General features: G+C 70.1%; 36 protein-coding genes (1 of these 36 running past the window's edge). 24 read left to right on the top strand and 12 right to left on the bottom strand.

The features are described from left to right. The 8 genes from ACWDX9_RS11880 to ACWDX9_RS11845 form a co-directional block, all read left to right on the top strand. Nucleotides 1-342 carry the end of a hypothetical protein gene (locus ACWDX9_RS11880; RefSeq protein WP_449952171.1) on the top strand. It extends 843 nt beyond the left edge of the window, so the window shows 342 of its 1,185 coding nt (coding positions 844-1,185); the start codon falls outside the window, past its left edge; the stop codon is at nt 340-342. Nucleotides 343-441: 99 nt separating this feature from the next. Next, nucleotides 442-1,545 carry a TniQ family protein gene (locus ACWDX9_RS11875; RefSeq protein ID WP_449952129.1) on the top strand — a complete coding sequence of 368 codons (1,104 nt, stop codon included), beginning with the start codon at nt 442-444 and terminating at the stop codon, nt 1,543-1,545. 156 nt (nt 1,546-1,701) lie between these two features. After that, complete coding sequence (locus tag ACWDX9_RS11870) at nt 1,702-2,460, top strand: TnsA-like heteromeric transposase endonuclease subunit (protein WP_449952127.1); 759 nt, start codon at nt 1,702-1,704, stop codon at nt 2,458-2,460. Next, nucleotides 2,457-4,583 carry a hypothetical protein gene (locus ACWDX9_RS11865; protein WP_449952124.1) on the top strand — a complete coding sequence of 709 codons (2,127 nt, stop codon included), beginning with the start codon at nt 2,457-2,459 and terminating at the stop codon, nt 4,581-4,583. The genes ACWDX9_RS11870 and ACWDX9_RS11865 overlap by 4 nt, the downstream gene beginning before the upstream one ends. Further along, nucleotides 4,580-5,779: a TniB family NTP-binding protein gene (locus tag ACWDX9_RS11860; protein ID WP_449952122.1), complete on the top strand. Its 1,200-nt coding sequence runs from the start codon at nt 4,580-4,582 to the stop codon at nt 5,777-5,779. Before ACWDX9_RS11865 ends, ACWDX9_RS11860 begins: the two co-directional genes overlap by 4 nt. Further along, nucleotides 5,776-6,633, top strand: coding sequence for a TniQ family protein (locus ACWDX9_RS11855; RefSeq protein WP_449952119.1), 858 nt, complete (start codon nt 5,776-5,778; stop codon nt 6,631-6,633). Before ACWDX9_RS11860 ends, ACWDX9_RS11855 begins: the two co-directional genes overlap by 4 nt. Before the next feature lie 76 nt (nt 6,634-6,709). Then, complete coding sequence (locus ACWDX9_RS11850) at nt 6,710-7,087, top strand: hypothetical protein (RefSeq protein ID WP_449952117.1); 378 nt, start codon at nt 6,710-6,712, stop codon at nt 7,085-7,087. Nucleotides 7,088-7,192: 105 nt separating this feature from the next. Then, nucleotides 7,193-7,942, top strand: a complete 750-nt coding sequence (locus ACWDX9_RS11845; RefSeq protein ID WP_449952114.1) for an aminoglycoside adenylyltransferase domain-containing protein — start codon at nt 7,193-7,195, stop codon at nt 7,940-7,942. A gap of 321 nt (nt 7,943-8,263) precedes the next feature. On the opposite strand, the gene ACWDX9_RS11840 is transcribed toward ACWDX9_RS11845, so the two are convergent. Continuing rightward, a complete protein-coding gene (locus ACWDX9_RS11840; RefSeq protein ID WP_449952112.1) occupies nt 8,264-21,619 on the bottom strand; it encodes a Tc toxin subunit A-related protein in 13,356 nt (4,451 codons plus the stop codon). A 190-nt stretch (nt 21,620-21,809) separates the two neighbouring features. Here ACWDX9_RS11840 and ACWDX9_RS11835 point away from each other — a divergent pair, with 190 nt between their 5' ends. Next, nucleotides 21,810-24,785 (top strand): hypothetical protein, encoded by a 2,976-nt coding sequence (locus ACWDX9_RS11835; protein ID WP_449952109.1) that lies wholly within the window; start codon nt 21,810-21,812, stop codon nt 24,783-24,785. A gap of 229 nt (nt 24,786-25,014) precedes the next feature. Continuing rightward, nucleotides 25,015-27,879, top strand: coding sequence for a hypothetical protein (locus ACWDX9_RS11830; RefSeq protein WP_449952106.1), 2,865 nt, complete (start codon nt 25,015-25,017; stop codon nt 27,877-27,879). Nucleotides 27,880-27,946: 67 nt separating this feature from the next. Here the strand turns inward: ACWDX9_RS11830 and ACWDX9_RS11825 are convergent, their stop codons facing one another. Together ACWDX9_RS11825 and ACWDX9_RS11820 are read right to left on the bottom strand one after the other, a co-directional pair. Beyond that, nucleotides 27,947-28,795 carry a MauE/DoxX family redox-associated membrane protein gene (locus ACWDX9_RS11825; protein ID WP_449952103.1) on the bottom strand — a complete coding sequence of 283 codons (849 nt, stop codon included), beginning with the start codon at nt 28,793-28,795 and terminating at the stop codon, nt 27,947-27,949. Next, entirely contained in the window at nt 28,792-30,696 is a 1,905-nt protein-coding gene (locus tag ACWDX9_RS11820; RefSeq protein ID WP_449952101.1) for an ABC transporter ATP-binding protein, read from the bottom strand. Before ACWDX9_RS11820 ends, ACWDX9_RS11825 begins: the two co-directional genes overlap by 4 nt. 291 nt (nt 30,697-30,987) lie before the next feature. Here ACWDX9_RS11820 and ACWDX9_RS11815 point away from each other — a divergent pair, with 291 nt between their 5' ends. Continuing rightward, nucleotides 30,988-31,158 carry an SflA family class IV lanthipeptide gene (locus ACWDX9_RS11815; protein WP_165974944.1) on the top strand — a complete coding sequence of 57 codons (171 nt, stop codon included), beginning with the start codon at nt 30,988-30,990 and terminating at the stop codon, nt 31,156-31,158. Between the two features lie 69 nt (nt 31,159-31,227). Continuing rightward, the gene (gene lanL / locus ACWDX9_RS11810) at nt 31,228-34,023 is read left to right on the top strand and encodes a class IV lanthionine synthetase LanL (RefSeq protein WP_449952098.1); all 2,796 of its coding nucleotides are present in this window, start codon (nt 31,228-31,230) and stop codon (nt 34,021-34,023) included. 95 nt (nt 34,024-34,118) lie between these two features. Here lanL and ACWDX9_RS11805 read toward each other — a convergent pair whose 3' ends face one another. Continuing rightward, on the bottom strand, nt 34,119-35,099 hold the full coding sequence (locus ACWDX9_RS11805; protein WP_449952095.1) for an aldo/keto reductase: 981 nt from the start codon (nt 35,097-35,099) through the stop codon (nt 34,119-34,121). 297 nt (nt 35,100-35,396) lie between these two features. On the opposite strand from ACWDX9_RS11805, the gene ACWDX9_RS11800 reads away from it, so the two are divergent. The 4 genes from ACWDX9_RS11800 to ACWDX9_RS11785 all read left to right on the top strand — a co-directional run bounded on the left by ACWDX9_RS11800 (nt 35,397) and on the right by ACWDX9_RS11785 (nt 38,008). Beyond that, nucleotides 35,397-35,879 (top strand): Lrp/AsnC family transcriptional regulator, encoded by a 483-nt coding sequence (locus ACWDX9_RS11800; RefSeq protein ID WP_449952093.1) that lies wholly within the window; start codon nt 35,397-35,399, stop codon nt 35,877-35,879. A gap of 53 nt (nt 35,880-35,932) precedes the next feature. Then, entirely contained in the window at nt 35,933-36,241 is a 309-nt protein-coding gene (locus tag ACWDX9_RS11795) for a hypothetical protein (protein ID WP_449952090.1), read from the top strand. 331 nt (nt 36,242-36,572) lie between these two features. Continuing rightward, entirely contained in the window at nt 36,573-37,136 is a 564-nt protein-coding gene (locus tag ACWDX9_RS11790) for a dihydrofolate reductase family protein (RefSeq protein ID WP_449952087.1), read from the top strand. 347 nt (nt 37,137-37,483) lie between these two features. Then, entirely contained in the window at nt 37,484-38,008 is a 525-nt protein-coding gene (locus ACWDX9_RS11785) for a HalD/BesD family halogenase (RefSeq protein WP_449952168.1), read from the top strand. A 65-nt stretch (nt 38,009-38,073) separates the two neighbouring features. On the opposite strand, the gene katG is transcribed toward ACWDX9_RS11785, so the two are convergent. Beyond that, on the bottom strand, nt 38,074-40,350 hold the full coding sequence (gene katG, locus ACWDX9_RS11780; RefSeq protein WP_449952084.1) for a catalase/peroxidase HPI: 2,277 nt from the start codon (nt 40,348-40,350) through the stop codon (nt 38,074-38,076). Nucleotides 40,351-40,756: 406 nt separating this feature from the next. Here katG and ACWDX9_RS11775 point away from each other — a divergent pair, with 406 nt between their 5' ends. Continuing rightward, complete coding sequence (locus tag ACWDX9_RS11775) at nt 40,757-41,743, top strand: alpha/beta fold hydrolase (protein ID WP_449952082.1); 987 nt, start codon at nt 40,757-40,759, stop codon at nt 41,741-41,743. A 100-nt stretch (nt 41,744-41,843) separates the two neighbouring features. Next, nucleotides 41,844-43,385 (top strand): alpha/beta fold hydrolase, encoded by a 1,542-nt coding sequence (locus tag ACWDX9_RS11770; RefSeq protein ID WP_449952079.1) that lies wholly within the window; start codon nt 41,844-41,846, stop codon nt 43,383-43,385. A gap of 108 nt (nt 43,386-43,493) precedes the next feature. Here the strand turns inward: ACWDX9_RS11770 and ACWDX9_RS11765 are convergent, their stop codons facing one another. Next, nucleotides 43,494-46,208, bottom strand: a complete 2,715-nt coding sequence (locus ACWDX9_RS11765; RefSeq protein WP_449952076.1) for an ATP-binding protein — start codon at nt 46,206-46,208, stop codon at nt 43,494-43,496. Nucleotides 46,209-46,354: 146 nt separating this feature from the next. Here ACWDX9_RS11765 and ACWDX9_RS11760 point away from each other — a divergent pair, with 146 nt between their 5' ends. Continuing rightward, nucleotides 46,355-46,894, top strand: a complete 540-nt coding sequence (locus ACWDX9_RS11760; protein WP_449952073.1) for a dihydrofolate reductase family protein — start codon at nt 46,355-46,357, stop codon at nt 46,892-46,894. A gap of 167 nt (nt 46,895-47,061) precedes the next feature. Here the strand turns inward: ACWDX9_RS11760 and ACWDX9_RS11755 are convergent, their stop codons facing one another. Further along, on the bottom strand, nt 47,062-47,643 hold the full coding sequence (locus ACWDX9_RS11755; RefSeq protein ID WP_449952070.1) for a TetR/AcrR family transcriptional regulator: 582 nt from the start codon (nt 47,641-47,643) through the stop codon (nt 47,062-47,064). 97 nt (nt 47,644-47,740) lie between these two features. Between ACWDX9_RS11755 and ACWDX9_RS11750 the strand changes: the two genes are divergently transcribed. Further along, nucleotides 47,741-48,934 (top strand): MFS transporter, encoded by a 1,194-nt coding sequence (locus ACWDX9_RS11750; RefSeq protein ID WP_449952068.1) that lies wholly within the window; start codon nt 47,741-47,743, stop codon nt 48,932-48,934. Nucleotides 48,935-49,004: 70 nt separating this feature from the next. On the opposite strand, the gene ACWDX9_RS11745 is transcribed toward ACWDX9_RS11750, so the two are convergent. Together ACWDX9_RS11745 and ACWDX9_RS11740 are read right to left on the bottom strand one after the other, a co-directional pair. Continuing rightward, nucleotides 49,005-49,940 carry a DUF5829 family protein gene (locus tag ACWDX9_RS11745; RefSeq protein ID WP_449952065.1) on the bottom strand — a complete coding sequence of 312 codons (936 nt, stop codon included), beginning with the start codon at nt 49,938-49,940 and terminating at the stop codon, nt 49,005-49,007. Between the two features lie 170 nt (nt 49,941-50,110). Continuing rightward, entirely contained in the window at nt 50,111-51,127 is a 1,017-nt protein-coding gene (locus ACWDX9_RS11740; protein ID WP_449952062.1) for a hypothetical protein, read from the bottom strand. 213 nt (nt 51,128-51,340) lie between these two features. Between ACWDX9_RS11740 and ACWDX9_RS11735 the strand changes: the two genes are divergently transcribed. Further along, nucleotides 51,341-51,667: a DUF5713 family protein gene (locus tag ACWDX9_RS11735; protein WP_355210375.1), complete on the top strand. Its 327-nt coding sequence runs from the start codon at nt 51,341-51,343 to the stop codon at nt 51,665-51,667. 24 nt (nt 51,668-51,691) lie between these two features. On the opposite strand, the gene ACWDX9_RS11730 is transcribed toward ACWDX9_RS11735, so the two are convergent. Then, a complete protein-coding gene (locus ACWDX9_RS11730; RefSeq protein ID WP_449952059.1) occupies nt 51,692-55,480 on the bottom strand; it encodes an nSTAND1 domain-containing NTPase in 3,789 nt (1,262 codons plus the stop codon). After that, nucleotides 55,464-55,796, bottom strand: a complete 333-nt coding sequence (locus ACWDX9_RS11725) for a hypothetical protein (RefSeq protein WP_449952057.1) — start codon at nt 55,794-55,796, stop codon at nt 55,464-55,466. Before ACWDX9_RS11725 ends, ACWDX9_RS11730 begins: the two co-directional genes overlap by 17 nt. Before the next feature lie 149 nt (nt 55,797-55,945). Between ACWDX9_RS11725 and ACWDX9_RS11720 the strand changes: the two genes are divergently transcribed. Beyond that, nucleotides 55,946-56,242 (top strand): hemerythrin domain-containing protein, encoded by a 297-nt coding sequence (locus ACWDX9_RS11720; RefSeq protein ID WP_449952054.1) that lies wholly within the window; start codon nt 55,946-55,948, stop codon nt 56,240-56,242. A gap of 7 nt (nt 56,243-56,249) precedes the next feature. Here the strand turns inward: ACWDX9_RS11720 and ACWDX9_RS11715 are convergent, their stop codons facing one another. Continuing rightward, nucleotides 56,250-56,561, bottom strand: coding sequence for a hypothetical protein (locus ACWDX9_RS11715; protein ID WP_449952052.1), 312 nt, complete (start codon nt 56,559-56,561; stop codon nt 56,250-56,252). 151 nt (nt 56,562-56,712) lie between these two features. Here ACWDX9_RS11715 and ACWDX9_RS11710 point away from each other — a divergent pair, with 151 nt between their 5' ends. Further along, nucleotides 56,713-57,288, top strand: a complete 576-nt coding sequence (locus ACWDX9_RS11710; RefSeq protein ID WP_449952050.1) for a hypothetical protein — start codon at nt 56,713-56,715, stop codon at nt 57,286-57,288. Nucleotides 57,289-57,352: 64 nt separating this feature from the next. Further along, nucleotides 57,353-57,671 (top strand): response regulator (locus ACWDX9_RS11705; RefSeq protein WP_449952047.1); only part of this gene is annotated, 319 nt, incomplete at its 3' end.

Raw genomic sequence — 57,671 nt, 5'->3', positions numbered from 1 at the left:
CGACGCAATGCTCTGAGCGACTGGGCACTTGACCAGGCCAGCTGGGAGTCCATCACTTCTCAGCTCCCACCCACCATCGGCACGGTCCAGCCTGATCTTGGAGACCAGAAGCGCCAATTCGCGTCAATAGCCATCTGGACCCACCTCACCCAAGGTGAATATCAATTCGCACCACGCCCGATCGAGGCAGCACTACCCTCTGACGTCCAGAAAGCCTGGCACCATCGCCACTCCGCCACCTGGTACTACTACCGGCACGGAAGCAAGAAGCATTACGTCCACCTCAAGGAACTCCTCCTCCACCACGCCAACCGGTTGGCTTCAAGCATCGACCGCGGTTGAGAGATCACGGGCCCATCATAAGGACTGAGCAAGAGCCCCTCTCGGAGTGGCCACCTAGCGCTCAAACTGGCCATCTAGCGTTCACACGCTCATCTGGAGATGGCGGCGGTCTGGCCCCGTCGGCTGGCGTTGGTGGTGGCACCAGCGTCCGGCGAGTCGTTCGCGTCGTGGGTTGATCGGATGGCCCTGCGGAACGGGTGTCCGCCGTGGGCGATGGTCGAGGCGTTGGGGCTGGATGTACGCGCGTCGAGTGACGTCCGTTCACTGGCGTACGGCATCGTTACGACGCAGGAGACGCGCAAGGCGATCGAGGCTGTCACAGGCGTGAGCTCCGAGGTCGTGCGTGGGATGCACCTGGAGGTGTTCGACGGCTCGGTCCTGGACCTGGCAGGTGTCCGCGTGGGCGACAGGGAGTCAGTCCGCCGGGCAGAGGGCCGTGAGTGGGCGCAGTTCTTCGGCAGCCGAGTATGCCCGACATGCCTGGCGGCTTCGGGCGGAGTGTGGCTGGTCTGGTGGAAGCTGGGCTGGGCCGCGGTTTGTCCCGAGCATAGGACGCTGCTGGTGGATCTCTGCCCGAGATGCCGCGTTTCCGTGCGACGAGGTCCCGCTGGCCAGCCTGCGCGTCTGTCTCGCTCCCGGATGCCGGCCCCGTTGCGGTGCGGCGCGCTTCTCAGCGGGGCCGTATGCGATCAGCCGATCCCCCAGATCAGCACAAGCTCGGTGAGTCACAAACTCGCTGATCAGCAACAACTCGTGCTTGAGGTGGCGACGCATCGCCGGCCTGCGCTGATCGCAGGTCAGGTGGTGAGTGCCGGTCAGTGGTTCGCGGTCTTGAAAGCAACGGCGATGCTGGTCCGGCTGGGGGTGCCGGAGGTTCTCCCTCTGTTGGATGCGACTCTGGATGGTCAGGGCGCGCTGGCCGCAGAGGCTGGTGGACAGCGGTGGAACCGGGCGGGGCCGGTGGGCCACTTCGGGATGGCTCCGCGGACGGCGTTGGTGGCTGCGGGACTGCTGGCGGTGGCTTTGGAGGTGGCCGCGGCAGAAAGCGAGTCGGAGCTGGTGGCCCGGTTGATGCCGCTGGCGGCCGCCGCGCGGATGCGATGGAAGGAGCGGCGGCCAGATCCGTTGACGCTGGTGGCTCTGCCGTCGGTCTTCAAAGCAGCCTTGGATGCCGTGCTCGGTGGGCAAGCTCGCCTCCAGTGAGCGGGCCAACGGGGGTGGCCCGAGATGCTTGGCCCGGAAAGTGAGGACGAAGTCGACCATGGGGCGCTAGCGTGATCTCCGTCACACGATTCTGCTCCGCGTGCCGACGTTCTGGATGAATGCGAGCAGCCGCTTCTTATGGTCTCAGGAGGCGTGATGAAGGCTGCCGACCTGCAGTTACGCAGCGTCCAGGTTCGCTTTCTGCATCCCGACGGGCAGGAAGAACGGCTTCCGCTGGAAGTTGCCGCCGAGGTGGCGTTCGAGAATTGCGGCGCGATCCGGCGGATCCCACACCGGGCTGATCAGGCGCACACGCCGAGCACGCACTGGTCCTCCACGACGAACCGGATGATCGAGTGTGAGTCGTATCTGGAGAGCGTCTGGATGACGATGCTGGACTTCGACCCCGAGGTGACCGGCTTCTCCGGCCAGCCGATGCAGTTGTCCGGCGTGGACAATCGCGGCGCGTGGAAGGCCACGCCGGACCTGTTCGTCCGCCGGGTGGACGGCTCGGCGACGGTGATGGAGGTTAAGAACCCCGCCCGGTTGAACGACGCGAAGGTGAAGGCGACCGCTGAGCAGGTCGCGGCCTGCTGCGCGGTCGCGGGCTGGGGTTATGAGCTGGTCAGAGAGCCGCCCGGGCGGCAGCGGACAATCAACGTGCTGGCGTTGGCGGGCTATCGCCGCGAGATGGTGGGGGTGAGCGACGACCGCGCGCAACTCCTTTCGTTGGCCGGCGAGCCGGTGCCGCTGGGGCAGTTGGTCAGCTTCACCGCCGAACCGCTGGTGGCTCGCGCGGTCGTGCTGCATCTGTGCTGGACCGGCGAACTAATGGTGGACCTCGCACGCCCGTTGGAGGACACCACCATGGTCTGGGCCGCTGCGGCGACCGGCGACGCCGGAGCACGCTTATGAGCGAGCCGGATGAGGCTGGCGGCCGCAGGCTGGCCAAGGGCACGTGGCTATGGTTCCGCGACGAACGCCACCAGGTGGTCGGTCAAGGCGGCAGCGAGGTTCATCTGCTGTCGGCCGCTGGGGAGTGGACCACCATCTACATCGCGGCCCTGATAGCGGCGCCCGGGTTCCGGCTGCTCAGCGAAAGCCCCGTTGACCTGCCCTCCAGCATGGTCGATAGGGGAGCGTTGCTGGACGGCCTCGACGAGGACAAAGCGGCTTCGGCGCGTGACCTCGAAGCGCACCTGAACGAGATCAAGACCGGCTACCGCAGCGGCGATCCGGAGCAGGCCGCACCAGGTGAGCCGCGGCCTGCTTACGATCTGGCGTTGCACCCCCGGGTGAGCGACCGGGTCAAGGCCAAAGCCGCCGAACTCGGCATGGGCGAAACGACGGTGTGGCGCAAACTGCGACGTTATCGCGAAGAGCGGCGCAACGGGTTGATCGACGGACGGGGCGCCGTGGTGCGCGATCCGCTGGCCCGCGCCGATCAGCGCGTGCTGGATGCGATCCTCACCCAGCATCGGATCGGGGAACGGGAAGACTCCACCGGCGGCCTGGACCGGTTCCATCGGCGGCTGCAGGATCGGCTGGATCACGAGCACGGACCAGGCGTGGTGACGCTGCCCTCGAGTTCGACCATCGCCCGCTATGTCGAGGTGCTGTTGCCGGGTCAGTACACCTTCGGCCGGGCGCCGTCGCGGCGCAGCGCGGCGGCGCGGCCGCAGCGTTCCTACCGGCCGGATGAGGCGGTGCGGCCGGGGCAGGTGGTAATGATCGACGCCACCCCGCTGGACGTGATCGCCTACGACCCGATCGGCGACGTCACCCACAAGGTGCATCTCGTGCTGGCGATCGACGTCGCGACCCGGACGCTGCTGGCCTGGCGGATGACCATCGGCGACACCCGCGCGGTCGACGTGGTGATGCTGCTCAACGACGCGGTCACCCCGGAGCCGATGCGACCCGGCTGGAAACAGGCGCTGGCCTACCGGATGCTGCGCCTGCCCATCACCCGCGAGGTCGAGCTGGAGGAGCGGCTGGAGCTGGCCGCGGCCCGGCCGGTGATCTGGCCGGAGCAGATCCTGGTCGACCACGCCAAGGTCAATCTGTCCGAGGCGCTGCGCGAGGCATGCCTGGATCTGGGGATCAACCTGGGTCTGGCTCGCAAGGCCAACCCGACCGACAAAGCCAACATCGAGCGCGCCTTCGGCACTGTCCGTGAAGATTTCGCCAAGCATGTCGCCGGCTACAAGGGCTCCGACACCTCCAGCCGGGGCAGGCTGGTGGAGCACGCCGCCCGGTGGAGTTTGGAGGACTTGGAGGAGTTCTTCGCCGAGTACGTGGTGGCCGTCTATCAGCGGCGTGTGCATTCCGGGCTGATCGTCCCGGGGTTCCCGGAGTTGGAGCTGTCGCCGAACCAGGCTTACAGCCTGATGGTGGCCCGCTACGGCTACATCATCTGCCCACCGCAATCGCATCACTACTGCAAGCGGCTGCCGATCGAGTACCGGACGATCCGCCCGGAGGGAGTGCAGCTCGACTACCTCATCTACGACGACCCGATCCTGGGCACCTACCGGCGGGCGATCTCGCCGGTCCCGGGCAAGGGCAGGAAGTGGCCGATCCGCTACACCCCGGGCGACCCCAGCCGGGTGTTCATCTTCCTCGACGGCGCCTGGCAGGTGCTGTTCTGGACACATCTGCCGGATCCGGCCATCCCGTTCACCTCGCGGATGGTCGAAGAAGCCCGCAAGCTCCTGCGCGACGGCGGGTTGCGGGAGCCGAGCCAGCAGGAGATCGCCGAGGCGCTGGTGGATCTGCAGCGCCGGATGGACGCGCCCGAGTCGGCGACCGCGCGCACCCGCCGCGAGTTGCTGCGGGCTCGCGAGGACGCGCGCGCCATCAAACGCGATCAAGCTCGCGCCCGATTCGGGGAGCAGGAGGAGCCGCCTCCGGCGCTGACCCTGGTGCCTCCCGCTGGCGACCAGGAGCCGGCGGAGGACGAGGTGGTGGACCTGGCAGACCTGGAGGAATTCGAGATCTGGGATCCCAGCGCTCCGCATCGCCCGGGCAGCGCATGAGCAAACGTGTCGCGCAGCCACGCACGAAGGAGCAGTGGCGCGAGTTCTGCGCCCGCCCGGCACCACCCCGGACGGAGCCGGTCAGCCGCGGCGAGTACGACAGCTGGGCCGCCGACCGGCAGGCCCCGTTCGACGAGATGCGCAGAAGCTGCAACGCCAACCCGCCGTTCCTCAAGCATCCGCAGGTCCTGCGCGTGCTGGCCGCGCTGAAGCCGAAGCTGACTCAGGGCCGATACAGCCAGGACGCCACCTTTCACAGCGCGATCATCAACGGGCCCGGACACTGCGGCAAAACGTCGCTGCTCAAGTTAATCGGCAAGGAGTGCGAGCTGGACTGGTGGCGCCGCCACCCCGACCTGGCTCCCGACCCCGAGGTGTCACCGGCCGACTTCCGCGGAGACTTTCTCGGCGACCGGGTGCCGGTGATCTACGTCAGCGCCAGCACCGGCGCGACCGCAGGCATGCTGTCGCAGGCCATCGGCAAGTTCCTGCACGTCCCGAACCCCGGCCGCACCGCGACGAAGTGGACTCTCACCGATCCCGTGCTGGACGCGATCGAGGCCTGCGGCACCGAACTACTGCTCCTGGACGACCTGCATATGCTGGACAAGATCCGCGACGGCGGCCAGGAGACCAACGACCACATCAAAAACCTGGCCAACCACGCCGCGGTCACCATCGTCGGCGCCGGAATCCTGCTGGAGCAGGGCAACCTGTTCACCGACGGCGCCCCGCCCCGCACCCGCCCGGGCAAGGCCGGCACCGCCCCGGACGGGCACGAGCGCGGCCGGGCCGGCCAGTTCGGCTCCCGCTTCGCCGACCTGCAGCACCTGGCCCCGCTAACAATCGCCACCCGCGAGCAGCAACGCACCTGGATGTCCCTGGTGCGGCACTTCGAAACCAACCTGATCCTGCTCGATCACCCGCCCGACGACCTGACCCTGCATCACTGGCGCTACCTGCACGAACGCACCTCCGGCTACATCGGCTCGCTGGCCATGCTGTTCAAAGAGGCCGCTCACACGGCGATGGACACCGGCGTCGAAGCAATCACCCGCGACATCATGGACAGCGTGGTGCTCGGCCACGACGACGAGGTCGACTACGCCAAGACCCAAGCCCGCCGCCAAGCCGCTGCCCGGCGCCGCACCAAGAAAGCCCCGCCCGCCTCCGACCAGGACGCGAGCACCGGATGATCCGACGCCACCTCGAACTCGAGGAACGACAACCGGACCGCCCGCCACCGCGCCGGCTGGCCCTGGTGCCGCCGCCGGCGGACGGCGAGGCCTTCCACTCCTGGTTCTTCCGCCTGGTCGAGGCGCACCACAGCCACCGCGACACCATCGCGTCCCTGCTCGGCCTGCCCCCCTACACCCCACAGCGCTACACCCTGGGCGAGGACTTCCTCACCATCTATGACGGTGAGTACGTCTACGAGAACCTGCGCGACGCCACCGGGCTGCGCGCCCGCGCCATGATGCACATGGCGCTGATGAGCCAGGGCGGCCAGTTCATCCCCTACGGCTGGACCGGCAACACCCGCACCCGGCCCTGGCCCTGGCGCGCCGACACCGCCGCCGTCTGCCCCCGGTGCCTGGCCGAGCCCGACTCGATCTGGCGCATCACCTGGCACCTGCTACCCTGCGTGGTCTGCCCCCAGCATCGCGTCTATCTGACCGGCTGGTGCCCGAGCTGCCACACCCGGATCAGCGTCGGCGACACCCCCCGCTACCGGCGCGAATGCAACGGACCGTTCGGCCCACAGGGCCGCAGGGTCGGCGCCCGCAACTGCCGGCAGCAGCTCGCTCAGCTTCCCTGCCAGTCTGTCGGAGACGAGCGGCTGCTGCGTATCCAGCAGGACCTCCTGGCCCGGCTGCACCGCCCCGCGATGGCCCCATCGAACCCACCAAGGCGTTTTGGGATCTCTATGAGCTGCTGTTCCGCCTGGCGGTCTATTTCGGCACCCCGGAGATGCTGCCCACCGGCACCGACGTCCACCTGTGGTGGGCCTTCCACGAGTTCTGCCATCTCCGCGACCAGCTCGCCCTGACCGCCGGACCCGCCGCCCGCGAGCTCTGCGGCGACCTGCTCTACTACCAGCCGGGACGCTGCTCAGCGCAGCTGCGATGCTCATCGTCGACGAAGTCCGCCTTGGCGGCAGCCTGCTGGACGCGCTGCGCTACTTCATGGACCAACGCCGCTACGACCCCTGGGCTGGCACCCTCCGGCACGAGTTCTGCGACGACTACCACCCCACCGCCGTCACCAAACGAGTCCTCAACCACCTCAAGATCAGAAACGTCGACCCGACACAGCTCAAACCGCTCCCTCTCTGGGAACCCGGCCAGCCTCACCACCTGCACTCACCTAAGACCGCCGAAGACCTGGACCTACCCGAGGCCGCGCTGCTGCTGGCCGGAGAAGGGCTACGACCCTGGGAAGCTGTTACGCCCATCTGGGCCGCCATTCCGCGAGAAGCTCACCGCCTGGGCGAGCAGACGTGATGTCGACCTTGTCGGTAGTTTCACAATCATGTCCAATACCGACTTCACCCCGCTTCGTGTCACCCATCTCACTCATGGCCTTACGGCATTCCTATAGTCCGGATCATGGACTCTCTATCAAGCCACTACATCAGCGACGTCGCATCCGGGATGGCCGCGGTGCTTGGCTCGCGCCTGGTGGGCGTCTACCTACATGGGTCCGCAGTGCTCGGCGGCTTCGACGCGCGGCGCAGCGACATCGACGTCCTTGCCGTCTGCGAGCACCCCATGACGGCAGATGAGCAGGCAGCCGCCGCAGAACGGCTAAGCAACGACCGCCTACCTTGCCCTGCTCACGGGCTGGAACTGAGCGTCGTTACTCTCCCGGTCACCCTGCACCCTAAATCACAGCCGCCATTCGAGCTCCATGTCACTACAGCTCCCGACGACATCAAGGTCGTCGATGGTCATGAGCACGAGGGGGACCCGGACTTGGTGTTGCACTTTGCCGTATGCCGCCAGGCTGGTCGCCTGGTCGGTCCCGGGCGCTCCCCGGCCGAGGTATTCGCTCCAGTCGCCCATGATTTGATCATGGCCCAACTGGTGCCCGAGTTGCGCTGGGCCGCAGAGCACGCGCCTGGTGAATACGCAGTGCTCAATGCATGTCGTGCCTGGCGGTTCGCAGCGGGTGCCACACTCGTGTCCAAAATCGACGGTGGACAGTGGGCGCTCCACCGCCTGTCGACCATGGGCCATGAGTTGGTCCAGTCGGCCCTCGATCGCCAGCGATGCCTACCCGCTGCCGAACTCGACCCACGCGAGGTCACGCGATTCGTTCACTGGATCCTTTCTAGGATCACCGACGCATCGGCATAACGCGGCCTCCAACTCCGCCGACGGCCCTGGATCAGAACAACATCAAACTTTGGAATCATAGGCTTCACTCAAGGGAACTCGATCTTCGACCCGTTACTGCCAACTTCGATGACGCGAGCATCCGTATTTCGATACCCGTCGAAGTGACAGTGCCCAGGTCGGGAGCAGGTCCCACTGTCATCTTCGCTGCGTCCAGACACTGAGTGTCCGGGCCCACGCGGCCGGTCGGGTTTCTCGGTCCGGATATGCCGGGGGCACGGCGTCGGACGCGGTACGGCCCGTGCCCCCGACCAGGACTGGCCGGGGGCACGGGAGAGCCCGCTAGCGGGCGCGGTAGGACACGATCAGGCCGAGGCCCTCGAGAGCGGACTTGTCGCCTTCCAGGACCAGACGCCAGGTCCCGGCGGTGAGGCCGGGGGTCGGCAGGAGCTTGCCCTCGTTGAGCGTCAGGCGTCGTTCGCCGTTGAGGAGGAAGCGGGCCGAGCCGGCCGGCGAGTACAGGGCGTACACGCCGGTGATGGCGCGGCCGGTCATGCCGGGGAACATGTCCGGGGTGAACGGGAGGGTCAGCGTGTCGTCGGAGCCGTCGACGAACGTCGACCACTCCTCGGGGAACTCCGCCGGGATGTCGCAATAGCGAGCCGTGGCATAGGGCTTGAGCATGCCCTTGACCGCGCCGGCGAAGAGCTCACCGCCCTGTTCGGCGGAGTACTTCACGGTGATGGTGACGTCCATGAGTTGCGGGGCGCCGCCGGAGGGCAGCTCCAGGCGCCACCGGGAGACCGCGCCGGTGCCCTCGAAGGGAAGGTAACGGTCGTCGTCGTAGCGAAGGTCGAAGAGGCCGTTGTTGTCCTTGTACTCCTCCAGGTCCGACAGTGCGATCTGCTGGCCGCCGCGCCAGTCGGCGCGCAACGTCGCCGGCATCGGGCCCTTGGGGTCGAGGAGGTACTTGACGGCCTTGGGATCGGCCGCGAGCACCGTTCTGCTGTCCAGCTGGGTCAGTACGGCGTTGAGAGCGATCGGCCCCTCCGGGCCGGTGAAGGTGACCGACACCGTCTTGACGCGCCGGCGGTAGTGGCCGGGGAAGTCGCGGTCGAAGAGGGCCTCGGTCAGGGCGAACTCGCAGCGGCCGGTGGTGCGGAGGCCGAGCGCGGCAACCGGGTCCAGCGCCAGCAGCGACACCTTCTTGATGATCTCCAGGCCGCGGCGGTCGCTCTCGACCCACGCCTTGCCCAGCCGCTCCAGGTCCAGCCCCAGGCTTTCCGCGGCGAGCAGGCCGTTGCGCCGGCTCTCCCAGTAGAGCGGCTGGATGTAGTCGGCCTCCCCCTCGGGGACGCCCCTCTCGTACTGGAAGGACCGTTGCGCGGAGCGCGCCATGTCGTACGCCATCGAGTAGGTCTGGAAGTACAGCCCGGCCAGCCGCCCCGACATCCACTGGTACAGCTGGAGGTTGGTGAACTTGCCGGTCATAAAGGCGCCGACGGCCTCCTGGTTGGCGATCTGCTGATCCAGGATCTGCAGCTCGCGCTGGGCGGCCTTGAGCCGGAACTCGGCGGCCTTCACCTGGTGGCCGAGCTGCTCCACGTCGTTGCGGGCGACGGCGAGCTGGAAGGCCCAGTCGCCCGCCATCCGCTCCTGCTCGGCGCGGATGCCGAGCAGCTCGCCGATGACGTTCAGCGCCTCGGCCGCCGACGACGAGGCCTCGCCGCCGTGCTCCAGGGCCTCCGTCACCTGCTCGCGGCCCAGCTTGGTGCCCATGATGAACAGGCCCAGCAGGACGTCCGGCAGGCCCGAGGCGATGGCCGCGCCGGCCTGGAAACCGGTCGCGACGACGTGGGCGACGACCGCCGCGGACATCATGCCGAGCTGCGCCTGCTCCAGCGGCGTCAGCCCGGCGGCGATCAGCCCCTCGTAGTGGTCGACGCGGTTCTGCGCGCCCTGCTCGCTGACCTGCACCTCGCTCAGGCCCTGGGCGGCGATCTCCACCTCCGCCTCGCGCACGGCGCGGGTGAGGGCCAGGATCGTGCCCTCGTGCCGGTTGTTGAGCAGCGCCAGCTCCTCGGAGTCGCGCCGCTCCAGCACGCTGAGCAGGTCGCCGCCGAACTGCCGCAGCTTGTCCACCAGCTCCTGCGCCTTGCGGAAGACGGAGGAGAAGCGGTAGTGCGGCACCGGCAGGGTCGCGGCGGCGGCGAGCCGGTCGAGCGAGGCTCCCGCCGCCGCCCCGCGCACCAGCGCCATCACGTCGGCCGGCGGCTCGAACAGCGGCAACGGCCGGCTGACGCCCATGATGTCGAGCGAGGCCCGGATCTTGCGCAGCCGGTCCTCGACGCGGTCCCAGTACTCCAGGAAGACGCCGTTGGCGGGGACGTGGAAGTACGGTCCCGCGACGCTGGCGTGCACCTCGCCCGCCTTCTCCAGCATCGCGCCGCCCGCCGTTAGCTCGGGGAGCCCATCGTCCTCGGGCGCCCGGCGCAGCTCCTCGTAGGTGAGCGCGGGCGTGAGGGCCCGCGGGCCGAGGTCCTCGGGCGGCCGCTCGCCGAGCAGGTCGTAGGCGAAGATGTAGAGCATCCTGGCCTCGTCGACGCTCTCGGCGGTGTACTGCCTGAAGAGCAGGTCACCCCAGTCGAGCAGATTGTCGACGTACGCCATCACGACCGCGCGCCGGTAGGCCGGCGGACGCAGCTCGGCGATGGCGTGCGGGTCGAAGGGATCCTCCAGGTACGCCTTCAGCAGCGCGGCCCGGTCGCCCATGAGGTCGTACTGCTGGCGCAGCCGGCCGAGCAGGGCGATGCGTTCCAGCAGGCCCTTCAGCGCCGGCCCGGCCCCCGGCGGCGCCTCCAGCGCGTTGAGCGCCTCCTCGATCGGCGGCAGTCCGGCGGTCGACGGCCCGCCGGACGGCAGCTCGGCGAGGTAGTCCTTCTCGGTCTCGCTCAGCTCGCGCTGGTGCTGGAAGGCGGGGGCCATCGGCTCCACCTTGACCAGGATCGCCTCCAGCTCGCCGGCCGGCTTGCTCACGTCGGCCCCTCGGCGGGCGAGCTCGGCCAGGTCGTCGCGGCAGCTCTGGACCAGCGCCTCGACGTCCGCCGCCAGGAACGGAAGGAACCGCCAGTATCGCGGCATGGTGGGGTCGAAGACGTACTCGTACCAGGTGCGGGCGTCGTCGAAGCGCTGGGCGGCGTTGAGCGCCTGGGCGATGAGCGTGGGAGCGTGGAAGAAGACCTCCCAGTAGTAGATGCCGTTGCCGCTGTTGAAGTCCAGGTGCGTGCCGGCCGGCACGCCCTGCTCCGCGGTCAACTCGGTGACCATGATCGTGGTGGCGTCGGAGACCCGCGTGCTGAAGGACGGCAGCTCGTCGAGCTCCTGGATCTCCGGCGCGAGCAGCGCGGGCACGCCGCCCTCCAGCAGCGCCTTGTTCAGCCTGTACGCCGTGCTGGAGGTGAGCCTGATGACCTCGTGCGGCAGCGCGGCGATCTCGTACGGCCGCTGGACCTTGACCGACGAGGGGTAGGTGACGTACGTGGAGCCGAGGAACAGGTAGAGGTCGGTGCTGTCGAGCACGCCGTCCAGCCCTGTCTCCCAGCCGTCGGGCAGGCCGCCCCAGTTGCCGCTGACCGGGGAGAACTCCTTCATGGACGCCAGCTCTTCGCCGGGCCGCAGCACCGTGTAGTCCTGGTCGCTGAAGACGTAGCGCAGGCCCGCGCGCAGGAAGACGGCCCGGACGCGGCGGCTCATGGGCTTGGGATAGCCGGGGTCGGCCAGAGCGGCCGCCTCGCCGCCCTTGAGCGTGTAGCGGACGTACTCGAGGTTCCTGGCGAGGAACAACGTGGCGTCCTTGCCGCCGGTGCCGGGGACGACGTAGGCCGCGTCGACGCCCTCGTCGGTGACGGCCGTCCTGGCCACGCCCAGGGGCTTGATGGGGGACGGCTCGCTCTGGACGTATTCCCTGGGACCGTTGCCGGATTGTCCCCGGCCCTTGCCGGGCTCCTCGCGGGTGATGGACAGGTAGGTGTGGGTGTCGTTGTTGAAGAAGTAGACGCTCTCGCCGTGGCGGAAGGGGGCGCTGACGGGGCCGGACTGCGGCAGGCCGTCCTTGTTGCCCCGCAGCTGGATCGTGCGCTCGTTCGGGCTGTCCCCGCGCCGGTAGGAGTCGCCGTTCACGAGGAAGACGTCGTCGCCGCGGATCAGGAGCGCCCCCACGGGCGTGTTGCCGATCGCCCACGGCGGCTGGAAGGTCTCCAGGGGGTTGCCGGAACTGGTGCGGCGCATCCACACGTGCTGTCCGGCCGAGTGGTAGTACTCCACGCCGTTCGCGTCGACGGCGGCGGCGTCCACCTTGTCCCACTGCGGGAAACCCTCGTTGTTGCCGTTGATCAGCTTCGGATAGCCCACGTCGATCCTGCCGAAGGGGGCACCGGAGTAGCGGTAGTAGTACGCGCCGGAGAACAGGTAGAGGAACCCGTCCTTGACGATGGCAGCGTCGACCCCGGCCTTGTCGTTGTACAGGGGGGTGGGGACGTGTCCCCAGCGTTCGGCCGTCAGCGGCTTGCTGAGGCGGGTGGCGGTCGTCCGGGTCGCGGAGACCTCCACGTAGTAGGGACCGGAGCCGCTCTCGCCGGTGTTGTTGAAGAAGTACCTGACGCCGCCGGGCAGCTCGACCGCGGCGTGGATCGGGGACCACACCGGCAGCTTGTCAGGATTGCCGCTCAGCTGCCGCGGCTCCTCGCCGCTGCCCTCCGGGGCGATCGGCCGGCACAGGAAGCTGCCGCCCTTGTGGTCGACGCTCATCCACGGGTCGCTCTCGGCCCCGGCCGGCAGGGTCAGCTGGACGACCTTGGACTCCTCGATGGGCTCGCCGAAGATCTGCTCCAGCCGGGACGGCCGCACCGGCTCGGGCACGCCCTCGGCGCGGATGGCGTACAGCTCGGGGGTCAGCGCGAACGCCGACTGCACCTTCTGCGGGCCCTCCGGCTCGGCGACCGTGTAGGTGCAGGTGATCAGGATGGTGTCGTGCGTGCCGCCGTCCGGCACCGGCACGGTGGCGGACGCCTGGACGTACAGGCTGACGCCGTCGACGGGCGCGTCCAGCACGTCCTCCAGGGGCAGGACCTGCGAGGGCACCCATTCGCCGTTGAGGTTGCGGAAGGAGTAGTTGACGCGCACGCGGTACTTGGGCGGCGGCGGGGTGAGCGTACGGTTGTCGCCGCTCTGCTGCTCGGTGAGCGTGGTCTGGGCGCCGGGCTCGGGCGCGACCGCCTCGGCCGTGGGCCAGAAGACGAAGATGCGGCCGAAGGCGTGCACCGGGTAGACGATCTCGGCCTCGACCTGCGCGTCGACCTTCAGCCACGGCTCCCAGGTGGCCGACAGGCGCCCGTCGTCCCTGAACTCCGCCTCGCGGCAGTAGTAGCGCCTCGGCTCGGTCCTGGTCCGGCCGAACAGCACCAGCCGCCGGACGCCCGCTTCGGCGCCGTCCGCGCGGTAGACGTAGCCGCCGGCGATCGAGAGCCTGGAGACCTCGGTGTACTCGTCGAGGTAGCGCTTGTACGCCTGCTCCACCTTCTCCTGGGTGATCTCGCCCTGCAGCAGGTCGTCCTCCAGGGCGCGGAAGGCGGGCGTCTTGGAGCCGCGCAGCTCGGGGCGCAGGTAGTTCTCCGGGTAGAGGAAGACCTTCCTGTTGGCCTCCCACAGGCGGTAGTTCTTCAGCCACGCCCACCAGGTCCTGACCCGCCGCCTGGTCTCCTCCGGGTCACGCCCGTCCGGCACCGTCACCCGCTCCAGGTCGAGCAGGTAGCGGTGCACGTAGAGCTGGGCGGCCGCGATGGCCTCGCGCACCCGTGAGGTGCGGCCCTGGCCGCCCATCTCGACGTCGGCCAGCAGCCGGTCGTAGAGCTCTCCCGGGGTGCCCGGGGCGATCGAGACGAGGGCGTCGCGCTTGAGCACGTTGATCTCGTCGTGGACGGCGGCCGACAGCGCCTCCCACTCGCCGGTGTACAGGCGCTCCATGATCCCGTAGAGGGCGGTGTTCGCGGTCGCCAGGGCGGGCGAGTCGCCGAAGGCCGGCCACCACACGTCGGTGTAGAGCGTGGACGGGGCCTCCCCCATCCGGTCGGTGAGCGTGAACAGCTCGACCAGGCGGAGCAGGAACTCGACCTCGAAGCGGTCCTCCTCCCGCCGCACCGGTGCGGCGCTCACCGCCGCGGCCGCGATGGCCTCGGGTTCGGCGGTCAGGAGCGCGGCGTTGCGCTTGGCCCACCTGATCTCGTCGACGTCCCAGCCGAACAGGTCTCCCAGGTAGGCGTACGGGTCCTGCACCACGGCCGGCGGGTCCAGCAGGAAGGCGGGCAGGCCGTCCGGGTGCCGGCGGGCGAGGTCGATGAACCTGGAGATCGTGTGCACGTCGCTCAGCCGGTAGTCGGCCGTGCCGCCCCAGCGGTAGCGGAACCGCTGCGGGTAGGTGCGGTCCACCTCGTGGTAGCCGCGGGAGTAGCGTACGTATTCGTCGCCCTTGCACAGGTACGTGCGGTCCTCGAAGACGAAGGCGCCGTCGACGCCGGACTCGAAGCGGCCCGGCAGGTCGCCCCAGTCGTCCCGGACGGTACGGGGGTGGCCTTCCTCCACGAACTCCAGCGCGCCCGGACGGTAACGGACGTACTGCTCGCCCTTGAAGGCGTACAGCTCGCCGGTGGGCGCGGCGAAGGCGGCGTCGATCAGCCGGTGGCCGGCGTCGGCGAAGGCGTTGCGCACCTTGCCGAACAGGGCGTTGACAGGCTGCGCGGCCGGTTCGCCGACCCGCAGGCAGCGGTCGCCCTTGATCAGGTGGACGACGCCGGCGGGGCCCGGGGTGCGGAAGGCCGCGTCGAGGCCGTCGGCGAAGTCCGCGGGCGGGTCCTGCATGCGCAGATCGAAGGCGAGGCCGGGGAGGATGGCGCGGGGGTAGCCGTCGTCGGCGTACGCGTACTCGGTGCCGGTGTAGCGGACGTACTGGTCGCCGGAGAACAGGTAGGTGTGCGCGCCGGTGACGATCGTCGCGTCCACCTTCTCCCTCTCCACGAGGTTGTTCCGGACGCGGCCGAGGACGGCGAGGTCGCGGGTGGCGGTCGCGGCGCGGGAGACGACGTGGCAGGAGCCGCCCGCGAAGAGGTAGGCGGTGCGGCCGTTGGCGATGGCGGCGTCGATCGCGTGGCCGGTGACCGCGTCGTCGAACGACTCCGGCAGGTTGGCGAAGGCCGCCTCGCGGCGCAGGTTGCCGACGATCTTCTTCGGGTAGCCGGGATCGATGTAACGGTATTCGGAGCCGGTGTAGCGGACATACCGGTCGCCGGAGAACAGGAACGTCGTGTCGTCGCCGAAGACGCAGGCGGCGTCGATCCTGGCGGTCGCGTCGTCGGGCACGAACGGGTTGGGCGACCTGCCCCACCGGTCGCGGATGACGGCGAGCGGGGCGAAGTCGTGCCCGTCATGGCGGGAGTACTGCTCGGAGAGGAAGAAGTACGTGGAGCCGTCCGGCGCGGTGAACGCCGTGCGCAGCGCGTCACCGTCTTCCCGGCTGGATTCGAGGATGCGCTCGAACCCGGGCCAGAGCCGCTCGATCGGGCGCGGGTAGGACCAGGCGCCGGCCCGCTCGTCGTACTGCACGCAGTGCTCGCCGAGCAGCAGGAGCATGGTGTCGCCCGCGAACAGCACCGCGTCGGGCACGGGGTGTCCGGGTATGCGGTACTGCTCGGGCACCTGCCAGAAGCTCTCGTCGGCGAGCTGCGGCTCGCCGTCGGGCTCGGTGTAGTCCGTGCCGGAGTAGACGAGGTAGCGCATGCGGCCTTCCTCGTCGGGCGACTCGAAGACGTACGTCTTCGTGCCGCGGACGTACGCGAGCGCGACGTCGTCCAGGCCGCCCCAGTGCTCGGAGATGAGCCGTGGCTCGCCGTCGATGGTGAGGCCGGGGTTGGGGGCTGCGGTGTCGGCGGGGCCGGGGTCGGCGTAGGCGACGAACTGGTCGCCGCTGAACAGGTACGTCCTGCCGTCCCTGCCAACGAACGCCGCGTCCACCTTGTTGTCCTGATAAATCGTGTTACGTGGCTTGCCCCACTCCTCGGCGAGGAGGTACGGCCTGTTCAGCCGCGTGTTGACGCAGTTCGGCCCCTTGAACAGGTACGTGGTGCCGTCGGCGCCGCGCAGCACGGCGTCGAGCCCACTACGGAACTCCTCCGGCGCCGCGCGCAGCGACCGCGGCGTACCGGTCTCCTGCGCGAACCCGAAGCCTTCGACGGCCTCGACGCCCGCGCGATGGCGCCAGCCGTTCCCGTCCTCCGCCAGCAGCTTGCCGTCCTCCAGGAACGCGCAGCTCAGCCCGCTCAACGAGGCGTCGTCGTAGCGGCGGTAGAGGCCGTCGGACACGATGTGGCAGCGGCCGGCGCGGAAGAGGTGGACGTTGCGGCGGTCGGCGAAGGCGGCGTCCACGCCGTCGAGCGTGACGTCCAGGGCCGCCATCCCGGGCTCCCGCGACAGCGCGGACAGGGCGGCCGGATAGCCGTCCTGCACGTGGTCGAGCTCCGTGCCCAGGTAACGCACGTACTGGTCGCCGGAGAACAGGTAGGTGTAGTGGTTGTCCACCTTCCTGCCGTCGATCTCCTCCGTCACGGTCCTGGTCAGCGCGGCGTCCACCAGGCCCGTCCGGGCGATCCTGTTGACCACGTTGCCCCAGTACGCCGGGACGGAGGCCGGGTAGCGGTCGTCGGCCCTGGTGTAGTCGCCACCGGAGAAGCGGATGTACCGGTCGCCGGAGAAGACGTAGGTCCGGCCGTCCTTGCCGACGAAAGCCGCGTCCACCCTGGTGAAGGGCAGCAGGCTGTCCCAGTGGCCGTCGATCGTGCGCGGCTCCGACCACCAGCGGTGCCGGGCGTCGGACACCACGAAGCTGTCCTCGGCGAAGAGGTACGTGCGGCCGGTGCCGTCGGTGAAGACCGCGTCGATGACCGCGAAGCGGGGGTCGGCGGCCAGCGAGGCGGGCAGGTTCCACCAGTTGTCGGAGACCGGCTTGGGGTAGCCGGCGTCCGGGGTGGCGTAGTCCCTGGTGGAGTAGCGGACGTGGAAGTCGCCGCCGTCGGCGTGCACCTGGATGTGCAGCGGGTTCCTGCGGAGCGTCAGCGCGATGCCCTGCTCGGTGCCGACGTGCCACGTCCGGTACTCGTCCGTGCCCTCGGAGGTGACGGTGGCCTTCTCGGCCAGGGTCAGGCCGTGCTCCAGGAAGTGGCGGCGCAGCGCGGGCGACAGGCGGCCCTCGTTCAGCTCCGGCTCCTGGGCGAGCGGCACGTCGAACAGGTGGCCGCCCTGGCCGAACAGGTACGTCTTTCCGTCCATCACGAAGGCGGCGCCGACCTTGCGCAACCCTCCCCAGTCGCCGGCGATCCTGCGCGGGTAGCCGAGATCGACGACGGCGTAGTCGGCGCCGGAGTAGCGGATGTACCTCTCGCCGCTGAACAGGTAGGTCTTGCCGTCCATGCCCACGAGCCCGGCGTCCACGGCGCCGCCGGCCAGCACGTCGGCGACCTTGCCCCAGCGCTCGGCCGTCGGCTGCGGCACGCCGCCGCCGGAGGCGGCGAAGGAGACCGTCCTGCCGTCCTTGAACAGGTGCACCATCCCCGAGACGGGCTCGGTGAAGGCCGCCTCGACGTCAGTGTGGAACTCACCGGGCAGCCGGGCGAACTCGGTCTCGATCCGCCGCGGATAGCCGTCGTCCACCCGCACGCCGTCGTTCTCCACGCTGTCGGTGTAACGGACCACCTGGTTGCCGCGGAACAGGTACGTCCTGCCGTCGGGGCCGGTGAACGCGCAGTCGAGGCTCTGCGCGCCGTCGAAGGCGTTGCGGATGCGGCCCCACCGGGCGGAGATCGGCTGCTCCTGCCCCCCGATCTCGAAGTAGCGGCCGCCCGCGAACAGGTGGACATGCCCGTCCACGTCCTGGAAGGCCGCGTCGAGCGCCCCGGTGAACGCCTCGGGCAGCGGCGTGTCGTGGCCCTCCGCCTGCCACCATTCGGCGACGCCGCGCGGGTAGCCCTCGTCGACTGTCGTGAAGTCGCGGCTGGAGTATCGGATGTACTGGTCGGCGCAGAACAGGTAGGTTCTGCCGTTCTCGTCCACGTACGCGCTGTCGATCCGGCGCGGGGCCTCGAAGTTGTTCCTGACCTTGCCCCACAGCTGGTCACGGGGGGCCCAGCGGATGCTGCCCGGCTCCTTGACGAACAGGCGCGAGACCTCCCGCTCGGGGACCTCGTCACCCTCGTTCCGCTCGACGGCGCGGCCGACGATCCACTCGGCGCCGCCGGGGAAGGCGAAGGCGGCGTCGACCCGGGTCAGCCCGGTGAACCGGGGCGACAGCTCGGTCAGCGCCTTGGACCTGGGGTCGAGCAGGGCGTACGTGTCGGCGGAGTAGGCCCAGTAGACGTCGCCGGCGAAGACGTAGATATGGCCGTCGGAGCTGCGCAGCACCGCGTCCACGACGTCGACGCCCGGCGGCAGGGCCAGGGGCTCGGGGTATTTGCCGGTCAGGTCCTGGTCGTGGAAGGCGACGGCGACCTCGGTCTCGTCCATGCCGAGCTTGCCGGCCAGCAGCGCGAAGCGGCGGATGCGCTCGTAGGCGGCCTGGAAGTGCGGATCCGACAGCCGCCGGGGGACGGCGATGACCGGTGGGATGAGGATCTCCATCGCCTCGGGCAGCCCGCCGGCGACGCCCGCGCAGATCGCCGCGGCGCTCTCCTGGGGCACGCCGAACGCGTCGGCCAGCGCGGAGGTCAGCGCCTCCTGCTGCTGCCCGGCGCGGTTCTCCAGCGTGGCGGTCACCTCCTCGACCGCCTCGGCGAGCGCCACGGCGACCGCGTGCAGCAGGAAGAACACGTCCCGCTCGAAGTCCTCCAGCCCCTGCAGGTGGAAGCTGACGACGTTCGCCGGGTTGGCGAAGAAGGGGACCGCCTCGCGCGGCACGGACAGGCCGTCGGTGAGGTGTCCCTGCGCGATCAGCTTCTCGACGACCAGGCCTTGCTGCTCGTCGTCGAAGCCGAGCTCGCCCAGCGCCTCCAGGTGGATCCGGTACGGCCGCTCGTCCTGCGCGCACTCGGCGACCCGCCGGGCCACGATGGCGGTCTCGGCCGCGGTGAACCCGTCGCCGAGCGTCTCCACCTCGGCGACCGGCCAGCCGTCGCTCAGATAGGTGCCCTCCATCGCGGCCATCGCCCGCTGCGCCATCGCCAGGTCCGTGACCTCGGTGAAGTCCTCGGGGGTGAAGGTGTAGAGCTCGGCCTCCAGCTCGCCGATCTGCCGCTTCGCGGCGTCGAGCACGGCGTTGCGGTGCGGGTGGAACTCGGGCGGCAGCGCGAAGTCGGCGGGCTGGAGCGCGGCCAGCGCCTGCTTGTCCAGATAGCGGCCGTTCTCGTCGATGTAGCCGTTGAAGCGCAGCCCGTCCATCAGCCGGGCCAGCCGCGCCTCGCTGAGCCGCAGCCCCGTGAGAAGCCCGGGGTCGAGGACGAGCGGCTCGGCGCGGAAGGCGTCGATGCGCCGGCGCAGCAGGGTGAGCACCTCGGGGGCGACGTCGGACAGGCCGGCGTTGACGCGGAACGCCTCGACGTTCTCCTCGTCGGCGAAGAACGCCGGATCCTGGACGGCGCCCTCCTCGTCGACGTACCCGTGGTAGATCAGGTTGTCGTACAGCTCGTCGAGCTGGCCCTGGGACAGGTTGCCGACCGTGGCCAGATCGGAGGGGTAGAAGGACGAGGTGCCGTTGCCGACGCTGTTGATCAGCTTGAACAGCGCCTCCTTGAACGACGCGAAGTCCCGCTCCAGGTTGAGGGCGTAGTCGGTCTCGGGCATGCCCTCGGTGACGAGCGTGCCGTCGGCGCGCAGCCGTCCGCTGAAGACGAGCTGCGCACGGATCTTGCCGGCCAGCCGCTCACCGAGCCCCAGCCCGATGAGGTCGTCGTCGACGATCATGCCGAGGGAGGTGACCGCCTCGTACGCGGCCACGGCCACCGTGTCCGGGTCGAGGCGCAGCAGCCGGGCGTCGCGTCCCGACACCACCGCGCCGGTGTGGGTCGCCAGCACGTCGTGTACGGCCTGCGCGGCCCGCGGCCCGAAGCGCTCGCCCTCGAACATGGCCGGCTCCATGGCCACCGCCTGGAACCGCTGGTCGAGGCCCTCCAGCACCGCGAGCCGGTCATCCATGCCGGACGCGCCGGACCCACTGGAGCCGCCGGACCCGCCGGACCCACTGGACCCACCGGACCCACTGGACCTGCTCCCCAGGATCTCGGCCAGTTCCTGGGCGCCGAAGCCGCCGTCCTGCATCCACCGGGCGACCGCGAGCAGCGTCTGGGCCAGCCACAGGCCGGAGGCGGGGTCGCCGCCCTCCAGGATGCGGTAGCAGTCCTGCGTCTCCGGCTCGACCCCGCCCAAGAGGGAGAACGTGGAATACCGCCACAGCGACGGGTCGCTCTCCAGCACCCCCAGCAGGTCGAACAGCTCCCCGGCGGACATGCCGAGCGCCGAGGTCAGCCTGCCGGTCCGACGCAGCAGCGCGATCTGCGACGACCCGATCGGACCACGGTCGAAGGGGCTCGGCTCCAGGGCGCTGTAGCGGTCGCGGTAGCGCCGCACGGTCTCCATGATGTCGCTCTCGGAGGTCCCGATCCCGATGGCCAGCTTGCGGCGGTACTCCTTGTTGTGCGGGCCGAGGATGTCGCCCGACATCGCGGGCAGCTCCTCGGGCACCGGCTCGACCTCCGCCACCAGCCCGCACACCGCGTCGACGGTGAGGTCGTAGCCCTGCCGCAGGTGCACGGCGAGCGCGGTGATCCGCAGCGCGGCCGCGTCGAGCGTGCTCCCGCAGCACGTGGTCAGGACGCGATCGAGGTCGCTGAGGCCGAGGCCGGTCCACCTGGCCAGCCGGACGATCCGGCTGATCCGGTCGTACCAGCCGGTGGTGGCCCCCTCCAGCCGCGTGCCGTCCGGCGACATGGTGACCGGCTGGCTGCCCTGGTTGACGTACGAGTCCTTGGGCGGGCGCACGAGGTCGTCCGGCTCGCCGAGCAGCTCCCGCAACTGCAGCGCCGACAGGCCCGTCACCTGCTTGAATCGTTCCACATCCGCGAGCGAGGTCAGCGCATCCTGTGGTGCGAGCCCGTAGAACGCCTTGATCCCCGCCTCGTCCGCCGGCGAGGTCAGATGCGTGACGGCCTCCGCGGACAACCCCAGGAACAGCCGGGCCACCGTGTCGGCGTCGGCCACCGGAGCGAAGATCCGGTAGAGCTCGTCCGGTCCGGTCCTGAGGTGCCGGAGGTAGGTCTTGAAGCGCTCCTCGTCCAGCGAGAACGGCATCCCGAACGGGTACTTCAGCCGCTGCCGCATCCGCTCGTACGGCTGGTCCCCGGCGAGCCTCTCCAGCAGCTCGATGACGATGTCCAGGTAGGGAGCCTCGCCGAAGGTGTTCTCCCCGTCCAGCAGGACCCTCTTCAGGTCGGCGCGCCGGTCGTCGCCGAGCAGCGACGGCTGCTCCAGAACGGTCTCGAGCAGCCCCAGGAGATCCGCGAGATAGGCCCCCGGCGAGTAGACCGTCCTGGCCTCGTCCTCCTGCCGATGATCGAGATTCGTGTCGTCGAACAGTTCCTCGTAGCTCGGGATCGGCTCGTTGCCCGCCATGCGTCCCCCCTCAGAGAAGCCTGTGTAGTCCGGACCGACTCCACAGAGCGGTCCGCGCCCCCACAGATACAAGCGCAGAAACCGCGCCACGAATATGGCGGCAAAGCCACCTGTGCTCACCCGGCTCAGCGGTGGACCATCGTTCCTCGGACGGGGGCAGTCTCCAGAGGACGGGTGGGGGATCACGATCATGCGGAATCAACGTCAAGGCGCGCGCAACAGCAAGCGCACGACCGCCGCGAAGAAGCGCTTCCGGGCCGGCGGCACGGATACTTCCACGTTCGCCTTGACCAAGCATGACGTGTCCGTCGCGTCCGGGCCGCTGCAGAAGGACTGGCAGGCGTTCGCCGCGAAGCCCGACGACGCCACCGCCAAAGCGGTGGCGAAGGGGCTGGAGAAGATGAGCCCGCGCCTCGCGCTCGCGTCCGTGCAGTCCATCGCCGAGACGCTGGCCGATCGCCCTGCGCTCGAGCGCAGCGCCATGTCCCGGCTCATCGCCTCCCGGCTCGACGGCGACGCCCTCCGCGGCTTCCTGAAGGCGACCGCCGCCGTACGTCTCACCCGCCCGGCGATGGAGACGCCGAAAACGCCGAAGCCGCCCGAGGAGCAGCCGGCGCCGCAGCACGAGAACCTGCTCCACGGCCTCGACCTCCTGCCGCCGAAGACGCTCGGGGAACTGCCCGTCAAGACCTCGCACGGCCGAGACCGGCAGCAGATCGAGGCGCTCGACCTCGCGTCGGACAAGATCACCGCCGACCTGGCCGGGTTCGAGCAGCGTATCGACGAGGTGCGCGACATCTCGGCCATGGGCAACCTCACGGAGGCGTTGAAGCTCGTCAACTCCCTCGGCGGCACGACGGGCTACTCGGACAAGCGCCGCGCCGAGATCACGAAAAAGCTCGATCTGACGGACACGACACAGGCGCACCTCGTCGAGCAGATCGGCTTCCGCGCGGCCAAGACCCAGCGCACCGACAAGAGCGGCCTGTCGCCCCAGAACCAGCTGGCGGCCTCCTACTGGCGCACGAACTTCCGGGACAACCTGCAGGGCCTGCTGAAGGATCTGCAGGAGAAGGGGAAGCTGGGTCCGGGCGACCTCCTGGTCAACAGCCCGCGCGTGCTGCGCAAGCTCGAGATGATGGTGGGCCCCGAGGTGGTGGCCGGGCTCAAGATCGAGCCGCTCGCCGGGACGTCGGGCATCAGCGTGCTGAGCGGCACCGGCAAGTACACCATCGACTGGAACAGCATCCTGCAGGAGCTCGGCGCGACGCCGTCGGCGTACCAGCTCTACGAGCTCATGGACGCGGGCAAGGAGTCGCCCCCGACCGACTTCAAGGTCGACACGCGGGCCGACCTCGCGGAGCTCATCACCTCCGGCCCGTTCTCCCGCCTGCAGGAGATCGCGCGCGGCAAGAGCGAGCTGGCGCCGGTGTGCGCCATGATCGAGCACCTCGTGCTGGGCCTCACCGACGAGCTCGGCCCCTCTCGCTACGACGGGCTGACCGCCAACGCCCTGAACTCGCTGAGCCGGCTCCTCGGCATCGTCGTGCAGAACGAGCGCAACCCGTCGGTGGCGATGCGCGCGGTCGACCTCATGATGGACGAGATCGGCATCGTGGTCGCCGTGGCCAAGAACTACACGCGGGTCGACTATCAGGACACGATGCGCCAGGTCCTGCTGGAGCGGGCGCCGGGCATCGCACCGCTGGTGGACAGGCAGGAGATCCAGCTCGACAGCCACCTCATGACGAGCGGCATGGACGCGCTCGGGACGGCGCTGTCGATCGCGCTGTCGTCGCGGGACCACGATCAGGTCACGCGTCCCACCGCGGGCATCGACTACTTCGAGACCGATCTGCTGCTCACCAAGCTCAAGAAGGGCGAGGCGGTGCGTCCGCGCAACGACGTCCTGGTCGCGGCGCTGAATCCGAGCACGCCCTTCGACGCTCCATCAGCGGACAAACTCGTGGCCGACGTGCGCGATGCTCTGAAGGCGCGCAAGAGGGGTGACCCGCCGTTCGCGCTGATAGTCGACAGCACCATCGAGGTCGCGCCCAAGTCGCCCGGCGGCAGGACCCAGCTCGACGTCGTGCTCGACGGCCTCAAGGGCGCCATCGCCGACGGCACGCTCGAGGTCTTCCTGTGCAAGAGCTTCCAGAAGTACGCCTCGTTCGGCACCGGCAAGGTCGCCGCCGGCGATCTCACGATGCTGTCGAAGAGGGGCAATCTCGACTCCGCGTCCGCGCGGGCCGAGACGCTGCTGCAGGACCGCGCCCTCGATCTCGCCCGCAGCGACGAGACGCAGCTCGTGGTGCACATGTTCAAGCACGGACATCGAGACGAGCTGGAGCTGATCCGCACCGCCGCCGACAACGCCAAGTTCGTGGACGAGTTCTGCTGGCCGATCAACGGGCAGGACCGCACGCGCGGGTCCACGTACGTGGACGGCATCCCCCTGCTCCTGCGCGCGCCGACCAAGGCCGACGACCTGTTCAAGAAGCTCGTCACGATCGATCAGCGCGACAGCTTCTCGTTCCTGCGGACGTCGTACGTCGGCGGCATCCCCGGGCCGTACGGTGCGGACAAGGCTGAGGAGAAGTGGTACGTGCGCATCAACACCGGCCACGAGTCGAAGCAGGCCATGGTCGAGAACTTCTACGCGTTCGGCCATCTGGAGAGCGGCACGCTCCCTGGCGAGAAGAGGTCAGACGGCAAGGTCGACCTCGACCAGCTGAACATCGAGACGGTGCGCAAGCACCTGGAGGCGCTGGCCCTCGCTCCGGACGGTACCGACACCGCGCAGTACCGGAACAGCATCAGGGCCTCGTACTGCGCGTTCGCGGCCCAGAACCTGCGGCCCAAGACCAAGGCGCTGCCACTGCTCAGAGACTTCTTCGCGAGCCCGGCGCCAGACGTCACGATCGAGACCCAGCGCTATCTCGCCGGCGAACTGCTCTCGATGACGGTGATGCCGGGAACGATCCTCGACGCGCGTCTCCTCCCGTCGCTGGTTCGCGCGGCCGCGGTGCTCCCGGCCTGGGAGTTCAAGGCCATCGCCGGCAAGCTCAAGGCCAAGCTCGCGAACGCCGACAAGTCCCCGGACGCGATGAGGCTGCGCGCGATCGTCGACCGGGCCCTTCAGGAGCCGGTGTCGTTGGCGCTCTGAGCATCAGGGAGCCGCGACTCAGACAAGCGCGCCACGAATGTGGCGGACAGGGAACCTTTGCACGCTCGGCCAGAAGGTGGACGATCGATCGGTCATCAGGCGGGGGAGCCTTGAGCAGAATGGCTGGGGGGTCATGAAAAAGAAACCGACCATCGGCGCGACCAAGAACAAGCGTCAGCGCAGGCGTACGATCGGCGGACCAGAAAAGATCACGCCTGGCGTATCCGACATGTCTGACTTACCTATCACGAAGCGTGACGTGTCCGTCGCCTCCGCACCGATCTCCACATCGACGCCGCCGGGCTGGCAGAAGTTCACCGAGAAGCCCGACCCGGCCACCGCCAAGGTGGTGGCGAAGGCGTTGCAGGACAGAACGTTCTCCGCGCAGCGCATGGCCGAGATGCTGGCCCAGCGCTCGGCGTCTGAGCGCAGCACGATGTCGCGGCTCATCGTGACGCAACTCAGAGGCAACCTCGCCCTCGACTTCCTGAAGGCGACCGCCGGCGTCCGTCTCGTCAAGCCCAAGACGCCGCAGAAACAGCCTGAAGGCGATCGCGCGCCGGGCCGCAACGAATCGTTCGAGGCGCTCGACCTCGCCACGCCGATCAAGAGCACCGTCGACCTGGTCGAGCTCGCGAAGCGGACCGACGACGCGGACGACGCCTCGTCGATCGCCTACCTCAAAAAGGCGTTGGCTGACATCACCTTGATCAGCAGCGGCGAGGAGCCGTACTCGGAGCTGCGCCGCACGGCGCTCAGGAAGGTAGCGGCCCCCGCGCAGGAACACATCGTCAAGCAGGTGGGCTTCCGTACGGCGGGCAGCAAGCGCACCGGCCAGAGTAACCTGACGACCCAGCACGACGTCGAGTCCAGCTACTGGCGCACGTCCTTCGGCGAAGCCCTGGAGGACTTCGCGGAGAAGCTGCAGTCGGACCACAAGCTGCAAGAGGGCGACATCCTGGTCAACAGCCCGCGCGTGCTGCGCAAGCTCGAGATGGTGCTGGACCCGAAGGTGCTGGCCAAGCTCGAGATCCGGCCGCTCAAGGGGGATACGGGCATCAGCGTGCTGAGGGGCGCCAGCGACCCCTCCTTGAAGTGGAAGGAGATCCTGGAGGGGATCGGCGCGACGCCGTCGGCGTACCAGCTCTACGAGCTCATGGACGCGGGCAAATCCTCGCTTCCGCCGAACTTCACCGTCGACGCGCACGCCGACCTCGCGCAGCTCATCACTTCCAGCGCGTTCTCCCGTCTGCAGGACACCGCGCGCGGCAAGGGCGAGCTGGCGCCGGTGTGCGCCATGGTCGAGCACCTCCTGCTCGGCCTCACCGACAAGCTCGGCCCGGACCGCCGCGACGCGCTGACCGCCGACGCCCTGCGCTCGCTGAGCCGGCTCCTCGACATCGTCGTCGAGGAGCCCAACCCGGCGACGGCGTTGCGCGCGGTCGACCTCATGATGGACGAGATCGCCGTCGTGCTCGCCGCTGCCAAGAACTACGGACGTGTCGACTATTGGAAGACGATGCAGGACGTCCTGCTGAAGCGGGCGCCGAGCATCGCGCCGTACGTCGGCCGCGAGATCGAGCTCAGCAGCCACCTCATGACCAGCGGCATGGACGCGCTCGGGACGGCGCTGTACATCGCGCTGTCGTCGCGGCGCACCGACCAGGTCTCGCGTCCCACCGAGGGCATCGACTACTTCGAGACCGGAATGCTGCTCGGCAACCTCAAGAAGGGGGAGGTATCGAAGCCGCGCGAGGATGTCATGGTCGCGGCGCTGAACCCGAGCACGCCCTTCGAGGCGTCACCGGCGAAGACCCTCGTGGATGGCGTGCTCAAGAGCCTGAAGACACGCAAGCGGGATGACCCGCCGTTCGCGCTGATCCTCGACACCACCGTCGAGGACGGGCTCGACCCGTCCACCGGCCGGACCCGGCTCGACGAGGTGCTCAACGGCCTGAAGGACGCCATCGCCGACGGCAGCCTCGAGGTGTTCCTGTGCAAGAGCTTCCAGAAGTACGCCTCCTTCGGCACCGGCAAGGTCGCCGCCGGCGACCTCACGGTGTTGTCGAAGCAGGACGGCTACGCATCCCAGCGCACGCAGGCTGAGGCGCGGCTGCAGGAGCTCGACCTCGATCTCGCCCGGCATGACGAGGGACAGCTCGTGATACACATGCTCAAGCACGGCAACCAGGACGAGCAGGCGCTGATGCGCAGCGCCTCCGGTAACGCCGAGTTCGTGAACAGGTTCTGCTGGCCGGTCACGCATACGGACCTGGGGTCTCCCTACGTGGACGGCATCCCCCTGCTCCTGCGCTCGAAGCCCGGGGGCGAGATCGCCGCGCTGTTCCAGAAGCTCGCCCTGGTCGACTGGCGCGGCAGCTTCTCGTTCCTGCGGACGTCCTTCGTCGACCTGATCCCGGGGCCGTGGGGAAAACCGACAGAAGGTCAACAAGAGGACTGGTACACGCGCATCAACACCGGCCACGAGTCGAAGCAGGCGATGGTCGAGTACTTCTACGCGCTCGGCCACCTGGCGACCGGCATGCCCCCTGGCGAGAAGAAGCCGACGACGGAGGCCACCCTGACCCTGAAGGGCGTGAAGGACCACTGGAAGGCGCTGGGCGGCGTCAAGGACGAGGACGATGCCGACATCGCGCGGTACCGGGACAGCATCATGGCCTCGTACTGCGCGTTCGCGTGCCAGAACGTGCGGTACAAGCCGGACGTGCTGCCGATGCTCATCGCGTTCTTCGCGAGGCCGACGACCGGCGTCTCGATCGAGACCCGGCGCTATCTCGCCGGCGAGCTGATCGCGATGACGAATTTGACAGGCGTGAAATCCCTCGATCCCGACGCCCTCAGGGTCCTGTGCGGGCAGGCGATAGCGGATTTCACGATCCCGGGCATGGAAGAGCCCGACGCGACCGTCGCCCTGGCGGCGCTGCGTCGCGCGGTGGAGGCCCTCCCCAGCTGGTCGATGAAGCCCTTCGCGCAAGCACTCAAGGACAAGCTCCAGCTCAAGCCCGAGCCCCGCGACGATTCGGAGGAGGAACACCGGATGCGAGATCTCATCGACCGAGCCCTCAAAGCCTGAGGCCGACGGTCGATCACGCTACCCGAGCCCGGGCCGCCCCGCCAGGACATGATCCAGTGCCAGCGCGTCATCGCCCGTCTCGGGGAGCGACCGCTTCGGCGCGAGACAGTACCTGCTCCAGTTGTGCCGGATCGGCCGCGCCGCCCGCCGACAGGACGGTGCCGGTGCGGTCGGTCACCACCACGTACGGCGGCCACGGGATGTCGTTGCGGTCGAAGACATCCGGGTCCACGATCACGGGCAGCCCGGCGCCACCGTACCCCTCCACCGCGCTGACCAGCGCGACCTCCAGGCGATCGGCTGTCGCGACGAACTCCGGCAGCATCGCCTTGCACAACCCGCACGCGGGCGAGACCAACGCGTACATCGTTCGCTCGCCGGCCGGCTCCGGCCTGCCGTTGAGCGCGAAGCGCGTGCCGGGACGCGGCCCGTACGAGGCCCTCTCCGCACGGAGCAGCCGCGCGGGCAGGAAGGCCAGCCCGAGCAGGACCGCCGCAACCGGAAGCTGGACGGGCGCGAACGCGACCGGCCCGGTCAGAGCCGCCGTCACCGCGAGGACCAGCAGCAGGCCGGTACGCAGCAGCGTGCCGGCCCCGACGAGGTCACGGCCGCCGAAGCACCCGCAGTCCACGGCCATCCGGCGCCGCATCACGGAGGCCATGGCCGCCAGGAACGCGGCGAACAGGGCCGCCGCCACCACGGCGCCCCACCGCCGGCCGCCTGGAGCGAGCAGCAGCCCGCCGGCGGCCAGCTCGGCCACGAGCACGCCCACCGCGGCCGGCCCGGCCAGGCTGCCCGGCAGCACCTGGTAGCCCGCCACCGATCGGACGAAGCGGGGCACGTCCCGCAGCTTGACCAGCGCCGCGACCAGCAGCACCGCGGTCACGGCGAGATACGCCGACTCGGCGACGATCATGGCACCGTCTGGTGGTAGGCCGAGGCCTGCAGCTCGTACATGCCGGCGTACTGGCCGGCGCGTTCCATCAGCTCGGCGTGCGTGCCCTGCTCGGCGATCGCGCCGCCGTCGAGCACGTAGATGCGGTCGGCGTAGCGGACGCTGGCCAGCCGGTGGGTGATGAGCACGACGGTACGGCCGGCGGCGTGGCCGCGGATCCGCTCGAACAGGGCGTGCTCGGCACGGGCGTCCAGGGCCGAGGTCGGCTCGTCGAAGATGACCAGCGCGGCATCGTCGCGGTAGAAACCGCGCGCCACGGCGATGCGCTGCCACTGGCCGCCCGACAGGTCGTGGCCACCCCGGAAGCGGCGGTCGAGCAGCGCGTCGTAGCCGTCGGACAGCCGTGCCACCACCTCGTCGGCACCCGCCGCGGCGGAGGCGGCCGCAAGCCGGTCCTCCTCCAGGGGCTGCCCCATGACGATGTTCTCGCGGACGGTGAGCGGCCAGCGCGTGTGATCCTGGGCGATCACGGAGATCCGCCGCCGCAACGCGTCACCGTCGAACGCGCCGAGGTCCACGCCGTCCCAGCGGATCGTGCCCTCCTGCGGCTGGTACAGCCCGGCCAGCAGCTTGGCCAAGGTCGTCTTGCCCGAGCCGTTCTCGCCGACCAGGGCGATGACCTCGCCCTGGCCGACCGTCACGCTGACGCCCGACAGTGCGGGCCGGTCGGCTCCGGGGTAGGTGAACGTGACGTTCTCGGCCGTCAGCAGGCTGAACGGCGCCGGCTCGGCAGGGGTCGCCGGCCGCGGAGGGACGCGCTCCCGGGCGATCTCGCGGAAGGCCAGGTAGTCGCCGAAGTAGAGGCCCGCCTCGTAGAGCCGGTTCATGGTCTGGATCAGGGCGGTGAGCGACACCTGCCCGGTCCTGATCGCCAGCACGGCCGCGCCGGCCACCGACAGCGGGATCACGCCGACGGCCAGCAGCACGCCGAGCACCACGTACACGCCGGCTGTGGCCAGGCCGGTCAGCAGGTCGCCGCCCGCCTTGGTCGCGGCCCGCCGCCGTGCCACGTCGAGTTGAACGTCCTGTTCCAGGTCGGCGACCTTGGCGTACTGGCCGAGCAGGAAGTCCCGGAGCGTGAACGCCCGCACTTCGGCGGCGGGCTGCCGTTCGGCCATCAGGTCCGACAGCATGAACTTGCGCCGCCGCGCGGCGGACAGCCGGTAGAACGCCTGGTAGCCCAGCCGCGCCATGCGTACCGCGGCCCATCCCGCCGGCACGGCGGCGACCAGCAGCAACGGCATGAGGACCGGGTGCAGCAGGCCGAGCGCCACGGCCGAGGCCAGCACGCCCACCGCGCCGGTGACCGCGGCGATCGTCGTCTCCACCACGGTGGCGGTGTCGGGCACGCCGCTGTCGCGGGCCCGGCGCATCGCGTTGTGGAAGTCGTGGTCGTCGAACGCGGCCAGCTCCACCCGGGTGGTCAGCTCGAACAGGCGGGTCTCGGCCAGCCGTTCGACCAGCGGCTTGAGCCGGGCCTGCGCCCATCCGGCACCGGCCAGCAGCGCTCCGCGCAACCCGGTGGCGGCGGCCACGAGCAGCAGCGAGGGCAGCGCGGTCCATACCCGATCGGGTGTGGGACCGGCGGCCAGCAGCGAGGCCAGCACGTCGGAGGTGGCCACCAGGCCGAAGACCGTGAAGACGCCGGCCGCGAGGTTGCCCGCCAGGGCCACGACCGTGTCGCGGGGACTGGCCTCCCACGCCATCCGCAGCGCGGCGGCCACCAAGGACGGCAGCCTGCGGGCGATCGTGCCGAGGGTGGCGGTCAGCAGGTGCTCGTCGTGGCTCTCCCAGTACGCGACCACGAGCCCCGAACGGTCGTCCGGGACGCTCGTCCTGCGTCGGCGACGCCAGAGCCTCACGCGAGGGCGCCGTTCGGAGACGGGCGCGCCAGAGATCCCCCCATCACGCACGTCAATCTAGAAGATCGAACTCTCGCTGTAAAGGCGCATGTAAACACATTTTTGGCTGTTACGGCTACCTCTGGACATGCTTCCGGATATATGCACATAATGCGTCCGTTTGCTTGCGACGCGGGAACATCTAGCCGGTTCCCGGTCGCGGGCGGAGCCCGGGAATGGTGCCTACCGGCGCCATCCCGAGGCTCGGATCCCTACGTCGGCCGCCCATAGGTGGCCAAGGAAGGAGCCCTTATGTCGGTCCTCGCCCTGGAGCCCCGCGACGCCGGAGTCCTGGAGTACGAAGACCTCGCCGTCGACTTCGAAGGCGAGCTGAACAAGCTGCTCCACGGCCCCCAGGCCTGCGTCAACACCTGCAAGCGTACGGTCTGCAGCAGCTTCCCGTGCTGCCCGTCCATAGTGTGAAGCACCTGATCCCACGCGGTCGAGCGTGGTGACGAGAGGTGCTGGGGAAAGGCCGTCGGCGATGCTCTGATGGCCTTTTTCTCATATCAGGCCGATGCGCTCCGTTATCGAGGGATGACCGTGGACTTTAATGTGCTCGACCGCCTTACCCAATTTGCAGAGTCGAATGGTAGGGAAATATACGAGGACGACACGTGGATCAGCGTGCACGATCCTCACCACGACATTCCATTGCAGGGCTGGAAAATCCACATTTCCGCACGTCCCGGCACCCTCAACGACACACTTGACCGCGCGCTGCCGATCCTGGCCGGCACCGGCTGCGCCTTCAAGGTCGCCCGCTCCACCCACAGGCTCATGGAGCTCAACTCCGGTGACGTCGACCCGGGAGCCGTGGGCAAGGCCATGACGGTCTACCCGGAGCAGGACGCGGTGGTCGAACTGGGCCACGCCCTCGCCGACGCCCTGTCCGGGCTGTCGGCCCCGCGCATCGTCAGCGATCGGCGGGTCCGCCCCGATGCTCCGGTGTACTACAGGTATGCCCCGTTCGCCCCGCAGTACCGCGTGGACGAGAACGGCGACTTCGAGCTGATCGTGCTCGGGCCGGACGGCGAGCAACTGCCGGGCGCGGCCGGCCCCGAGTTCACCTGCCCGCCCTGGGCCACCGACCCGTTCCGTCCCACGGAGCCTGCCGGGGCCGGCCCGTCGGAGCCTGACGAACGGCCGTCGCTGGGCACGCTGCCGCCCGCGCCGACAACCGTACAGACAACCGGGCAGGCCGCCGACGGCGGCAGCGGGCGGCTCATCGGCGGCCGGTACCGCGTGACGTCCGGCGTCGTGCGTGGCCCGCGCGGAAACGTCTACCGCGCTACCGACGCCGCCGGGCGGCGGGTCGTGGTCAAGGAGGCCCGCGCGTACGTCGGGGAGAACGTCGAGGGCTGGGACCTGCGGATGTACCTCCGCAACGAGCTGCGCGTCCTGCAGGCGCTCACGGGCGTGGCAGGCGTACCGGAGCCGATCGACCACTTCCGGCACGGCGAGGACGAGTTCCTCGTCATGACCGACGCGGGCAGCCGCGACCTCAACCGATTCGTCGCGGAGAACGGCCTGTTCACCGGGGAGCCCGCCACCGGCGAGCGCGACCTCGGCACACTCGCCGTCCGGCTGCTGGAGGTGATCGACGCGGTGCACGCGCACGGCGTCGTCATTCGCGACCTGTCGCCCAAGAACGTCGTGCTCGGCGAGGACGGCCGCTGCACCCTGATCGACTTCGGCAACAGCAGGTACGACGGGCTGCAGCTGCCCGGCTGGAGCCGCGGCTACAGCGTTCCCGACCAGCACACCGACCGTGCCTCCGTGCCCGCCGACGACTACTTCTCGCTGGGCGCCACCCTGTTCTTCGCGGCCACCGGGATGAACCCGATCATGATCGGCCCGGACCCGGTCCGCAACGTCGAGCGCACGCTCATGTGCCTGGCGGGGATGTTCCCGGACGTCACGACGGGCGTCCTCGGCCTGCTACCCGGCCTGCTGAGCCTCGACCCCGCCGACCGCACCGCCGCCGCCGCCGAGCTCAGATCCGCCCACGGACCGGCTCCGGCGGACCGGCCGCGCCCCGTACCGGCCGTGACCGGCTTCGGCGACGGGCGGCCCGCCACCGAACAGCCGCAGGCGGGACGGTGGAAGCTGCCCTCCCCGCCCAGGCTCACCGGAGAACTGCTGTCCAAGGCGCTCGACCACACCGTGCGCGAGTGCGCGGCCTTCGCCGAGCAGCTGATGGCCGCGCCCGAGGACGCCCGCCGGGAGAGCCCGCCGGTGACCAACGTCTACGGCGGCAGTGCCGGAGTCGGCATGGAACTGCTGCACCACCCGGAGGCCAAGGCCGTGGCCGCCGACCTGGCCCGGTGGACGGCCCGCGTGATGCCGCCCGCCAAGCTCCCGCCCTCGCTGTACTTCGGCCGTACCGGAACCGCGCTGTTCCTGACCGCGGCCCGTCTGAGCGCCGCGCCGGATCTGGCGGCGCCGGCCCCCGTCACCATCGACGGCCCGCAGCGGGCCGACCAGGCACACGGCGTGGCCGGCATCGGCTCGGGCCATCTGGCCCTGGCCGCCCTCGACCCCGGCGATGCCCGGCACCTGCGGATCGCCGCCGAGTGCGCCCGGCTGCTGATCGCCGGTGAGGTCACGCGGTCGCAGGACGCCGTGGCACCCGCCCAGCCCGGCTCCGGCGTGTCGGTCGACACGGCGTACGCCCACGGCGACGCGGGCTGCGCGGACTTCCTGCTCTCCTACCACGCGGCCACCGGCGACCGGGCGGCGGGCGAGGCGGCCCGGGAGCGGCTGGCGGCGCTGGCCGTCCAGGCCGAAGCGCTGATCGGCGAGCTGCACGGCCCGGATGCCCGAGCCATGGGGGCCTCCTGGTGCCAGGGCATGTCGGGCATCACCGGCACGCTGGCCCGCGCGGCCCGCGCGTACGGCGAGGACCGCTACCTGGAGCTGGCCGAGCGGGGCGCGCGGGCGTGCCTGGTCGTCGCCCCGCAAGCCTGGGTGGTCTCCCAGTGCTGCGGCCTGGCGGGCATCGGCGAGGCGCTGATCGACCTGGCGATGGTCACGGGCGATGACGGCTACTGGCGCCACGCCGAGAACATCGCCGAGCAGATGCTGGTACGGGCCGGCGGCGAGCCGGCGCAGCCGGTCTTCCCCGGCAACGACCTCGACAAGGCGGCCTACACCTGGAGCACCGGCACCGCGGGCGTCCTGTCGTTCCTGCGCCGCCTCGACCACCGCTCGGGCACACGGCTGTGGACGGCCGACTGGCAACTGCCCGAATCGGACCGGGCAGCGCAGAACGGGAGAGGGAACTAGAGGACCGCGCCAGCCCCGCCAGATCAGCACTGCCGCGCTGGGGGCAGAGTGAGTGCCGCAGATCCTCGAAGTAGGCGGAGTGGCGGCGACCGGCTTCAGGAGTGCCCGATGATTCGATGTGGCCGGTACGGGGCCTCCAGGCGGGCCGCCTCCTCTTCGCTCAGGGACACCTCCACCGCCGCGATCGCGTCGTCCAGATGACCCACCTTGCTCGCCCCGACGATCGGCGCGCTCACCCCAGGTCTCCCGAGCAGCCATGCGAGCGCAAGCTGCGCCGGAGGCAGTCCTCGTTCGTCGGCGACCGCGCGCAACACGTCGACGACGTCGAAGTCCGCGTCCTCGTACATGCTGTCGGCCAGCGGGTCGCTGCCGGATCGGACCGTGCGCCGCCGGCCGTCGCGATGGCGGCTCCCGGCGAGCAGTCCGCGTGCCAGCGGGCTCCACGGGATGGCGCCCACCCCCTGGTCCAGGCAGAGCGGGAGCATCTCTCGCTCCTCCTCCCGGTACACGAGGTTGTAGTGGTTCTGCATCGACGCGAATCGGGTCCAGCCGGACGCCTGAGCGGTGTGCTGCGCCTTGGCGAACTGCCAGGCGTACATGCTGGAGGCGCCGATGTAACGCGCCTTGCCGGCCCGCACCACGTCGTGCAGGGCCTCCATGGTCTCCTCGATCGGCGTCTCGTCGTCCCAGCGGTGGATCTGGTACAGATCGACGTAGTCGGTTCCGAGCCTGGTCAGCGAGGCGTCGATGGCAGACAGCACGTGTTTGCGGGACAGCCCTCGGTCGTTCGGGCCCGGCCCCGTCGGGAAGTAGACCTTCGTGGCGAGAACGTAGTCGTCGCGGCGGGCGAAGAGCTTGCCGAGCAGCCGCCCGGTGATCTCCTCGCTCACGCCGTCGGAGTACATGTCGGCGGTGTCGAAGAACGTCACACCGGCCTCGACCGCGCGCCGCACGATCGGCTCGGCCGCGTCCTCGCGCAGCATCCACTCCCGGGCACCCGGATCGCCGTACGTCATCATGCCCAGGCAGATCCGGGAGACCTGCAGTCCTGACGAGCCCAGCTTCACGTATTGCATGTCGTCCTACCTTCCTGTGAGAGCGCGGTCTTCACCGCGGAGGCTGAACGTTCCCGATGGAGCGGCGAACACGCAGGCGACGAGAATGGCGGCGGCTACGAGTGCCAGAAGGTTGCGTGCCGTACGGGCATCGAGCGGGGTGAGCCCGGCGAACAGGAGCACGGCGAAGGCCGGACCGAGGTGGTGGAAGGCGGCGCTCCCGATGAAGTAGGTCCGTGGGAGGCGCCGCGGACAGGACGGCGCGAGGGCCGATAGGCGGCATGACCCCCATCGTCGGCCAACCCGTAATTTAGGAGAATGGCGAATCGAAAGATCAGACCCGAGCGGGCATACGAATCCAAGGGGATCGACGCCCTCGACCTTCGTATCCTCGCCGAGCTGCAGGTCGACGCCAGAGTGAGCTTCGCCGAGCTGGGCCGCCGGGTCGCCCTGTCGGCCCCCGCGGTGGCCGACAGGGTGCAACGGCTGGAGGAGACCGGAGTGATCACCGGCTATCACGCCGAGGTCGACCCGCGGGCCCTGGGCTTTCCGGTCACCGTGATGGTTCGCATCCGCCCGGCGATCCGGGAGCTGCACCGCGTCTCCAAGATCGCCCAGGAAGTTCCCCAGATCGTCGAGTGCTACCGGATGACCGGCGACGACTGTCTCTACTTCACGATGCACCTGCGGGCGGTCGACGAGCTCGAACCGATCCTCGATTTGTTCACCCCGTACGGTCACACGACCACGTCTCTCATCCACACCGCGCCCGTACCGCGCCGCCCCCTGCCCCTGGAGTGATGCTCGGGCGGAGGGCCGGCGGCCCGCAAGCGTCAGGGGCTCCGAACCTCGCCTTGACCACTCCTCACGATCTGGGAACCGCGCTGCTGGACTTCGAGCCCGAGGTGAGCGGCTTTTCCGGGCAGCCGATGCAGCTGTTCGGCATGGATGATCGCGGCGCGTGGAAGGCCACGCCGAACCTGTTTGTCCGCCGGGTGGACGGCTCGGCGACGGTGATGGAGGTCAAGAACCCCGGCCGGTTGAACGACGCGAAGGTGAGGACGACCGCCGAGCGGGTCTCGGCCTGGTCGTACGTGTCGACGTCAGCGCCGCCCTGGTCAGGCGGTCTCGGGCACTCATTGAGCTCGATGCCGCGGGGTTGACGAAGGAGTCCCGCCATGGTGTTGAGCGAGCGGGGTGACAGGCGGGCGGCGATGGTCTCCGCGGCAGCTCCGGCGCTGCTGGCCACGTCATCCTTCAGCAGCACGAGCGCGTGATCAAGGGGTGAGCCCCTTCTTGTCGTTCCGGTGGTGCCCAGGCCCCGCCGGGTTCGGGTCAATTGACCGGGCACCGATGATTTCCGGGCGGCAGTGCCGTCTAAAGCATTAGCGACAGGCCACAGACGCCGCGGCCACGCGAGCGCTGCGGCCGGGGACACGCCCGTCCCTCTAGCAAGCACGTCCCCAGACGACCCAAGACCACGGAGATTTGACCATGCGGAAGCTGATAGCAACAGTGTTCAACTACTCCCTCGACGGCCTCCTCGCCGACGAGGGCACCGAGTTTTGGAAGTTCTGCTTCGACCTGCCCGAAAACCGTCAGCCCGACGCCCCGGCGCACCTCGACTTTCTCCAGAGCGCCTACGCGCACGTCATGGGCCGCACCGCCTACGAGGGCATCGCCGGGGGCATGACAACCTCCACCGACCACCCGTTCGCCGACATCCTGAACGCCGCGCGCAAGGTCGTCTTCTCCCGGACCCTGGAGACGGCCGACTGGGCCAACACCACCATCGCCGCTGGTGACACGACAGAAGAGATCGACAAGCTCAGGCTGGGCGGCGACGGACACATCGTGGTCTGGGGCGGCGTCAGCCTCTGGCGGTCGCTCATGCGGCTCGACCTGATCGACGAGTTCCAGGTGAGCATGTTCCCCTACGTCGCAGGCGAGGGCACCCGGCTGTTCGACGGCGTCCCCAAGTCCTACCAGCTCGACCTGGTCTCCAGCACCGCCTCCAGCAACGGGATCGTATATCTGCAGTACCGGCGACACCGCTGACCCAGCGGCCGCTACCGTGGGGGCGTTGCCTCCGGGTACTGCTACTTCTCACCGACATTCCGGGCCCGATCAGCTCTCGAGCGCTGTCCAGACCAACCGACGAACAGGCTCACCGCACACCACTCCCGTGGACGCAACCCCCGCCGGCACCGCGCCCCTCGTGTGCCGGCGGGCTACCGGTGTCCCGGACGCACTCAAGCCGGCGCCGGCCCCCTGCCATGGAGGTCGCGGTTCACGCCTGGCTTGTCGGCGCGATGCCGGGGCGAAAGGGCGGCGATAGCCGGCCGGGCGAGGCTCGGTTCGAGCTCCGAGCCTGACGCCACCGCCGCGACAAGGAGAGAACGTGGCTGCTGCCCGGCGAGATGGTACGCCGCCTCCAGGAGGAGACGACCATGCTGACGGCGGCCAACACCCGCCGCATCGACATCCGCGTGGCCGTGACCGGCAACACGCCGCGGCGGCTGGGCAGCCTGCCGAACTTGCTGTTCGCCTCGCACAGCACGTTGTTCACCGCGCTCTACCATGTGCCGGCGTTCCGCGGGCTGCTCGGCAACATCGCCGGCGCGCCGGTGTTCGACTGCGCCTACCCGGACGAGCAGATCACCGGCACCCATCAGACCCAGGTGGGCGACACGCATGGCTGGCACTGGGGCGACCACGAGTTCGCCTGGATCTTCATCTCCGAGGCGCCGGCCCCCGAGCACGAGAGCGGAGAGTCGTACTTCTTCAAGACCGACACCACCCTGCACCGCACGATGCCCATCCAGACGGACGGCATCACCCGCTCGATCGTGAACCTCACCTACTCCGGCGTCTCCGACCTGCTGACCGAGAAGACCTACGAGACCACCGACGCCGGCTACCTCGACTGATCATCCAACCGCCGCCCGGCCCGGTCGATCACGGTGGCTCGACCGGGCTCGTCGGGTGGCTCCCGTCAGGCGAGGTCGAACCGGTCGAGTTCCATGACCTTGGTCCAGGCTGCCACGAAATCGGTCACGAACTTGTCGCGGGCGTCCTGGCCGGCATAGACCTCCGCGAGGGCTCGTAGCTGGGAGTTGGAGCCGAAGATGAGGTCGACCGCGGTGGCGGTCCACTTCACCTCATCGGTGGCCACGTCGCGGATCTCGTACACATGCTCCTCGGAGTCCGATGCCTTCCACCGGGTGCCCGGGGAGAGCAGGTTGGTGAAGAAGTCGTTGGTGAGCACGCCGGGCCGGTCGGTGAGAACGCCGTGCCGGGTACCGCCGAAGTTGGCTCCGAGGGCACGCAGGCCGCCGATCAGGACGGTCATTTCGGGCGGGGTCAGGTTGAGCATGTAGCCACGGTCGACGAGCAGCACCTCCGGTTGGGTCTTCTCGCCGGAACGCCGGTAGTTGCGGAACCCGTCGGCCCGCGGCTCGAGGACCCGGAAGGACTCGACGTCGGTCTGCTCCTGAGTGGCGTCGGTGCGGCCCGGCCGGAACGGCACTGTCACTGCCACGCCGGCCTCGCGTGCCGCCTTCTCAACGGCGGCCGAGCCGGCCAGCACGATCAGGTCGGCGAGCGAGATCTTCGCGCCGCCGGCCTCGTTGAAAGCGCGCTGGATGCTCTCGAGGATGTCCAGGACCGTCGTGAGTTGCTCGGGCTGGTTGACCTCCCAGCCGCGCTGCGGTTCGAGACGGAGCCGGGCGCCGTTGGCGCCGCCGCGCTTGTCGGTGGAGCGGAAGCTCGCGGCGGAGGCCCAGGCGGTGGAGATCAGTTGGGCGGTCGTGAGGCCGGACTCCAGGACCTTCGCCTTGAGAGAGGCGACGTCGGCGTCACCCACGAGTTCGTGGTCGACGGCCGGCACCGGGTCCTGCCACAGCTGAGGCTCGGCGACCCACGGTCCGAGGAAACGGCTGACCGGACCCATGTCGCGGTGCAGCAGCTTGTACCAGGCCTTGGCGAAGGCCAACGCGAACTCGTCGGGGTGCTCCAGGAAACGCAGAGAGATCTTCTGGTACGTCGGGTCGACGCGCAGTGCCAGGTCAGTCGTGAGCATCGTCGGCTTGTGCTGCTTCGACGGGTCGTGGGCGTCCGGGATGATCGCCTCGGCGTCCTTCGCGACCCACTGCTTCGCGCCGCCGGGGCTCGTGGTGAGCTCCCACTCGAAGCCGAAGAGGATCTCGAAGAAACGGTTGCTCCACTGCGTCGGCCGGTCGGTCCACGTCACCTCGAGGCCGCTGGTGATCGCGTCACCACCCTTGCCCGTGCCGTAGCTGCTCAGCCAGCCCAGGCCCTGCGCCTCCAGCGGCGCGGCCTCGGGCTCCGGCCCCACGTGGTCGTCCGCGATGCCGGCACCGTGGGTCTTGCCGAAGGTGTGGCCGCCGGCGATGAGAGCGACAGTCTCCTCGTCGTTCATCGCCATCCGTCCGAAGGTCTCGCGGATGAAATGCGCCGCGGCAGCCGGGTCGGCGTTGCCGCGGGGACCCTCCGGGTTGACGTAGATGAGACCCATCTCGGTCGCGCCGAAGTGCGGCACCATCTCGGTGTCGGTGACGTAGCGCTCGTCGCCGAGCCAGGCGTCCTCCGGACCCCAGAAGATCTCCTCTGGCTCCCAGACGTCCTCGCGGCCGAAGCCGAAGCCGAAGGTCTTGAAACCCATCGACTCCAGGGCGACGTTGCCGGCGAGCACGAGCAGGTCGGCCCACGAGATCTTCTGGCCGTACTTCTGCTTGACCGGCCACAGCAGCCGGCGGGCCTTGTCGAGGTTGGCGTTGTCGGGCCAGCTGTTGAGCGGGGCGAAACGCTGAGCGCCGTCGCCGGCCCCGCCGCGACCGTCGTGGATGCGGTAGGTGCCCGCGGCGTGCCAGCTCATCCGGATCATGAGACCGCCGTAGTGGCCGAAGTCGGCCGGCCACCAGTCCTGCGAGGTGGTGAGCACCTCGATGATGTCCTGCTTGAGGGCCTCGACGTCGAGCTTCTCGAACTCCTTGGCGTAGCTGAAACCCTCTGCCAGCGGGTTGCCCTTGGACGAATGCGCGCGCAACACCGAGAGGTCGAGCTGGTTGGGCCACCAGTCCCGGTTCGTGCGCGGCCGACCGCCGGTCTTCGGAGTCGGCGAGTCGATTGCCGGGTTCTCGCTCTCGCTGCCATGCGCGGTCACGGAGTCCTGCGCGAGCGGGTAGCCGGCCGCCGCCTTCCGATCCACGCCCTGCGCGCTGGAGGGGGCGTTGTCCTGGGTGTCGCTCATCTGCTTCCTCCGAACTTCCGGATCACCGGGCAATGCGTCTGGCCACACAGTCGGGGCAGGTGGACCAGCGGGCTCGATGCGCCGCACCGAACCGGCGTTGGTCCGCGCGTGATCGCGGAGCGCGGCGAGCGCTGTCAACCGCCCGCAGTGGTGTGCCCCAGATTTGGAGCTACTAACGCGCTGGGGAGTCGTCGCCGGCGGATAAGCGCGCAGGCCGAGCGGAGGAAGGCTTCGTGGATGCCGGTGCGGACCTCCCAGCCGATCTGGTTTGCCGGTTTGCCGAAACAGCAACGTTATTCGCGGCGTCCCCGCCACCGAGCCATGATTGCCGCCTGCATCCTACGGTCCGCCATCCCCAGCATCAGCTGTTGCGCGCCTATACAGAACCGACAAACCCGGAGAATTCATGTCACAGCCTTCTCGCACCACCAACGTCACACACCGGCTGGTTTCCACTCCCGCCGGCAGGACGCATCTTGTGGAGCAGGGTGCCGGGCCGCTGGTGCTCCTGGTGCACGGGTTTCCGGAGTTCTGGTACTCCTGGCGCCATCAGCTCCCGGCGCTGGCCGCGGCCGGTTACCGCACGGTCGCCATCGACGTCCGCGGCTATGGACGCTCCTCCAGGCCCTCACCGGTGTCCGCGTACCGGATGCTCGAACTGGTCGAGGACAACGTCGCGGTCGTGGAAGCGCTCGGTGCGGAAACCGCGGTGATCGTCGGGCACGACTGGGGCGCGACCATCGCCGCGAACTCCGCGCTCACCAGGCCGGACGTCTTCCGGGCGGTCGGACTGCTGAGCGTTCCCTACACGCCGCCCGGCGGGCCGCGCCCCAGCGAGGTCTTCACCCAGATGGGCGGGCACGAGGAGTTCTACGTGTCCTACTTCCAAGCCCCCGAGCGGGCCGAAGCGGAGATCGAACCAGACGTCCGCGGTTGGCTCGCGGGCTTCTACGCCGCTCTGTCCGCCGACACCATGCCCGCACCCAGTGCCCCGGACCCGCACTTCGTCAGCCGCGGCGGGACATTGCGTGACCGGTTCCCGGCCGGTCGGCTGCCCGCCTGGCTCAGCGAGGACGACCTCGCCGTCTACGCCGAGGAGTTCGAGCGGACCGGCATGAGCGGGGCGCTCAACCGCTACCGGAACATGGACCGGGACTGGGAGGACCTCGCCGCCTTTCACGGCAAGCCCATCATCCAGCCGTCCCTGTTCCTCGGCGGAGCTCTGGACGCCTCCACCACCTGGCTGACCGAGGCGATCCAGGCATATCCTGTGACCTTGCCCGGTTTGGTCGCCTCACACGTTCTCGACGGGTGCGGCCACTGGATCCAGCAAGAGCGCCCAGACGAGGTCAACCGGATTCTCACCGGTTGGCTCGCCTCCCTTCCGGTCTGAGCACCGGGAATCACCGAACTGGTCGCGGCCGCAGCATTCCCGTCCCTGGGAAAGCTCCGGAAACGGTAAGGAAACAAGCGCTGCTCTATTACTGATCCGCATGACGTACCGAACTTCACTGACGGCGCTGGCCCTGGCGCTGGCGGGGTTGGTGCCGCATCCTTCCGCGGCGAGCGCCACCTCGAACCCCGACGTGTCTTCCGTGCAGTGGAAATCCTGCCCGACCTACACCGATGAGGTGATCCGCGGCCTGGGTGTGGCGGAGGACAAGGTCGCGGCCTTCCGCTCCTTGATGAAGCGCCTGGAGTGCGGGACGGTCAGCGTTCCGCTGAACCACCGTGACCCCGACGGGCGGAAGATCGACATCGCGGTGACCCGGCTGGCCGCCACGGACGAGGCCCACCGGCTCGGCGCCGTCGCCGTACTGCCGGGCGGGCCGGGCAACAGCGGATACCTGGACCCGGTCCTGCGGGCCGCGCTCAGGAACGAGGAGATGGCCGGGCTCAACGAGCGGTACGACATCGTCGGCTTCGACCCGCGCGGCGTCGGGTACAGCACCAAGGTCGCCTGCCCCTTCTCGCCGCCTGGCCCGCAGGAGCCCGGCGCGCTGACCAAGGAGACGGCCAGGAAGATCTACGACGCCCAGGTCGCCTCCAACGAGAAGTGCGGACGCTCCGACCCCGCCTTCCTCGGACAGCTCACCACCGAGAACGTGGCCAAGGACCTGGATTCGGTACGGACCGCGCTGGGCGAGCGCAGCCTCAACCTGCTCGGCTTCTCCTGGGGCACCTATCTGGGCATGGTGTACCGCAGCCTGTTCCCCGGGCACACCGGACGGGCCTTCCTGGACAGCGTGGCGCCGCCGTGGACCCGTATCGACGAGCACGCCAAGGGCGCCGCGGAGGCGGCCGAGCGGAACTTCGGGCGCATGGCCGCCTGGCTGGCCCGCCGCGACGGGACCTACGGTCTCGGTGCCACCGCTCGGCAGGTGCGCGAGGAGGTGGCGAAGCTGGTCCGCGCGTACGACAAGAGCCCCAAGACCTACACCGACCTGCAGCGGCCCGTCGACGGCTCGGCCGTCGCCGACCTGGCCAGGCGCAACTCGACCGAGTGGGTACGCGCGGGCAAGGCGCTGGCCGAGCTGCGGACGGCGACGGGCACCACCGCCCCGGCCACCGTCAAGGAGCTGCTCGGCGCGCCGATGATGGGGCCGTCCGTTCCCGGCGCGCCCGAAACGCTGAACATGACCATGAACTTGGCCGTCGCGTGCAACGAGGACAGCAGCCGGGCCGGTTTCGACACCGCCTGGCGTCAGTACCAGCAGCTCGTGAAGCGCCATCCGGCGACCGGCCGGGCCTGGGGAGTGCCTGCCATGTGTCCCGGCTGGCCGCTGCCGGTGCAGCAGGCCACGTTGAAGCGGGGCAGCGGGTCGCTGGTGCTGGCGGGGCACCTGTACGAGTTCATGTCGGCCTACGACTGGACGCTGCAGACGCGGCGCGCCATCGGCGGCAGCGTCTACACGGTCGCCGACGACGTGCACGTGTCAACCACCCGGGTGCCCAAGTGCGCCGCCGACGTGGTGCGGTACTTCGAGACGGGCCGTATCGGCAAGGGCTGCGAGGGTAGCCCGATCCCGAGCTGACCACCGCTCCCCCGGCCCGGGCGCAGCCGGTTTGCGGGGTGATCAGGCCGCTGCCCTGCTCAGGATGTCTCGCCGCACCGGTGCTGACCCGTCGGCGCGCACCCGAGCCTACGGTTTGCGGCCGGGCAGCAAACGCAGCGTGCAGGCGCGCTCGAACCGGGCGTCGATCGACGTCCACCGTTCGACCGCATCCGCCAGCGCGTCGCGGTCGCCGTGCAGGATCCCGTGGGTACGGGCCAAGCAGGCGGCCGCCCAGTCGTTCTGTTCGGCGTACGGAATGGCGGCGGCGAGCCGTTCGGCCGCGTCGGGCAAGCCGGCCACGACCGCCAGCTCGGCTCCGGCGGCGCGCGCGTAGGCCTCGTACCAGCGCACGGCGAAGGGGGCGAAAGCGCGCTCGACCAGTGCGGCGGCCTGATGGTGGGCACGGGTGTGGACGGCGACCCTGGCGTCGACGAAGGCGGCGAAGGGGGCCAGGACCGGCGAGGAGGCCGCGTCCTCCATCCTGGCCATCTCCAGCGCGCGCGAGCGCCAGAGGTCGAACTCGCCGGTGCCCGCCAGCCCGTGGGCGAGCGCCGCGGCGGCGATCGCGGTCGACATCCAGGCGCTGCGCGGGCTGCCTGCCTGATGCCAGGCCTCCCACATGGCGGGCGCCTGCTGGAAGACCTCCGGGAAACGACCGCTGAGGGCGAGCGGTCTGATGGTCTTGGGGATGGACAGGTAGGGGTGTTCGCCGATGGGGTCCTCGCGCTGAGCGCGGTCGGCGACGGCGAGCGCGGCCGGCAGGTCGCCGACGCACAGCTCCGCCCGCGCGGCGGAGTGGAAGGTGTCGACGATCTCGGCCGCGGCGGACGGCTCGTGTGCCGGCAGGTGCTCGATGAGCGTGAGCCGCTCCCGGCAGATCCGCTGGACGGCGCGCATCCGGCCGGCTCGCGCGTACGCGCGGGTGAGCACGTCCAGCGCGCTCAGGAGGACGATGACGTCGCCGCACTCACGGGCGGCCTCGACGGCGGAACGGGCGAGTTCGAGGCCGCTCTGGTCCCAGGCCCGCGCGATCGCCACCAGCGCCGCGGTGCGCGAATCGGCAGGGGCGGCGCCGACGGTCGCCTTGTCGATCAGCGCCGGCAGGTGTTCGGACATCGGGTCGCGGTCGTGCGCGCCTCTGTAGCGGTGGGTGACCACGAGGGCGGAGGCGAGCGTGGCGGCGCGCAGGCCGGCGGCTTCGGCCTGGCCGGCGTCATCGGTCTGGTCGGAAGGTTCAACCTGGTCGGCGGGTTCGGCCTGGTCGGCGGCGCGCATCAGCAGGCGGAAGGCCAGTCGGCCGTCGGCGATCGAGACGGCCGTGGCGGCGGCGCTCAGGAGGTCCGGGTGGCCGTCCGCGGCGTCGCGGGCCCGGTCGGCGGCGGCCAGGTAGTGGCCGATCGCCTCCCGATGGAAACGCCGGGCGAACGTCAGATGCGCCAGCGACCTGGCCAGGCGATGAGCCTGCCGGTCCGGTACGGCGGGCGTGTCGGCGAGCGTGGCCCGCAGATCATCGGCCACCAGGTCGAACTGCGGCGCCCAGTTGCCGTCGAGCCGTGATTCCAGCGTCGCGGCCGTGCCCGCGGCCCAGCGCAGCCGGAGTTGGAGCGTCTCCCGAGTCTCGCCGCTGTCCGCGAGCCGGTCGGCGGCGAAGGCTCTGATGGTCTCCAGCAGCCGCCACCGGCCACCGCCCACCACCCCGAGCAGGCTCTTGTCGGCCAGCCGGCCGATGACGTCGGCCGTCGCGCTGGGCGGCGTGTCCGGCATGAGCGCCGTGGCCGCCGCCAGGTCGAACCCGCCCGCGAACACCGCCAGGCGGCGAAGCAGCGCGCGTTCCTCCTCTTCCAGCAGGTCGTAGCTCCAGCCGATGACCGCGCGCAACGAGCGGTGCCGGGGCGGCCTGCCGCGCGCGCCCGACAGCAGCCGAAGCCGGTCCTGCAGCCCCACCCGCAGGGCGTCGATGCCCAGTACGGCGACCCGCGAGGCGGCCAGCTCGATCGCCAGCGGCAAGCCGTCGAGCCGGGCGCACACCTCGGTGATGACCGCGGGCTCCGCGGCGAACCCTGGATCGATCGCGCGTGCCCGGTCCAGGAACAGCGTCTCGGCCTCCCCCGCCAGCGGCGGCACCGTGATGACCCGCTCGCCGGGCAGGCCCGGCCGTTCCCTGCTCGCGATCAGTATCCCCGCCTGGGGGCAGTCCGAGCGCAGTCTCTCCACCAGGTCGCCGACCTCGTCCAGCAGGTGCTCGCAGTTGTCGAGGACCAGCAGCGACCGTCCCAGCGCGAGCCGCTCGCCGACCACGCTTTCCAGCGGCTGGGGAAGGCGCTCGGCCAGGCCCAGCGCGTCGGCCACGGTTCGCAGGACGAACCCCTCGCCGACCGGGGTCAGATCGATGAACGCCCCGCCGGCGGGGAACGACGCCGAGGCCGCCTGCGCCAGCACGGAGGCCAGCCGGGTCTTGCCGACGCCGCCGGGCCCCACCAGGCAGACCGGCGCGGCGTGTGTCAGCGCCGCCAGCGCCTCCTGCCGCTCCTGCCGTCGTCCGATGAAGGACGTGTGGCTGACCGGGATCCCCTCAACGTGCCCGGGCCTGGCCGAAGGGGACGGCTGATGCCCGCTCAGGGCCACCAGAGCCGCCCTGTTGGCCACCCCGTACTTGCGCAGCAGCGAGGAGACGTGACTTTCCACGGTACGGACCGAGATCTGCAGCCGGTGGGCGATCTGCGCGTTCGTCAGGTGCTCGGCCAAGCCCGCCAGCACCTCGGCCTCGCGGGGCGAGACCTCCCGCGGCTCGCCAGGGACCATACGGCCCATTGTGGCGTACGTGCTTCTCGGCGGCGAATCAGTGTCGGCTCCGTAGCAGTCGGGTGATCTTCACGGATGTCCCGGTACGGCCTGGCGGGCCAGAGTTGCCGGCAACAGCGGGAAGCCCCAGGAAACGAGGAATGTCGATGAGGAAGATCGTCGCGGAGCTGTTCTCGTCGCTGGACGGGGTCGTCGGATCGCCGGATCAGTGGCACGGCCCCTTCCATGACGAAGAGATGGAGCAGCAGATCGAGGCGCACCTGGTCGCCGCGGACACCATGCTGCTCGGGCGGCGCACCTACGAGGAACACGTCGGCTACTGGCCCACGGCGACCGGTGGGCTCGCGGATCGGATGAACGACATCCGCAAGGTCGTCTTCTCCGCCACACTGCCCGCGCTCGAGTGGCGCAACTCCACGCTGGTCAGCGGCGACGCCATCGAGGAGATCACGCGGCTCAAGCGGGAGCCCGGCAAGGACATCGTGGTCACCGGCAGCGTCACCCTGGTCCAGGATCTGCTGCGCGCCGGCCTGCTCGACGAGCTACGGCTGCTGGTCGACCCGGTCGTCGTCCGCGCGGGCAGGAAGTTGTTCGAGGACGACGGCGACCGGCTGACCTGCACGCTCCTGGCCTCGCACAGCTACCGGACCGGCACCGTCTCGGCCACGTACGCGGTGGCCGGATGACCCGCCGGCCCACATTCCGGCCGCCGAGCAGGCGGTCGGGCGCGATCCTGGACGGCATGGGCGCGTGAGCAGCAGCACCGAGTACGACCGCGCGGCGCCCGGGAATCCCAGGCCGGCCGTTGCCAGGTGGGCCTCCGGCGATGGCGGGCGGGCGGGCGGTATGCGAGTCAGATTGCGGATGTCGCGAGCGTTTTGATCGTGAAGTCGATGGCCGTGGCGAGCCGTTGGGGGTCATGTCCGGCCCGTTCGCGTACGCGCAGTCCGAGCACCGTCGTGAACAGCACCTCCACCGCGGCGTCGACGTCCAATGCGGCGGGCAGGTCGCCGTCATGGATGCCGCGGCGTAGCAGTGACGCCAGGGTTTCCCGGGTGACTTCGAACGCGGCCTCGGTCCTTCGCCGGACCTCGGCGTCGGTGGTGCCGAGTTCGGCGGCCGTGTTGACCACGAAGCAGCCCAGCCCCGCCTCGTGGCTGATCATCCAGATCAGCCACTCCCGCAGGATCTCGAGGCTGGGACCGGGGGCGGTCAGCTGCTCTTCGGCTTGGGTGGACTCGGTCGCCCGATAGTGGTCCAGCGTCCGCAGGAACAGCGTGTGCTTGTCGTCGAAGGTCCGGTACAGGCTGCTCTGCTTGAGCCCGAGCTCGGAGCCCAGGTCGCGGACCGACGTGGCGTGGTAGCCACGACGCCAGAACAGGCGGGTCGCCCTGGCGATCACGTCCTGCTCGTCGAACTCCCTCGGCCGTGCCATGGCCGCCACTCTACCAACGTTGTGGAGCGATCGCTCCCGTATTAGGGTGTGTCGTCGTATGGGAGCGATCGCTCCCATACGAGAGGAGAGTTACGACGTGACGGCAACGCACCCCACGACGACCGGGCGAGACCCGTCGGCGAGGAACCATTGGATCGCGGTGTCCGCCGTGGCCTTCGGCACATTTCTCCTGGTGACGGCCGAGCAGCTCCCCATCGGGCTGCTCACCCCCGTCGGATCGGCGCTGTCGGTGTCCGAGGGCGCGGCCGGGTTGATGGTCACCGTCCCCAGCATCGTCGCCGCCGTCGCGGCGCCGGTCGTGCCGGTGCTCGTCGGCAGGCTGGATCGCAGGCTCCTGCTCGTCGCCTTGATGGGACTCATGACGCTCGCCAACCTGGCCTCCGCCCTGGCCCCGGACTATCCGCTGCTGATCGCCGCCCGCGTGCTGGTCGGGGTGGCGATCGGCGGGTTCTGGGCCATCGCCGGCGGTCTGGCCGTACGGCTCGTCGCCGCCTCGCACGTACCGCGGGCCACTGCGATCGTCTTCGGTGGCGTCGGGGCCGCGAACGTGTTCGGCGTCCCCATCGGCACGATGATCGGCGGGCTGGCGAGCTGGCGGATCGCGTTCGGCGCGCTGAGCGCCCTCGCGCTCGCCGTGCTGGTCGCGTTGCTGGCCGTGCTGCCACCGTTGACGGCGGCTCAGCCCGTCGGCCTGCGGCGGCTGGCCGGCCAGTTCCGCAACCAGGGCGTCCGGGTCGGCATCCTGGCGACGTTCCTGATCGTGACCGGCCACTTTTCGGCCTACACGTTCATCGGTCCCGTGCTGCGGGACCTGTCCGGCATCGACGAGCAGCTCGTCGGGCCGCTGCTGTTCGGATTCGGCGTGGCGGGCATCGTGGGGAACTTCGTCGCGGGCGCCGTCGTGGCGAAACGGCTCCATCGCACGGTCCTCGTCATCGCCGTCACCCTGGGGGTGACCGTGCTGCTCTATCCCGTGGCAGGGCTCACCGGCGCGGGCGGGGTGACGCTGCTCGTCGTCTGGGGCCTGGTGTACGGCGGGGTCTCCACGAGCCTCCAGACGTGGATGATCAAGGTCGCGCCGCAGGCGGTCGAGGAGGCCTCCGCGCTGTGGGTGGCGGTGTTCAACCTCTCGATCGGCCTCGGCGCGCTGGCCGGCGGCACGATCGTCGACGCCCTGCCGCTCCAGGGCATCCTATGGCTGGCCGGCGTTCTCGTCCTGGTGGCCGGGCCGGCGGTGTGGAGCGCACGCCGGAACGCGAGCCTTGGATGACCCGCGGAACGACGACGCCCGGCCGGCGGCGATCAGCGATCGTCAGCCGGCCGGGCGCCAGGAGGAAGTGCTACTGCGGGGCGTCGAAGGTCCACTCGGCGCGGGCGCCCGGACCCACGGCGAGGGTCGAACGTCCGATCCGCTCCTCGTGCCGGGTCTCCACGGCGCGGTTGAGCGACATGGATACCCGCTTCAGGCCCGCCTGCTCACGCGCGACGGAGTCGAGCTGGATGGTGGTGCCACCGCCGGTCGCGATGGCGCCCTTCCCGACGGTCTCGACCTCGAACCCGCCGGCTCGCAGCACCGGCAGCGCGATGGCCAGGTCCCGCGCGGTGACACCGATGCGGATGTAGGTGATGTCCCGCATCAGGCGGTCCTGGTAGGTGTCGGGCAGGTAGCGCTCCCGGCTGACGTCACCGGGGTAGCTCTCCGGCTCGGTCTGGCTGCGCGGGTCGGCGAAGTACTCGGGGAAGTACTCCATCGCCCACGGGTCGAAGGCTTCGTACTGGGCGGAGGTGGTGCGGATGGTGTCGAACCACGGGATCGGGACGCCATCTCCGAAGTCACGCGTCTGGCGGTATTCGGCCGGGTCGGAGACGCCCTGGGCCTTCAGCTGCGCGGTCACCTTGGCCAGGTCGCCGGAGCGCTCGGTCGAGACGGCCAGCCCGGCGGAGCCGAAGAGAGCGTCCTGGCCGAGCAGGTCGCCCTCGCCGAACAGCTCCATGTAGGTCTCGCGGCCCTTGAGGTAGCGGCCCTTCCAGGTCAGGCCGCCACCGGTCGTGGTCCGGACCTCGAAGTTGGCGAACTCGCGCAGGTAGGCCGAGTTCTCGACGGCGTCCGCCGTCTCGCGGTCCACCACGCTGTAGGCGTGGTTGTAGAACAGCAACTGCCCCTGGGATGACACGCGGGCTTCCTCGGCCTGGGCCGTCCCCACGCCCCCGGCGATCGCGACGGTGCAGGTCGCGGCCAGAGCAGTGATCATCCGTAATGTCCGGCGAATCAGCATGGAAGTGATCTTAAGGCGGAGATGATCACCTTCACTGTCGTTTTGACAGGACCCGAACTGGATTTGTGGCGATCTTATAGTGGCCGTGTAGCGAGCCGTCCCGTCGTCCGCGCACCTGCGCGCGCGGGCCACCCGCGCAGGTGCGCGCCACCGATCCGTACCCGGCGCTTTCAGAACTCGATGAAGCCGTACAGCGCGAGATGGTTCGACTTCGTGCTGCTCACCGTGTGGTCGACGCTCGACGACCGCACGGTGCCCTTGACGAAGAGGTAGTCGATCTTCCTGGAACCGGAGGTCGTCTTCGCTCCGTAGCCGGTCATCCCGAAGCCGCCGAGGGTCGTGGCGGCGATGTTCGTACGATTCGCGTCGATCCCGATCACGCGGATCGTCGACGCGTTCATGAGGCTCGTGGCGTCCGCGCCGACGTGGATGCCGGAGTTCGCGATGCCCGTGTCACCCGCTCCCGCGCAGGCGTTCGCGCCGTTCTGTTCCGGGAGGTGCATGGTCGCGGCGAAGACCGTCGTCCCGGTTTCCTTGATCGTGAACTTCGCCGCGATGGCGCTCGTGCGCTTCCATTTGTACTGGTTGGTGGTGCCGTCGTCGCTGTCCGGCGGCTTGTACAGCGTGCAGCCGGCCCCGCCGGCGTACGAGGTCCCGGGCTTCAACCAGCCCGCGCTCCAGTACTTCGAGATGTCGCCCGCCGCGAGGCCCAGCGTTCGGGTGTTGTAGATGATCGCGTTGGTCTGCCGCTTCTTCAGGTCGCCGAGCGACTGCTGGCTGCACTTGTGCGTGCTGCCCCACTCCTCGGGGTTGTCCCAGGCCACGATCGCCTTGTACGTGCCCGCCGGATATCCGAACATGCCCCCGAGCTGGTCGGCGTAGGCCGTGGCCTGGCCGGTGCCGCGCACCTGCTGCACGATCAGGAGATCGGGAGCCTGTACGCCGGAGGTGCCCGTCTTGCCGTCGTCGTCGACCAGCATCGAGGCGAGGTGGTCCGGGCCCGAGACCCGGGTGCACGTGCCGTCGGCGTTGTTCCGCACCAGGTTCTCGATGTTGTTGTTGTAGACCCGTAAGACCCGATCCTCGGCGGCGGTGGGCGCCGCGTGCGCCGGTGCGATCGACGTCGTGGTGAGCGCGACGGCCGCCGCGAGTGCTAACGCGCCAGGCGCTCGATAATGGGATGACATTGTGGCAGATTAGCGATCATTCCGGGCGCTGCCCAGGTCGGCGCCGTTCACAGGTCGGCGAAGAACACCCGCTCATGCACCGCCCGCCAGGGACCGGAACGCGGCACCCACCTCGTGGCGGGCTGCGGTCAAGCCGCCGTCGCTCCATACCGGCCGTTGTCGGTGGCGTCGGGCAGGATCGGCACACCGGATCACGGCGCGAAGGAGATCAAGGTGCCTCCCACCGGCCATCCCTTCCTCAAGGGCATGTACGACGACGCCTACTACCCTCGCCGGCTCGTCGACAAGGGCAGGGACATCTTGCTGCGCCTGTGCGAGCGGATCGAGGCCGAGCGGCCGTCGGACCTCGCGGCACTGTACGTGCTCACGCAGGCGGCGACGGACGAGTTCAACGAGCTGGCGGTCGAGTTCCTGGAGGCCGGCAGCCAGATGGAGACGGTGGCGCGCGAGGTGATCGCCGAGGACTTCTGGTTCGTGGCGACGGCCTACGGGTTCGCGGACGCGGACATGGAGGAGCTGATCGCGACCCGCGACTGGTGACGTGACGGACGCGGCGGAGGGAGTTCAGGGGCAGATGAGTCGGTAGGGCTCGTCGGGCACGTAGCGTTCCCACTCGGGCTCGGTCAGCGAGCGGGCGGCGACCGCGCAGACCTCGGCCCGCGGGTCGGCGGGCAGGCGGATCTCCCACAGGCGCACCCGGCCCTCCGCCTCGGCGGCGGCCAGCTTGGTGCCGTCGGGGCTGAAGGCGAGCGCGGACACGGTGCCCACGTGGTCGCCGACGGGCTCGCCGATCTGCCGCCGGGCGGCAACGTCCCACAGCCGCACGCTGTGGTCGGCGCTCGCGGTGGCGAGCGTCCTGCCGTCAGGGCTGAACGCGACCTCGGAGACCGGGCCCGTGTGTCCCTTGAGACCGTCGCCGATCTCGCGCCGCGTCCCGGTGTCCCACAGACGTACGCTCTGGTCGCGGCCGGCCGTGGCGAGCGTCCTGCCGTCGGGGCTGAAGGCCACACTCGGCACGCCGCCTTGGTGGCCGTTCAGAGGCCCGCCGAGAGCACGCCTGGTGCGGACGTCCCAGAGCCGGGCGTCTCCCGCGCCGGTGGCGGTCGCCATCATCGCGCCGTCCGGGCTGAAGGCGATGGCGCTCACGCCCCGCGGCGACACGTCGTCGAGGTCCGCCCCCGGCTCGCCGGCACGCAGCTCCTGCCCGCTCTTCCGCAGCGTGCGCACCTCCCACAGCTGGGCCGTCCCATCCGTGCCGCCGGTGGCCAGCAGCGCGCCGTCCGGGCTGAACCGCACCCTGTCGACGCGCGGCCCGTGGTCCGTCCGCGGTTCGCCCACCTGCCGTCCGGTGCGCACGTCCCACAGCCGCGCCAGGGCGTCCCAGCCGCCGGTGGCCAGCAGCGTGCCGTCGGGGCTGATCGCCACGGACAGGAACCGGCCCCGCGGGTCCCGGATCCGCGGGCCGGTCAGCCGCCTCGTCCCCACGTCCCACACGCGGACCAGTCCGCTCCCGCCGTCGCCCACCAGTTCGATGCCGTAGGCGTCGGCGCTGACCAGCCTGGTGCCGTCCTGGTCGAAGGCGAGCTCGTAGGTGACCTGGCTGCTGCCCTCCATCGGCAGGCCGGGCGAGCGCTGGTTGAGCGTCTCCCACAGCCGCAGGTCGTTGCCGGCGCTGGCCAGGGTCCTGCCGTCCGGGCTGAAGGCCACGGAGTGGACGTCGCCGCTGTGACCCGTCAGGGGGACGCCGATGGCGCGCCGCGTGCCGGTGTCCCACAACCGTACGGTGCCGTCCGAGCCGGCGCTGGCCAGCATCATGCCGTCGGGGCTGAACGTCAGATCGTTGACGGTCGCCGTGTGGCCCAGCATCGGCTTGCCGATGGGCCGCCGCGATCGCACGTCCCACAGCCGCACCGCGCCGCTGTTGACGGTGGGTGACATCGTGGGATCCCCGTGAGCGCTGGCGAGCGTCTTCCCGTCGGGGCTGAAGGCCACCGCGTAGACGAACATCAGAGGGGTACGCATCGGCGAGCCGATCCGCCGGCCCGAACGCACGTCCCACAGCAGCACGGTCCCGTCGGGTCCGGCGCCGGCCAGCGTGCTGCCGTCGGGGCTGAAGGCGACACTGGGCACGGAGACGGCGTTGCCGCCGAGCGGCCCGCCGAGCTGCCGGTGCGAGCGCACGTCCCAGAGCGCCACCATCCCGTCCCGGCCGGCGCTGGCCAGCATGGCACCGTCCGGGCTGAACGCCACCGCGCCCACGGTGTCGGTGTGGCCGCGCAGCGGTTCGCCGAGCTGCCGGTGCGAGCGCACGTCCCAGAGCACCGCCGTGCCGTCCGGCTCGACGGTGTCGCGGGGAGCGGCGTGGGCGCTGGCCAGGATCGTGCCGTCCCGGTTGAAGGCCACCGCCGTCCCGGCACCCGGGCCCCGCATGGGCTCGCCGAGCTGCCGGCGGGTGCGCGCGTCCCAGAACCGGATCGCGCCGTCGAGGTCCGTGGTGGCCAGCGTGGTGCCGTCCGGGCTGAACGCCACCCCGGAGACCGGACCGCCCATCACCCCCCGCGTGCCGGTGGCCAGCGCGGCGAGCATGCCGTAGCGGGCCTCGGCCCGCGACTGCGGGCTGCCCGCGAAGCGGGCGGCGGCGACGGCCAGCAGCCCCGCCGTGATCGGGTCGGCCTGCGAGAGCCGCTCGCTCTGGCTGCTGAGCACCCTCGACAGCGCGTCCCTACGCTGGTCGTCGAACCGCCCGCTCAGCTGCCGGGCGATGACCCCCGCGATGAGAACGGTCACCAGCAGCGCGACCGCCACCCTGGCCAGCCGTCTGCTCCGCGCGACGCGACGGCGTGCCGCCGCGTCGGCGCAGGCGTCGAGGAAGTCGCGCATCGCGGAGGTCGGCGGTGGAAAGCGCCGCCGATGCTCCCGCCAGTGGGCGTCCGCCCGGAGCAGGCCGTCCAGCCTGGTGCCCTGGTAGAGGAAGGCGGGGTCGCGTTCGCTGCGCAGCCATTCCTCGGCGTCGCGGCGGGCCTGGGCGTACAAGGCGCGGTTGTCCAGGTCCTGCTCCAGCCAGGAGGCCAGCCTCGGCCAGGCCGACAGCAGCAGGTCGTGCGCCGGCTCGACGCTGTCGCCGTCGGCGACCATGAGCCGCCTGTCGATGAACGCCCGCAGGACGGCCTGCGCGTCGTCGCCGCCGGGCAACTCCTGGACGGCGACCTTGCGCCGGGCGACGGCTCCGTCGGTGGTGATGGCGGTCAGCTGCTGGAAGATCGGCTGGACCGCCTCCCGCGCCGTCTCGCCGAGCCCGGCGTAGGCGGCCTCCGCGCTGGTCCGCACGGCGTCGGCGAGCCCGCCGGTGGCCGCGTAGCCGAGCCGGGTCAGCGTGCCACTGTCCTGGTCGCGCCGTTCCCAGGTCAGCAGCATCGCCTGGGACAGCAGCGGCAGCGCGCCCGGCAGCGATCCGGCGTGGGCGCGCAGGTCGTCGAGTATCCGGTCGGTCAGCCCGTTCTCCAGGCTCAGGCCCGCGCGGCCGGCGGGGCCGGTGATGGTGCTGCGCAGCTCCGCCTGGCTCATGGCCGCCACCGTGAACGGCCCGGCGCGCAACGCCGGCACCAGCGGCGGCAGGTCGGCGCACCGGTCCCAGAAGTCGCCGCGCACGCCGATGACGACCAGGCCGGCGGGCCGCCCGTCCGGCCCCGAGGGGGTGCCGGCGATGTCGCCCAGCACGTCCGCGAACGTGCCGGACGCCGCGCCGGCCAGGGTGAACACCTCCTCGAACTGGTCGACGACCAGCAGCACCCGTCCCGTGGAGCCCGCGGCCAGCGCCGCCTGCCGGACCATCAGATGCGCCTGGCCGGGATCCAGGTCCAGCGCGCTCCTGACACCGGCGGGATCGCCGCCGGTCAGCGCGCTCAGCTGGACCGACAGCTCGGTCAGCGGGTCGGCGGTGGGCGTCATCACCAAGGACGGCCAGCGCGCCCATGCCAGGTGCCCGCCCTTCAGGTACGGCAGCAGCCCGGCGCGCAGCAACGAGGACTTGCCCGCTCCCGACGGCCCGGTGACCACCAGCATGCTCGGCGGGTCGAGCCGCCCGGCCAGCATCCCCGCCAGCTGGGCGGTGGCCTGCTCGCGACCGTAGAACACTTCGGCGTCCCGCTCGTCGAACGGCGCCAGCCCTCGGTACGGGCTGCCCCGCCACAGCGGTCCCGGCCGGGCGTTCGGGAAGTGCTGGTGGTACTCGTGGTAGAGCACCGGGCCGATCTTCCCGGTGACCGAGCCGTGCACGATGTTGCCGTGGATGTCGACGTGGTCGCCGCCGTAGGCGATCTCTTCGTCCTGGGGGTCGTCATCCGGAGGCGCCATCGATCTTCCCGATCACGTCCCCGTGGACGACGTTGCCGGAGATCTCGATGTGGTCCCCGCCGTACGTACGCGTCGGGGCGGGCCGCGCCCCGGGCTCCGCCACGACCGGCGCCGTGCGCGCGGCGCCGCCGGATCGCCGGTCGGCGAGCAGCCCCCAGGCCGACGCCCCCAGCCCTGCCAGCGCGACGAACACCCCGATCACGCTGGCCAGTTTGTCCGCGTCGTCCAGCCCCACCCGAGCGAAGTAGACGCCCAGCCCCACCAGGGCCGCCACCCCGAGGCCAGCCCCACCCCATACCAGCACACCTCTCCGCATACCGGCATCATCGGCCAGCCAGCAAGATCACACAATGTGATGACGGGATAACCGTATGGAGATGATGAGTCCCGCGCCAAGTCGTCACCAGGGGAGGTCCAAGTCCGGGGGCGCACCCTGGTGGCATCCCCCGATCAAAGGAGCACCCCATGGCCCCCAACATGCTCGGATTCCGCATCACGCACCGCGCCATGCGCGGCGACGCGCGCCGCCTGGCCACGTTGATGAGCGGGCTCGCCGCCGGTGAGGAGCGGGCGGATCCGGCCCGGCTCCACGCCATCGCCACGTTCGCCACCAAGCTGTGCGCCGGCATCCACCATCACCACCAGGCCGAGGACGACGTGCTCTGGCCCGTCATCGTGCGCTCGGCCGGCGCCGAGGTGGGCCGGTGCTCGCGCTCCTGCTCAGGCTGCTCGACCGCGGTCACCGGCGCCGCCAGGCGCTGATCTTCGGTTACGGCAGGTGACCCCGCCTCTCATGGGCCGCCCGGGCCCAGTGGGGCGAGCCGACCAGTTCCGCGACCTCCTCCGCCCGCGCGTGGTGCCGGTCCGGATCCTGGCCCATCAGGCGCGCCAGGTCTCCGAGCAGCAGCGCGACGGGCCCGGGAGTGACGGACCCGCTGTGCATCCCGGCCAGCTCCCCCTCCCACTGCCGCAGGTTGTGGTAGCAGCGGACGGTCACGACGACCGGCGGCGCGTTGGCCGCACCCACGCGGGCGGCGCGTCGCCGTCGATCTCCGGGCAGCGGCCGATGGCCACCCGCCATCCGCGCTCCCCCAGCTCCGCCGCGAACGCCTCGGCCAGCGCGCTCTAGGGCGTTTCTAAGGTTCGCCGACGGCTGGGTGAAGGTGGGCCGGGTTGGCTGGCGGCAGCCACCGGGCCGGAGGAGCCGGCCGGTCGGGAGAAGGAGACGCGACATGGACCGACGCAAGGCGGGCCTGGCCGCCGGCATGGTGCTGGTGCTGACGATGGGCGGGTCGGGGGCCCTGGCGGCCTCGTCCCAGCGGGACCCCGCCGACGACCCGTGCGCCAAGGTCGCAGCGTGCACGCCTGCCGGGGAGCCGTGCGCCAAGGCGGCGGCGTGCACGCCTGCCGACCTCGCGAAGGCCAAGGCGGCCAAGGCCGCGGAACTCGACGGCAAGTGCTCGCCCGACGTGACGAAGCCCGACGTGACGAAGCAGGACGTGACGAAGCAGGACGTGAAGAAGCAGGACGTGAAGAAGCAGGAGCATCCCGTCGAGGACGGGATGCTGGCCAAGGCGCTGGCGGCCTCGCTGGGCGTCGGGCTCGACCGGGCGACCGCCGCCGAGGAGGAGCTGAACCTCCTCAGCCAGAAAGGCGGGATAAATCCGAAATCACCGGAGTTCGCCGCGATAGCCGAGCGCCTGGGCGTGTCGGCGGAGCGGCTGATCCAGGCGCTGACCGACTTCAAGCGATCCTTCGTACAGGAAAAGGAGATCAGGCCGGACGACGTCAAGACCCCGGGATCCTGACCGCCCGGCCGTCAGCAGGCGCTCAGGGGTGGGCGGCGGCGGGCACAGCGAGGAGAGTGGGATCATGCACGTCCTTGTGGCCGACGACGACGAGGCGGTGCGCCGTTCGCTGACGCGCGCGCTCGCCCGTGAGGGCTATCACGTGAGCACCGCCGCCGACGGCCTGCGCGCCCTGGAGGCGGCCGGCGGCGGGCGGCAGGACGCGGTGGTGCTGGACATCATGATGCCCGGCCTGGACGGGCTGGAGGTGTGCCGCCGCCTGCGCGCCGGCGGCGACCGCACGCCGATCCTGATGCTCACCGCCCGCGACCTGGTCGCCGACCGGGTCGCGGGGCTGGACGCCGGGGCCGACGACTACCTGGTCAAGCCGTTCGCGCTGGAGG

The sequence above is a fragment of the Nonomuraea sp. NPDC003201 genome (genome assembly GCF_053590415.1).
Note: the sequence above shows the minus strand (reverse complement) of the source record. Positions and strands in the feature narration are given on the sequence as shown.

Excerpts from the sequence above, each read along its gene's own strand:
- ACWDX9_RS11800 (WP_449952093.1), top strand. The coding sequence starts at position 35,397 with ATGGCGAATCGAAAGATCAGACCCGAGCGGGCATACGAATCCAAGGGG.
- ACWDX9_RS11860 (WP_449952122.1), top strand. The coding sequence starts at position 4,580 with ATGAGCAAACGTGTCGCGCAGCCACGCACGAAGGAGCAGTGGCGCGAG.
- ACWDX9_RS11830 (WP_449952106.1), top strand. The coding sequence starts at position 25,015 with ATGTCTGACTTACCTATCACGAAGCGTGACGTGTCCGTCGCCTCCGCA.
- ACWDX9_RS11715 (WP_449952052.1), bottom strand. The coding sequence starts at position 56,561 with ATGGCGGGTGGCCATCGGCCGCTGCCCGGAGATCGACGGCGACGCGCC.
- ACWDX9_RS11840 (WP_449952112.1), bottom strand. The coding sequence starts at position 21,619 with ATGGCGGGCAACGAGCCGATCCCGAGCTACGAGGAACTGTTCGACGAC.
- ACWDX9_RS11770 (WP_449952079.1), top strand. The coding sequence starts at position 41,844 with ATGACGTACCGAACTTCACTGACGGCGCTGGCCCTGGCGCTGGCGGGG.
- ACWDX9_RS11740 (WP_449952062.1), bottom strand. The coding sequence starts at position 51,127 with ATGTCATCCCATTATCGAGCGCCTGGCGCGTTAGCACTCGCGGCGGCC.
- ACWDX9_RS11730 (WP_449952059.1), bottom strand. The coding sequence starts at position 55,480 with ATGGCGCCTCCGGATGACGACCCCCAGGACGAAGAGATCGCCTACGGC.
- ACWDX9_RS11835 (WP_449952109.1), top strand. The coding sequence starts at position 21,810 with ATGCGGAATCAACGTCAAGGCGCGCGCAACAGCAAGCGCACGACCGCC.
- ACWDX9_RS11825 (WP_449952103.1), bottom strand. The coding sequence starts at position 28,795 with ATGATCGTCGCCGAGTCGGCGTATCTCGCCGTGACCGCGGTGCTGCTG.
- ACWDX9_RS11865 (WP_449952124.1), top strand. The coding sequence starts at position 2,457 with ATGAGCGAGCCGGATGAGGCTGGCGGCCGCAGGCTGGCCAAGGGCACG.
- ACWDX9_RS11725 (WP_449952057.1), bottom strand. The coding sequence starts at position 55,796 with ATGCGGAGAGGTGTGCTGGTATGGGGTGGGGCTGGCCTCGGGGTGGCG.
- ACWDX9_RS11745 (WP_449952065.1), bottom strand. The coding sequence starts at position 49,940 with ATGCTGATTCGCCGGACATTACGGATGATCACTGCTCTGGCCGCGACC.
- ACWDX9_RS11815 (WP_165974944.1), top strand. The coding sequence starts at position 30,988 with ATGTCGGTCCTCGCCCTGGAGCCCCGCGACGCCGGAGTCCTGGAGTAC.
- katG (WP_449952084.1), bottom strand. The coding sequence starts at position 40,350 with ATGAGCGACACCCAGGACAACGCCCCCTCCAGCGCGCAGGGCGTGGAT.
- ACWDX9_RS11765 (WP_449952076.1), bottom strand. The coding sequence starts at position 46,208 with ATGGTCCCTGGCGAGCCGCGGGAGGTCTCGCCCCGCGAGGCCGAGGTG.
- ACWDX9_RS11855 (WP_449952119.1), top strand. The coding sequence starts at position 5,776 with ATGATCCGACGCCACCTCGAACTCGAGGAACGACAACCGGACCGCCCG.
- ACWDX9_RS11850 (WP_449952117.1), top strand. The coding sequence starts at position 6,710 with ATGCTCATCGTCGACGAAGTCCGCCTTGGCGGCAGCCTGCTGGACGCG.
- lanL (WP_449952098.1), top strand. The coding sequence starts at position 31,228 with ATGGCCTTTTTCTCATATCAGGCCGATGCGCTCCGTTATCGAGGGATG.
- ACWDX9_RS11875 (WP_449952129.1), top strand. The coding sequence starts at position 442 with ATGGCGGCGGTCTGGCCCCGTCGGCTGGCGTTGGTGGTGGCACCAGCG.
- ACWDX9_RS11775 (WP_449952082.1), top strand. The coding sequence starts at position 40,757 with ATGTCACAGCCTTCTCGCACCACCAACGTCACACACCGGCTGGTTTCC.
- ACWDX9_RS11760 (WP_449952073.1), top strand. The coding sequence starts at position 46,355 with ATGAGGAAGATCGTCGCGGAGCTGTTCTCGTCGCTGGACGGGGTCGTC.
- ACWDX9_RS11720 (WP_449952054.1), top strand. The coding sequence starts at position 55,946 with ATGGCCCCCAACATGCTCGGATTCCGCATCACGCACCGCGCCATGCGC.
- ACWDX9_RS11710 (WP_449952050.1), top strand. The coding sequence starts at position 56,713 with ATGGACCGACGCAAGGCGGGCCTGGCCGCCGGCATGGTGCTGGTGCTG.
- ACWDX9_RS11790 (WP_449952087.1), top strand. The coding sequence starts at position 36,573 with ATGCGGAAGCTGATAGCAACAGTGTTCAACTACTCCCTCGACGGCCTC.
- ACWDX9_RS11755 (WP_449952070.1), bottom strand. The coding sequence starts at position 47,643 with ATGGCACGGCCGAGGGAGTTCGACGAGCAGGACGTGATCGCCAGGGCG.
- ACWDX9_RS11845 (WP_449952114.1), top strand. The coding sequence starts at position 7,193 with ATGGACTCTCTATCAAGCCACTACATCAGCGACGTCGCATCCGGGATG.
- ACWDX9_RS11805 (WP_449952095.1), bottom strand. The coding sequence starts at position 35,099 with ATGCAATACGTGAAGCTGGGCTCGTCAGGACTGCAGGTCTCCCGGATC.
- ACWDX9_RS11870 (WP_449952127.1), top strand. The coding sequence starts at position 1,702 with ATGAAGGCTGCCGACCTGCAGTTACGCAGCGTCCAGGTTCGCTTTCTG.